We start from the raw sequence: 57,671 nt of genomic DNA on the forward strand, positions 1-57,671 counted from the left end.
CGGGGCGCCGCTCTACGTCCAGGGCGGCGGCGGGGTCGAGTACACCGACACCCTGAGCCGAGAGACGTCGGTCTTCGCCACGATATCCGGCCAGTATCGCGATTTCGGGCGCGAGCAGATCGGCTTCGACGGCGTCTACGGCCTCGCGACCGCGGGGGCCGTCCACGCCCTGTCTCCCGCGACGAGCCTCCGCGGCGCGGTTCTGGCGCAGACCGACCGGACGCAGGAGGACTATCGCGCCAACACCGAGTTCGGCGTGCGGCTGACGCTTCAGCACGAATTCGCGGCGCCCGGCTTCGTCGCCGAGACGTTCCCCGAGGTCGGCCCCTGGCGCGCGAGCCTCTTCGCCCAGGGGTCGCTGCGCCTGTTCGACGCGCCGGACCCGGCCGTGGACGCGGACCTCGCGCGGCGGGACCGCGACTCGCGCCTCGGCCTTCGCCTGCTGGCGCCGCTGGATCGAAAGGTCGCGGTGGCGGTCGACGCCTCATGGTTCCGGAGAAGCTCCAACATCCCCAATTACGAACTGGACAACGTTGAGATAGGCTTCTCCATAATCCGCTCTTTCTGAAGGTGGCGTTCATGCCGCGTCGCGGTCATCCCAGTCGGCTTGCATCGCGCGCGGCGCTGGCCGTCGCGCTGTCGGCGGCCCAGTTCGCCGCGCAGCCCGACCCCGCGATTGCGCAGGGCGGGCGGTCCATCGGCTCGGTCGCGGCCGCCAACGCCGACATCGTAGGAACGCCGCCCGAAGCGGAGACCCGGCGACTGCTGCCGGGCACCGGCCTCATCCAGGACGAGCGGATCGAGACGTCCAGCCTCGGCGCCGGCCAGTTCCTGTTTCTCGACCAGACCGCCCTCTCGGTCTGGCCGAACAGCCGCATCGTTCTTGATCGCTACGTCTACGACCCAGATCGACGGGCCGGAGAGATCGCCGTCACCGTGACGCAGGGCGTGCTGCGCTTCATCGGCGGTCGCATCAGCAAGACCTCGGACGTCGAGATCCGCACGCCGAACGCCGTCGTCTCCGTGCGGGGCGGCATGGCGCAGATCGAGGTCACGCCCGAGGGCACCCGCGCCATGCACATCGCAGGCGAGTACACACGGATCGGCGGCGTGACGCTGAGCCGTTCCTCGGCGACGGCGGTGGTCCGCACCGGCGAGACGCAGGCGGTGTTCGAGGGCGTCGGCGACGGCGCGGCGGTGAGCCGCATGTATGGCGGCAAGCTGGGCGAGGGCGACGGGGGCGCGGCGCAGGGCGTCACCGCGTCAGATGTCGAGCAGATCGTCGCGCAGAGCGGCGTGGCGGCGCTCGGTTCGGGGGATCTCGCGGCGACCTCCGCCGCGCCGGTCTCCACCCTCGGTCGGCGGGCGCCGGAAACCCGCGAGAGCGGCGAGATCATCGCCTCGAAGGGCTCCGCCCAGGCCGTCCTGGCCAACTCCGCCGCCCCGGCGACGCCAGAGCGGGCGGCCGAAGCCCCGTCGCCGCCGAACCCGTCGCCGCCAGTGCCTTCGCCGCCAACCCCGTCACCGCCAGTTCCGTCACCGCCAGTTCCGTCGCCGCCAACCCCGTCGCCGCCAACCCCGTCGCCGCCGGCCTCGGCGCCGCCGCTGGAGCCGAAGCCAAACCCGGCGCCGTCGCCAAAGCCTGCGCCCGAGCCGACGCCCGAGCCGGCGCCGACGCCGCCTCAGCAGCCGGGCGCGCAGCCGACGCCGGAGCCCCAGCCCGAATCCCGGCCGGAACCGCAGCCGGAGCCGCAGCCCACGCCCGGACCGCAACCGGAACCCGCGCCCCAACCGCAGCCCGACCCCGAGCCCCAGGCTGACCCCGAACCGCAGCCCGGCCCCTCCCCGACGCCGCCGCGCACGCTCTCGTTCTCCGGCGCGTTCTTCTGGACCGGCGACGCGGGCTTCACGGACGCTGCGGGCAGAGCGGTCGCGGCGCCCGCCCGCAACGGTCTGGTCGCCCGCCCCGGCGGCGGGGTCCGCTTCACGAACTTCATCGGCGCTCCCGAGGGAGGCGAGCCGAGCGGCGTGACGGCTGAGACGCCTGGCGGGGGGGGCGTCGAGATTCCCCAGATCGCGGGTCTCGTTCGTGGGGAACAGGTCCGCGACGCGCGCGCGGGCGCCTTCGTCAGGTTCGCGGATCCCGGCGTCTTCTCGCTCGACGGCTTTCGCGCCACGGACTCGGGCGAGCCGCTCCTGACGCTCGCCTTCTTCGGCGCGCCGACGCCCCGCGCGGACTGGGCGGGAACCTCCGGGGACGGCGTGCAGACCCGGCGCTACGCGCTCTCGTCCGACCTCCTGCGGGACCGCGTCGCGCCCGGCCCGGCCGACGTCGCGGACATCCCCGGCGCCGCGCCGACGCTGATCTTCGTGGGCGAACGCGGCGCGCCCGCGATCAGGGATCCCGCCGAGGGGCTCGGCGCGTCGAGCCCCACCGCCAGCGTCTGGATGCTGGGGCAGTTCGTCCTTGAGGGCGAAGGCGCGGCGCAGCGGAGCGCCCTCGCCGTCATGACCGCCCCGGCCGGGCCGAACGCGGCCGGCCTGCCGGACGTAGCGGGCCGGGCGCTGCTCTTCACGCGGCTCGACGCCGCGGACGCGCCGGGCTTCGGCGCGATCCCCTTCGCGGCGCTCGACCCCGGCGACGGCTCGACGACCTTCGGCGAGGGCGGCGCGCATTTCGTTCTCGGGCAGGGCTCGCCGGAAACCACGATCGAGGCGGCGACCTTCGAGCAGTGGTCGAACGCCGCTCCCCTCGACGCCGTCTTCGGCGACGTCAGGCTCGCCACGCTCGCCGAGACGCGCGTGGTCGCCGCCGATGCGCGGATCGCCCTCGCCGCGCCGATCGCGGCGACCGACCTCGCGGCGACCGCGGCCCCGGGGCTGGACGCGGCGCTGACGGGCGGCTTCGCGGCGGCGCACGGGACGTCCTTCAGGGGCTTCGAACCGGCCGGCGCGCAGGTCGGCCGCCCCTATCTCGTCGCGACGGGCGCGCCGACCGACGTCGTCCTCGGCTTTGACCCCGCGCGCAACGCGGTCGCGGCGGAGTTCGGCGGGCTCCACGCGACGCGCGGCGACGCACGCATCGACGACGCGCGTCTCGTCTTCGGCGGCGCCGGCGCCAGCGCCATGAGGGACGACCGCACGTTCGCCGCGTCGACGCCGGCCGGCGCCGCCGGCCTGCTGACCGGAGGCGCCCTCTCGGCGGACGGCGTCGAGCCGCCAGCCCGGCCCGACGCCCAGGGGCGCCAGCAGGCGTTCAGCGGCGCGCTGGCCTCCTCGGGCCTCGTCGGCGACGGCGGACTGCTCGACGCCAGCCGGTCGGCGCCGGAGCACCTTCGCTGGGGATGGTGGGCGGGCGAGCTGGACGTCGGCGCGGACGATCCGACGGCGCCCGTCGCCGCCGAGCGCGAAAGGCTGCACGCCGGAAGCTGGGTGGCGGGCGTCCTGTCCGATCTCGCCGACGTCAGGGCGGCGACGCATTCCGCGCGCTACGATGGCTTGGCGCTGGGCCATGTGGTCGAACCGGGCGCGGGCGCGGCCTATGTCGAGGGCGGGTCCTATCGGCTGCAGTATGATTTCGGCGCGCGCGTCGGCAAGGCGCACATCAGCGGCATCCTCGACCAGACCTTCATCTCCGTCGTCACCGAGGCCGGCGGAACCGTGGGCGCGCATTACGGCGGCGCGTTCACGAACGTCGCGAACGGCGGCTCCGGACGGCTCGACGGCGCATTCTTCACCGCCGGCGACGACCCGACCGCGGCGACCGCCGGGCGCTTCAGCCTGACTGCGACGACGCCGGCGGGCGCGGCGGCCGAAGTGACGGGCATCTTCGGCGCCGACAGGCGGTGAGCGACGACGCGCGCGGGCGGGGCTGGAGCAGGGCGCGTGGCGGCTGGACGCGCAGGGCGCGGCGCAACTGGCCGCAGGCCGTCGCCTTCGTCTGCATCCTCGGCGCCGCTCTCGCTTCCCAGGCGGCGCAGGGCTCGCGGCTGAGCGCCCTGGGCAACCTCATGGCCGACGCCTTCCAGCGCGCGGCGCCGCGCCCCTACGACCCGGAGATCCCGGTGCGGGTGGTGGCCGTCGACGCGGCTTCCCTCGCCGTCTACGGGCAGTGGCCATGGCCGCGCACCTACGTCGCGGAGTTGATCGAACGGCTGCGGGCGCTGGGCGCGGCGTCGATCGCCTTCGACATCCTGTTCGCAGAGCCCGACCGCACCTCGCCCGAGCGGGCCGAGGCGCAGGCCCGCCTGTTCGACGCGCGCCGGGCGCCGGTCGAGCCGCCGACCGGCGACACCGCGCATGACGCCCATCTCGCGCGGGTGATCGCGCAGGGCGGCGTCGCGCTCGCCGCCCTGCCGTCGGGCGAGGCGGGCGCGACGCGGCTCTTCGAGCGCAAGTACGGCTTCGTGGTCGCCGGTTCGGACCCGTCCGCCGCGCTGCCGCGCCATCCCGGGATCGAGGGGCCCCTGCCGATCCTGAGTCGCGCCGCCGCCGGCTTCGGCCTCGGCGGCGTCGGCGTCGGCGAAAGCGCGGTGGCGCGCCGCGCGCAGATGTATGCGGTCGTGGAGGCGGAGGAAGGCCCGGTGATCGCGCCGGCGCTGGCGCTGGAGGCGCTGCGGCTGGCGCAGGGCGCAGGCGGGCACTTCCTGCGCATGAGCGACGGCTCCGCCGGCGGCGACGCCTCGGCGGCGCCCGCGCTGCTCGACGCGCGCGTGGGCGCGGTCTCCATTCCGCTCTCGCCGGACGGGGCGATGTGGCTGCGCTACGCCGGGCCCAGGCCGGAGCGCATCGTCTCCGCCGCCGACATCCTCGCAGGCCCCGCGCCGGACCCCGCGCTCGCCGCGCGCATCGGCGGCCGGATCGTGCTCGTCGGAGCCACCGCGCCGGGCCTCGCGCGGCTTGTGGAGACGCCGCTGGGGACGGCGGTGGACAGCGTCATCGTGCAGGCGGAGGCGCTGGAGCAGGCGCTCGGCGGCGGCGTGCTGCGTCGGCCCGACTGGAGCCGGGGCGTGGAGCGCCTGGCGCTGGTCGCCGCCTGCCTCGCGACGCTCCTCGCCGCCGCGTCGGGTTCCGCGCTCGTCGGCGCGCTGGCGCTCGCCGGGGCCCTGACGGCGCTGTTCGGCGGCGCCTGGGTCGCGTTCACGCGCTACGACCTCCTGCTGAGCCCGGTTCACCCCGCGCTCGCCGCCGCCGCGCAATACGCCGCGCTGACCGCGCTCACCGTCGCGCGCAGCCGGCGCGAGAGCGGCGCGGTGCGCGCGCAGTTCGCCCGCTTCGTCGCGCCCGAAGTCGTCGCGGAGCTGACCGAAGACCCCGAGAGCCGCCTCGCGGCCCGCGGCGTCGAACGGGAGCTGACGGTGATGTTCTGCGACGCGCGCGGCTTCGCCGGGCTCTCCGAAACCCTGCCGACCGACCGGCTGATCCCCTATCTCAACAGGGTGCTCGCGGCCGTCAGCGAGGAGGTGCTCGCCCATGGCGGCACGGTGGACAAGTACATCGGCGACTGCGTCATGGCGTTCTGGAACGCGCCGCTGCCCGCGGCGGACCACGCCGACCGCGCGCTGCGCGCGATGTTCGCGATACGCGCCGCGCAGGAGCGGCTGAACGCCGAATTCGCCGCGCAGGGCCTGCCGCCGCTCACGCTCGGGGTCGGCGTCAACACCGGAGTCTGCAGCGTGGGGCTGATGGGCGGGCCGCGGCGGCTGGAGTACTCCTGCGTCGGCGACGCGGTGAACGTCGCGTCGCGCCTTCAGGACCTCACGAAGGACTACGGCGCGTGGAATCTCGTCGGCGAGGCCACCTTCCGCGCCGCACGCGGCTGGCGCGGCGTCGCGCTGGACGTCGCAGCCATTCGCGGCCGCGCCCGCCCCGAACGCATCTGGACGGTGGCGGGCCCCGAGGACGGCGCGCCCCGGCCGGATCTCGACGCGCTTCAGGCCGCGCTGGACGCCGCGGCGCGCGCGCGCGCGCAGGGCGGCGATCTGGACGCGGCGCTCGATCGGGTCGAGAGCGCGGCGAGCGCGGATGTGGACGTCGTGCGGCTGCGCCGGGCGCTGGGCGGTCGGGCCGGGTCCGCCTGAAGGGCCGGGCGGCCGAAGCCGAAACGGCGCGCCCCTCTCCGCCGCCGATGCGCAAGGTGGTGCGCGGCCCCGATGGAACTCGGGTCGGGGCCGCGCCGCACGCAACGCGGACGCAACTATCGCATGGTGGAACGCCCTCGCCGCTTCGGCCCTGGAGCAAAGGACTGAGCCTTCGGCCCGGAGCGTCAACTTGCGGCTTTGGGGTTCCAAAGAGCCTCGGTATGAACGCGACATGAGCGCAGATTCGCACAGGCGGATGTGGTGAAAGCCACAATGCCGCAAAAGCGCCGTTCGACGCAGGAAGCCGGGGCGGGAAGTGAGCTATTTCGATCTGATCGCCGCGCTTGAACCCGATGATCTCGCCGCGCTGCGCGAGCGCCTCGTCGAGCGCGACTACCGGCGCGGGGTGGAGATGATCTCCTACCGTGATCGCAGCCGCTCGCTCCTCGTCCTGCTCACGGGATATGCGCGGGTGGTGATCCATGGCGCGGACGGGCGGATGGTCGACTACCACGAGGCCGGGCCTGGCGCCGCCTTCGGCGAGATCGCCGCCATCGACGGCCTTGCCCGGTCCGCCAGCGTCGTCGCGGCGACGGACGTGCGGGCCGGACTGCTGCGCCTTGAGGACTTCGAGACGCTGATGGCGCGGCCCGGTTTCTCGAAGGCCATCCTGCTGCGTCTCACCGGGCAGGTCCGCAGCATGATCGAGCGCATCCACGAGTACTCGACGATGCTGGTGCGCGACAGGCTCATCCGCGAGCTGCTCCGCATGGCCGCCGACAGCGGCGAAGGCGACGCGGCGGTGATCGGCCGGCCGCCGACGCATTTCGATCTTGCGGCTCGGATCAGCAGCCACCGCGAAGCGGTCTCGCGCGAGATGAGCCGCCTCGCCAAGGAGGGGCTCGTGAAGCGCGAGGGGCGGACGCTCGCGATCCCCTCCCGCGAGCGGCTGGAGGACGAGATGACCGCGCCGCCGGAGGCGTGACGGGCCCCTCGCCGCCGGCCCTATTCCGATACGCGCACCACGACCTTGCCGGAGGCCGCCCGGGCGCGCAGCAGGTCGAGCCCCGCCTCGGCCTGCTCCAGCGGCAGGACATGCGAGACATGGGGCCGGATGCGCCCCTTCTCCCACCAGTCGAGCAGCGTGCGGAAGCTCTCCGCCAGCACGTGGGGGGCGCGTCGATAATAGGCGCCCCAGTAGAGCCCCAGCACGTCGACGTTCTTCACCATGACGATGTTCGCCGGGATCTGGGGAACCTCGCCGCTGGCGAAGCCGATCGGCAGCAGCCGCGCCCCGAAATTCGCCGCCCGCATCGCCTCGCGCCACAGCGCCCCGCCGACGGGGTCATACACGACGTCGGCGCCGCCCAGCGCCTTCACGGCGTCGCGCAGGCCCTCGGGGTCGGCGTCGATCAGGTGGTCGGCGCCGCGGGACCGCGCGGCCTCGGCCTTGGCCGCGCCGGCCTCGCCAGCCCAGTTGGCGCAGGCGATCACCTCCGCGCCCATCAGCTTGCCGATCTCGATGGCGGTCAGACCCACCCCTCCCCCGGCGCCGAGCACCAGCAGCCGCTCGCCTGGCCGCATCCGCGCCTTGTGGTCGAGCGCGACGTGGCTGGTGCCGTAGGCGACCTGAAGTGCGGCGGCGGTCGCGTCGTCCATCGCCGCCGGCGCCGCCACGCATGTCGCCGCCGGCGCCGTCGCATAGTCGGCCAGCCCGCCGGCGCCGCAGAGCGCCGCGACCCGGGCGCCGACTTCCGGGCCGGCGGCCCCCGCCCCCAGCGCGACGATCTCGCCGCAGATCTCCAGCCCCGGCGTCAGCGGGAAGTCCGGCGTCTCCTGATAGGTTCCCTTCACCATCAGCGTGTCGGCGAAGTTCAGCCCGCAGGCCCGCACCCGGATCAGCGCCTCGCCCGGCCCCGGCTGCGGCGTCGCGACCTCGTCGAGGCGCAGCGCCGCGCCCTTCTCCGCCGCCCGCATCGCCCGCATCGCGCCCTCCCCAAGCCGGTTCCGGCCCTTCGACTATCGCACGCCGCCCGCGCCGTGAAGCGGGAGGGCGATGACGGCCGGGTTCGTCGGCGCTAGGCTCACGGGGCGTCAAGTCGCAGGAGAACCCCGATGTGCATGCCCGGAACCCATGAAGCCGTCCACGCCCGCCTCAGCCGCCGCGGCTTCTTCGCCGCCGGCGTCGCCGCCGCCACCGCCGCCGCGACGATCGCCGTGCGCCCGTCGCAGGCGCAGGGCGGCGGCCGGCTGTTCGACCTGACCCACACCGCCGCGCCCGGCTTTCCCGGCTATTCGCCCGACTGGGGCATCGTAATAGAGAAGGTCGCCAGCTTCGCGGAGAGCGGCTTCAACATGAACCGCTGGACCGTGGTGGAGCATTTCGCGACGCATCTCGACGCGCCGATCCACTTCTCCGAGGACGGGATGACGGCCGACCGGATACCGGTCGAGCAGTTGATGTGCCCGCTCGCGATATTCGACATCGCCGCCCGCGCCGCAGAGGACGCCGAGACCAGCGTGACGCCCGACGACATCGAGGCGTGGGAGGGGCGCAACGGCCCCGTCCCCGCCGGCGGCTGCGCCGCGATGCATTCCGGCTGGGAGGCCCGGCTGGGCGGCGAAGGCTACCGCAACGCCGGCGAGGACGGCGTGATGCGCTTCCCCGGCTTCCACCCGGAGGCCGCCGCGATGCTGATGGAGCGTGGCGCGGTGGGCATGGCTGTCGACACGCTGTCGCTCGACGTGGGCTCGTCGAGCACCTTCGACACGCATTACCGCTGGCTGCCCTCGGGGCGCTGGGGGCTCGAGAACGTCGCGAGCCTCGGCGCGCTGCCGGAGGCGGGCGCGACGATCATCGTCGGCGCGCCCAAGGTCGCCGGTTCCACCGGCGGCATGAGCCGGGTCTTCGCGCTGGTCTGACGACGGCCCGGAGGAGCGCCCGGAGGAGCGCCCCGGCCTAGACCGGCGGCGCGCCCGTCATGGCGTGCAGGTGCGCCACGGCGCCGCGGTCGAGGCGGAGGGCCGCGGCGAGTTCGCGCAGATAGGCGCGCTCGGCCTCGGTGTCGATCTCCACCGCGGCGATGGAGGCGGCGTAGATCTGAGCCGCCTGGACCGGCGTGCGCGCCGCCGCGGCGAGCCCCGCCACGTCGACCGGCCGGGCGATCTCGGCGTTGATGAAATCGACCTCCTCCTGGGTCGCGCCGTCCTTGCCCACCTCAGCCGTGAGCCGGCGGACCTCCTCGGCGTCGAGCTTGCCGTCGGCCTTCGCGGCCGAGGCCATCGCCCTGAGCACCAGTCGGGCGGCGTCCGCGTCGACCACGGCGGCGGCCTCCTCCGGCGCCAGCCGGGCCGCCGGCGCCGCGGCGGCGCCGCCGCCTTCGCGCAGCGCGCTGAGCGCCATGCCCGCCAGCATCAGCAGCGCCGAGCCGCCCGCCCCGCCTCGGGCGGCGCCGCCGCCGCCGAGCAGCGACCCCAGAACATCCGCCAGCCCACCGCCGGCCGAGCCGCCGCCGGACGGCGCGGCGCCGCGCGCAGCGCCACCTGCGAGTTGCCCGAGCAGATCGCCCAGGCCTCCTCCCGCGCCGCCGCCTCCCGTAAGCTGGCCGAGAAGGTCGCCGAGACCGCCGCCCTGCGGCGCGTCGCCCATGCCGGGGGATCGCGGCGCCGCCTGCCGCTGCACGCCCGGCGACGCCCGGCCGAGATCGCCCATCGCGTCGATCGACGCCCCCGGGCCACCCCGGCCGGCCGGCGCGCCGCCGCCCGTCATCTGCGCGAGAAGATCGCCGAGGCCGCCCTGGCCGCCGCCGCTTCCGGCGCCGCCCGCGCCGCCGAGCAGCGCGCCGAGGATGTCCTCGACGCCCGAGCCGGCCTGCGCGCCGCCCGAACGGATTCGGCTCTGCGCTGGTCCCACGCCGCCGTTCTGCAGCAGGGAACCGAGAATCTCAGCGAATGCCATGGCGATGCTCCACGCGGCGACTGTCCGCGCGATGATACTCGGTATCCGCGTCAATCAAAGCGGTTAGTCGACGCGCGGCGTCAGCTATCGACGCTCACATCGCCCCCCGACCCGGCGCCGGCGGGGTCGAGCGACGCCCAGGTGTCGGGCCCCGCAACGCCGTCGCGGGCCAGCCCCGCCGCCTCCTGCGCGCGGCGCACGGCCGCCTCGGTGCGCGGGCCGTACACGCCGTCCACCCTGACGTCGTATCCGAGCCGGCGCAGCGCGTGCTGCAGCGCCTCGACCTGCGGCCCGATGGCGCCGGGCCGGAGCAGGGCGCCGCTGACCGACCGCGCTGCGCGCGCGCCCGTCGTTTCCGGCTCGCGCGACGCCCACCGCGCATAGGCGCGCGCCATCCGGCCGGCGTAGTCGTTGCGGTCGTGCAGCGGGCCGTTGTAGCCGCGGGCGAACGCGGTCCAGTCGCGCGCCTTCAGCGCCGCCGAAAGGCCGCGGCGCTGGATGAAGCGCAGCATCAGATCCGTCTGCCCCTTCACGCCGCTGCAGCACTCGGCGGCGAGCGCCTCGGCGCTCTCGTAGTCGAGCCAGCGCGCGTTCTCGCCAAGAACCTGCCCGACGCCCCAGGAGCACGCGGCGTAAGCCGCCTCCGGGTCGATGCTCTTCGCCCGGTCCAGCAGCGCATAGCGGCCCTGCTGGCTCCGCGGGTTCGCGAACTGCCCCCATCGCGGCGAGGCGAGGCCGCTCGCCACGGCGCCGGGCCTGAGCGCCGGCTTCAACTGCCGGTGGAACACATGAAACTCGTAGCGGATCGGCGGCGCCATGCGCCCGTCGATGTCGAGCAGCGCGGCGCCGCCGCTTTCGACTTCGGCGACGGCGAGCAGCGCGGCGGGATCGAGCCCCCATTCCGCGGCCACGTCGCGCATCTCGTTCTCGACCGCCTGCTGAAACATGGCTTCGCCCCTCGGAGCCCGATCTGCCGAGACACTACCCGCATCCGCCTCCGAAAGTGTAAAAATTGCCGAAATTTATTCAATCATGGCCAGATTTTGACAATAGTGGCGGCCCGAGCGAAGCACTGCCGTGGCTTCAACCCCGCATTACGCCGCCGGTCGTCTGTTCGACGGCGGCGATGATCCGCGCCGAGATCGCCTCGATCTCGGCGTCGGTCATGGTGCGCTCACGCGGTTGAAGCCTGACGGTGATCGCGACGGATTTCCGCCCGGCGCCGAACTGAGCCTCCGCCGCCGCGCCCGTGAACACGTCGAAAACCTGGGCGTCCGAGATCAGTTTCCTGTCGGTCCCGCGCGCGGCGCGCAGCAGGCTCGCCGCCTCGACGTCGGCAGCGACGACGAAGGCGAAGTCGCGATCGACCGCCTGCAGGTCCGAAGCATCCAGCGCCGGCCGCGTGGCGAGACGCGCGCGCGGCGCGGGCGTGCGGTCGAGATAGGCCTCGAACGCGACGACGGCCCCCGAGACCTCCATCGCCTCCGCGACGCGTGGGTGCAGTTCGCCGAACACGGCGAGGATCTCCCGGCCCTGCTTCAGCGCGCCCGACCGGCCCGGATGGAGCCAGCCCGGCGCCTCGCGCGTGATCTGGAGCCTGTCGGGCGCGACGCCGCAGGCCGAGAGCGCCGCCTCGGCGTCGGCGCGGGCGTCCCACAGATCGACCTTGCGGCGCTCGCCGGTCCAGCCCCGGGGCGCGGCGAAGCCGGCGCGCAGGCCCGCCGCCACCGTCTCCTGCTCGCCCGGCTCAGGGCCGGAGAAGGCGGGGCCGGTCTCGAACAAAGCCGCCGCGTCCGCCCCGCGCGCCTGGTTGCGCGCCGCAGCCGCCAGCAGGCCGGGCAGCGGCGAGGGCCGCATGTGCGACATCGCCGAACTGATCGGGTTGTCGAGCGCCATCTCCGGGCCGCCGCCGCCGAACAGCGCCGCCTCCGCCTGGGCGACGAACGCGTAGCCGACGCATTCCGAGAGCCCGGCGGCTGCGAGCCGCCGCCGCACCGCCCGCACCCGCCGCAGCGGGTGGCTCAGGCGCGGCGCGGCGTCGCCGCGCGGCAGCGGCGTCGCCTGCAGCGCCGACAGCGAGGCGACGCGGGCGATCTCCTCCACCAGATCCGCCTCCCCGCGCACGTCGGGCCGCCAGCTCGGCGGCGCCGCGACGAGTCCCTCGCCGGTCTGCTCGACCTCGAAGCCGAGCGCGCGCAGCGCGTCCGCCTGCCGCTCGGGCGCCACGTCCATGCCGACGAGCCGGCGCACGCGGTCCGCCCGCAGGGCGTAGCGGCGCGACTGGTCCGGCGGCGAACCCGCCGCGAAGATTTCCGAGGCCTCGCCGCCGCACATCTCGAGAATCAGCGCCGTGGCGCGCTCGATCCCCTCACGCGCGCTCTCGGGGTCGACGCCGCGCTCGAAGCGGTAGCGCGCGTCGGAGGATATCTTCAGCCGGCGCCCCGTCGCCGCGGTCAGTACGGGATCGAACCACGCCGCCTCGATCAGCACGTCGGTCGTGGCCTCGTCGCAGCCGGTGCCCTCGCCGCCCATCACGCCGCCGATGCTGACCGGGCCGCTCTCGTCGGCGATGACGGTGGCGCCTTCGAGGGCGTAGCTCTTGCCGTCGAGCGCCTCCAGCGTCTCTCCCGCGCGGCCCAGCCGCACCGTCAGCCCGCCCTTCAGCTTGCTTGCGTCGAAGACGTGCAGCGGCCGCGCGCGGTCGAAGGTCAGCAGGTTGGTCACGTCCACCAGCGCCGAGATCGGCCTCAGCCCGATGGCGCGCAGCTTCTTCTGCAGCCACGCCGGCGACGGGCCGTTGCGCACGCCGCGCACCATGCGCGCGAGAAACAGCGGGCAGGCGCCGCCGGCGACGTCCTCGGCCAGCGTCACCGCCACCGGGCAGGGATAGCCGCCTGGAACCGGCGGCGTCGCAGGCGTGACGAGCCGGCCGACGCCGCGCGCCGCCAGATCGCGCGCCACGCCCGAGACGCCCAGCGCGTCGGGCCGGTTCGGCGTGACGGCGATCTCGATGACGGGATCGTTCGCACCCACATAGTCGATGTAGCGCGCCCCGAGCGGCGCGTCGGCGGGCAGGTCGATGACGCCGTCATGGTCGTCCGACAGCATCAGCTCGCGCTCGCTGCACAGCATCCCGTTGGAGGCCTCGCCGCGGATCACGCCGGGCTTCAGGTCGACGCCGGTGCCCGGGATGTGCAGGCCGGGCCGGGCGAAGACGCCGATGAGCCCGGTGCGCGCGTTCGGCGCGCCGCAGACCACCTGCACCTCCTCCATTCGGCCGCCGGGGCCGTCGGGCCAGGTCTCGACGCGGCAGAGGCGCAGCTTGTCGGCGTTGGGGTGAGGCAGGGCCTCGATCACGCGCGCGATGGTGAATGCGCCGAGCGTCGCCGCGGGGTCCTCGACGCCCTCCAGCTCCAGCCCGAGATCGGTCAGCGCGTCGGTGATCTCGCCGAGCGCGGCGTCGGTCTCCAGATGCTCCTTGAGCCAGCCCAGCGTGAATTTCATGGCGCGCATCCCGTTCTGCCGTCCCGCAGGCGCCTCTTAAGCCATCGCGGCGGCCCGCGCCAACAGGGCCGCGGACGCGGCGCGCGGCGGCTCCGGCGCCTTGACATGGCGGCCCCGCGCGAGCATACGACCCGCTTGTTGAACGGCGCGCTCCGACGCGTCGTCTTTAGGCATCGCTCCGCAAGGGGCGCGCTGTCCGAGGGCCGCTCCACAGGGGCGGGAAAGTGGGCCTTTGGGCTCCCCCGCAGGGCGCGGATGAACATGGGGATGCGCGCGCGATGTTCGCGGTGATCAAGACTGGCGGCAAGCAATACAGGGTTGCGGCCGAAGACGTGCTGACGATCGAGAAGCTCGAGGCCGAGGCCGGCGCCGAGGTGCGCTTCGACGAGGTGCTGATGATCGTCGACGGCGAGGCCGTGACGGTCGGTGCGCCGCGCGTCGACGGCGCCGGCGTGCGTGCCGAGGTGGTCGAGCAGACCAAGGGGCCGAAGGTGATCTCCACCAAGAAGCGCCGCCGCAAGCACTCCTCCATGACGCGCAAGGGCCATCGCCAGAAGCTGACCCAAGTGCGCATCCTCGAAATCCTTTCCGGCGGCGCAGCTCCCGCCGCGACGACTGCGGAGGCCTGATCCATGGCGCACAAGAAGGCGGGCGGCTCCTCCCGCAACGGGCGCGACAGCGCCGGGCGGCGACTGGGCGTCAAGAAGTTCGGCGGCGAGGCCGTCATCTCCGGCAACATCATCGTCCGCCAGCGCGGCACCAAGATGTGGCCGGGCCGCAATGTCGGGCTGGGCAAGGATCACACGATCTTCGCCACCAGCGACGGCGCGGTGAAGTTCCACAAGGGGATCAAGGGGCGCATGTTCGTGTCCGTGCTCCCGGCGGCCGAGGCCGCCGAGTAGGCCACACGGGCTGCGACCCTTCCCCGAGACGCGAGGGGGTCGGCCTGCGGGCCGGCCCCTTTTTCGTGCGAGACGCGCCATGCGAGACAGGATCGAGACGCCAAGGCTGACGCTGCGCCGCCTGCGCGGCGACGACGCCGGCGCACTCTCGGCGCTGGCCGACGACGCCGGCGTGGCGCGGATGCTGACGCGGATGCCCCACCCCTGCCCGCCCGAGGCCACCGCGGCCTACATCAGGGGGTGCGAGGGCGAGCCGTGGGTCTATTGCGTGACCCTGGCGGAGGCGCCGATCGGCGCCGTCGCCGTCGAGGCGCGGCTCGGCTACTGGATCGGGCGGCCCTACTGGGGCAGGGGCTACGCCTTCGAGGCGGCGAGCGCGCTGGTGGACGCGTGGTTCACGGCGAGCGACACGCCGCTCGAGACCGGCGTGTTCGCCGATAACCCCGCGTCGCGGCGCATCCTCGCGCGGCTCGGCTTCCGTGAGACCGGGCGCAGGCTGCAGGCGAGCCTCGGCCGCCCCGAACCCGACGACTACATCACCATGCGGCTCGACGGCGACGACTGGCGCGCCGCGCGCCGCATCGACCGCGCCGAGCAGGAAGAGTAAAGAAGACGTATGAAGTTCCTCGATCTCGCCCGCGTCAACATCCGCTCCGGCGCCGGCGGCCCCGGCTGCGTCAGCTTTCGGCGTGAGAAGTTCATCGAGTTCGGCGGGCCCGACGGAGGCGACGGCGGGCGCGGCGGCGATGTCTGGATCGAGGCGGTCGACGGACTCAACACGCTGATCGACTTCCGCTATCGCCAGCACTTCTTCGCCCGCAACGGCGAGCACGGCATGGGCCGCCAGCGCACCGGCAAGAACGCCGAGGACGTTGTGCTGCGCGTGCCCGCCGGCACCGAAGTGCTCGACGAGGACGAGGAGACGGTGATCGCCGACCTCGCGAAAGTCGGCGACCGGGCGCTGCTGGCTGAGGGCGGCAATGGCGGCTGGGGCAACCTGCGCTTCAAGTCCTCGACCAATCAGGCCCCGCGCCGCGCCAACCCCGGTCAGCCCGCGGTGGAGCGCACCATCTGGCTGCGGCTGAAGCTGATCGCCGACGCCGGGCTGCTCGGCCTGCCCAACGCGGGCAAGTCGACCTTCCTCGCCACGGTCTCCAACGCCCGCCCCAAGATCGCCGACTACCCGTTCACGACGCTCACGCCCAATCTCGGCGTCGCGGGCGTGGACGACGCCGAGCTGGTGATCGCCGACATCCCCGGTCTGATCGAGGGCGCCAGCGAGGGCCGCGGCCTCGGCGACCAGTTCCTCGCCCATATCGAGCGCTGCGGCGCGCTCCTGCATCTGGTCGACGCCACGTCGGAGGACGTGGTCGAGGACTGGCGCGTGATCGTCGACGAGCTCGACGCCTACGGCGCCGGCCTTGCGGAGAAGCCGCGCCTTACCGCGCTCAGCAAGACCGACGCGCTCGACGCCGACGCGCTCGCCGAGCGGCGCAAGGCGCTGGCCAAGGCGCTGAAAGCGGAGGGGCTGGCGCCGCCGCTGCTGCTCTCCTCCGCCAGCGGCGCCGGCGTGCGCGAGGCGCTCCAGGCGCTGCGCCGCATGGTCGAGGCCGGCCGCGCCGCGCCGCTAGAAGCTGAGCCGGAGGGCGAGGACGCGCCATGGACGCCCTGAGCGCCGCCACGGTCGCCCGCCCCGGCCTCGCCGACGCAAGGCGCGTCGTCGTCAAGATCGGCTCGGCGCTGCTGGTCGACCGCGAGACCGGCGGCCTGCGCCGCGCGTGGCTCGACGGGCTCGCCGCCGACCTCGCCGACCTCGCCGCGCGCGGAACCGAAGTGCTCGTCGTCTCCTCCGGCGCCATCGCGCTGGGCCGCCGGGCGCTGGGGCTGCGGCGCGGCCCGCTGCCGCTGGAGGAGGCGCAGGCGGCCGCGGCGGTCGGCCAGATCCGCCTCGCCCAGGCCTATGTCGAGGCGCTGGCGCCGTTCTCCATCACTGCGGCGCAGGTGCTTCTGACGCTGGACGACACCCAGGACCGGCGGCGCTACCTCAATGCGCGCGCGACGCTCAAGACCCTGACGGGGCTCGGCGTGATCCCGGTCATCAACGAGAACGACACGGTCGCCACCGACGAGATCCGCTACGGCGACAACGACCGTCTCGCCGCCCGGGTCGCGCTGATGGCCGGCGCCGACGCGCTGGCGCTGCTGTCGGACATCGACGGGCTCTACACCGCCAACCCGCGCGACGACGCGACGGCGCGCCGGCTCGACCTCGTGCCCGAGATCACGCCCGAGATCGAGGCGATGGCGGGCGCGGCGGGCGAGGACGCCAAGGGCGGCATGGTGACGAAGCTGCTCGCCGCCAAGACAGCGGTGAAGGGCGGCTGCGCCATGGTCATCGCCCGCGGCGCCGTGGACCGTCCGCTCAAGGCGCTCGCCGAGGGCGCGCCCTGCACATGGTTCCCGGCGGCGGCGAGCCCGGCGGCGGCGCGAAAACAGTGGATCGCGGCGATGAAGCCGGCCGGAAGGCTCGTGGTCGACGCCGGGGCCGCGGTCGCGCTGCGCGCCGGGCGGTCGCTGCTGCCGGCGGGCGTGCGCGCGGTCGAGGGCGCGTTCGGCCGGGGCGACCCGGTGGAGATCGTCACGGAGGCGGGTCAGCCGCTCGGGGCGGCGCTCGCCGGCTACGCCGCCGACGAGGCCGCGCGCATCGTCGGCCGGCGCTCGGGCGAGATCGCGGCGGTGCTGGGCTATCCCGGCCGCTCGGCGATGGCCCACCGCGACGACATGGTGCTTTGGCGATAGGGCGGGAGAGGGCTGGCATGGACGGCGACGCGCACGACATCACCGCGCAGATGCGCTCGATCGGGGCCGCCGCGCGCGACGCGGCGGCGGCGCTCGCCTGCGCCGGCGCCGAGGCGCGGCGCGGCGCGCTCGAAGCCGCGGCCGACGCCATCGAGGCGCGCGCGCCGGAAATCCTCGCCGCCAACGCGCAAGACATGGCGGCGGCCGAGGCCCGCGGGCTGACGGCGGCGATGCTGGACCGGCTCAGGCTCGACGAGGCCCGCCTGCGCGGCGTCGCCGAGGGCGTGCGCGCCGTGGCGGCCCAGAGCGACCCCGTGGGCGAGGTGATCGCCGACTGGACGCGCCCGAACGGCCTGCGCATCCGCCGGGTGCGCCAGCCCATCGGCGTCATCGGCGTGATCTATGAGAGCCGCCCCAACGTCACGGCCGACGCGGCGGCGCTGTGCCTGAAATCGGGCAACGCCGCGATCCTGCGCGGCGGATCGGAGAGCTTCCACTCCTCCGGCGCCCTGCTCGACTGCGTCGCCGAAGGGCTCCGGGTCGCGGGCCTGCCCGAAGCCTGCGTTCAGCGCGCACCCACGACCGACCGCGCCGCGGTCGGTGCGATGCTTGGCGAGATGACCGAGTTCATCGACGTCGTGGTGCCCCGCGGCGGCCGCAGCCTCGTGGAGCGGGTGCAGCGCGAGGCGCGGGTGCCGGTCTTCGCGCATCTGGAGGGCATCTGCCACGTCTACCTCGACGCCGCGGCGGACCGCGAGAAGGCGCTGCGCGTGACGCTCAACGCCAAGACCCGCCGCACCGGGGTCTGCGGCGCGGCCGAGTGTCTGCTGATCGACGGCGCCGCGCCAGGCCTCGGCGCCGAAGTCCTCGACGCGTTGATCGACGCCGGCGTTGAAGTCCGTGGTTGCGCGGCGACACGCGCGCTGGCGCCGCGCGCTAAGACGGCGGCGGCGGACGACTACGGTCGCGAGTTCCTCGACATGATCATCGCCGCGCGGGTGGTGGACGGCGTCGAGGGCGCCATCGCTCACATCCGCCGCTACGGGTCCAGCCACACCGAGGCGATCCTGACCGAGGACGACGCAGCGGCGGCGCGATTCTTCGAGAGACTGGACAGCGCCATCCTGATGCGAAACGCCTCGACGCAGTTCGCCGACGGCGGCGAGTTCGGCATGGGCGCTGAAATCGGGATAGCGACCGGGAAGCTGCATGCGAGGGGGCCGGTCGGCGCCGAGCAGCTCACCACGTTCCGGTATCTGGTGGAGGGCGACGGGCTGGTGAGACCGTAGTCCGGCTGTGTCGGGTCACATCGCGCGCGTCGAGATCCCGCGCACGTTAAGCAATAGCTGCGAAGGGGCCGGCTTACCGGCCCCAGTCGCGAACGGGTCCGCAGTCGACATGGACGAAATTCGAACGCGAATACTTGCCGACGCCTCCGGCGCCGAGAGAGAGAGCCGCGCCGGCAATCTGCCGCACGGACCGATTCTCCATGTGAAGATCGGCCGCCATCCCCTTCATGTGATAGCTGTCTCTCGCGACGCCACGATACTTTGCCCGCAGCATTCGATTGGTCTGCGGACTGCGATAGCCAGAATAAACCACGAAGGGCTCGGAACTATCGAGGCGGGCATGGACCGCGGAGATGATGTCCACGACGTCCGGCGCGATGCGTTTTTTCAGGTCGAGCCGCCAGTCTCGCATGATGTGGTCGACCTCGGCGAGAACCTCGGGAACGTAGGTTCCCTCGACCCAGTAGATCGCGTTCAGACGCTCGTCCGTCCGCCGATTGACCAGATTGATCAGTCGGATATCGCCGGCCCCGCGAAGGATGCTCGGTGAAGCGACCGATGCTGACGCAGCCAGACCGCATGCCAGCGTCACGCCAGCCTGCAGGAAGCCGCGCCGCGAGAAGCTCGCGGTGGGTTTGAATGTCACAGTCTCTCGTCCTCGTTCTATACCCCGGCGCTTTCTTGCGCCGTCGGTATCGACGTTTCTGTATTTTGGTGAACACTGTCATAATAGCAGTCGGACGCGCAAGTTGCGTTTTGGCAGCATTCGGGGAGGCGCATGTGTCCAATCCGCTACCGCACTGCGGCATGCACGCCGCTGCAAAGGTGCGGCCAGAATCCCACTGGCGGCGAAAAATCATTGCCTGGGTGACACTTCCGCAATCGCGACTGCGGTCGTCCGGGGCTGAATCGAGATGTTGCGACGATCTGTGATATGGAGGTCACTGTGTTTGCGCTTTCTTACATGCCGCTCAGCGCGGCCCTTGCCGCGGTTTTGCTGGCCCTGACGCCTAACGCCTCGGGCGCCGAATCACAGGCTGCGGCCGGGGCGTCGAGCCTGGGCGACGAAACGATGATCGCGACGGCCTCGCCGCAGGGCGAGGACGCAACGGGGCCACGCTCCCCGGCGGAGCCTTACGAGATCGCCTGGTTCGAGCAGGGCCGCGCCGAGGCGCTGCTCGACGCGCTCGCAGCCGCGCATACGCACGCCCTCCCCGTCTCGCGCTACGCGCCGGATGCGCTGCGCGCCGCCGTGGAGGCCGCGCGCGGGTCGCCGGCCCTGCGCGCCGACGCCTCGGCGCGGCTGACTCGCGCCTATCTCAGCTACGCCCGGGACGTGACCTCCGGCGCGCTTGAGCCCTCCCGCGTCGCGCCGCTGATCGAGGTCGAGCCGCCGCGGCCCAATTCGGCGGCGCTGCTGCGCGCGGCGGCGACGGTGGGCGACCTCCGGGCGCTGCTGGCGAGCCTCGCCCCCCGCGACGCCGAGTACGACGCGCTCAGGGCGGCCTACGCGAAGCTCTCGGACAGCATCGGAGAGGCCGACTGGGGCGGCAAGGTCGCCGGCGGCCGCGTCCTGCGCGCCCGAGACGCCGACGCGCGCGTTCCCGCGCTGCGGGACCGGCTCGCGCGGCTGGGCCATGACGCGGGCCCGAGCCCGGCGCCGAATCGCATGGACGATGCGCTGGCGGAGGCCGTGAAGGCGTTCCAGAGCGAGTACGGCCTGAACCGCGACGGCGTCGTGGGCCCGGCCACCCTCGCCGCGCTCAACGCCGGTCCCGCCTTCCGGCTCGGCCAGATCGCAGTGAACCTCGAACGCATCCGCTGGCTCAACCGCCCCCTCGGCGCGCGGCGCGTGATGGTGAACCTGCCCGACTTCACCGTGACGCTCTTCGACGGCGACCGCATCCTGTTCCGCGAGCGCGTCGTGATCGGCCGAGACAAGGAGCAGACGCCGGAATTCTCCGACGAGATGGAGCATCTCGTCCTGAACCCGACGTGGTTCGTGCCGCGCAGCATCGCGACGGAAGACCTGCTCCCGCGCCTCCAGAAGGATCCTACGATCCTTTCGCAGCGCAACATGCATCTCTCCCGGCCAGACGGCGGTCCGCTGCCGCTCGACGCCGCCAGTCATGACTGGAGCGCCTACTCGCAGGCGAGCTTTCCGTATCGCATCCGCCAGCGGCCGTCCTCCAGCAATGCGCTGGGGCGGGTGAAATTCATGTTCCCCAATCACAATAACATCTATCTCCATGATACGCCGCAGAAAAACCTTTTTGATCGCGATCGGCGCGCCTACAGCTGGGGCTGTGTGCGCGTGCGCAATCCGCTGCTGCTGGCAGAACTCCTTCTCGCCCCGCAGATGGACGATCCGAAGGGCTTCATCGATCGGACGCTGGCGCGCGGCGGCGAGAGATACGTGAATCTCGACGCGCATGTTCCGGTGCACATCACCTACCGCACCGCCTGGGTGGACGAGGCCGGGAAGCTGCAGTTCCGCACAGACGTCTACGGTCGCGACGCGCTGGCGCTCAAGGCGCTCCGAAGCGCCGGCCTTGAGCTGCCCGAGAGCTGAGGGCGGCGACGCCTCGCTGTGGCTGGTCAGCGGGGCGTCGGTCGCTCTAGAGTGCCGGCGAACGCCGCGCCGGAGCCGTCCATGACATCAGCGCCATACGTCGCCGCCGGGGATGGCGTGGCCTGCACCGTTGCGCAGCTCGCCGCGGAATGCGGCCTGCGTTTCGAGGGCGACGGCGCCATCGCGCTCCGGGGCATGGCGACGCCGTGCGACGCGGTCGCCGACATGCTTGCGGTCGCAGGAGACGCCGCCCACGCGGCGCAGCTGGGCGAAGGCGCCGCGCGTGTCGCCCTGCTCGCCGAAGGCGCCGACTGGCGGGCGCTGGGGCTGGAGGCCGCGCTGTTCGCCGCGCGGCCTCGGCACGCGATGGCGGCGCTGACCCGCCGCTTCGACCCGCCGCCGCGCGTCGCCATCGGCGCGCATCCCTCTTCGGTGATCGACCCGACGGCGGAGATCGACCCGACCGCGGCCATCGGGCCGCTCTGCGTCGTCTCCGAGGGCGCGCGCATCGGCGCGGGAGCCGTGCTCGTGGCGCAGGTTTTCGTCGGCGCCGGCGCGGCGGTCGGCCCCGGCTGCCTGATCCACCCCGGCGCGCGGCTCTGCCATGGCGTGCGGGTCGGGGCGCGCTGCGTGATCCACGCCAACGCGGTCGTGGGCGGCGACGGCTTCAGCTTCGTGACCGAACGCCGCGGCGCCGCCGAGGCGGCCAAGGCCGAGGGCCGCGTGGACCTCGATGCGCGCAACATGTCGCTGTCGCGCATCCATTCTCTCGGCGCCGTGACGCTGGGCGACGACGTAGAGATCGGCGCGGGAACCACGATCGACCGGGGAACGCTGGCCGACACCACGGTGGCGGACGGGGCCAAGATCGACAATCTGGTGCAGGTCGGCCACAATGTATCGATAGGCGAAAACGCCATGCTCTGCGCGCAGACGGGCGTGGCCGGAAGCTCCAGGATCGGCGCGCGGGTCGTGCTCGGCGGGCAGAGCGGCGTCGCCGATCACGTCACGGTGGGCGAGGACGTGGTCGCCGCGGCGCGGGCCGGCATCGGCGCAGACGCCAGGCCGCGCACCGTGCTGATGGGCGCGCCGGCGCTCGAGAGGTCGGAGGCGCTCGGCGTCGTCCTCGCGACGCGCCGCCTCCCCCGCCTGATCGAGGCCGTCCGCCTGCTCAAGAAACGCCTTTCCGAGCTTGAGCGCAGCCGCTAGAAGCCCCCCTAAAGCGCGAATGAGGCAGCCGAAATGACCGATGACGTGGCCCGCAAGATCATCGCCATCATTGCGGAGCAGGCCATGCTCGAGCCGCATGAGGTGACGCTCGACGCCTCGCCCGAACAACTCGGGGTCGACAGCCTCGGGCTCGTCGAGATCGTCTTCGCCATCGAGGAGGCGTTCGACATCTCGATTCCCTACAACGCGAACGATCCCGCGGCGTCGGAATTCGACATCTCGAGCGTGGACAAGATCGTCGAGGCGGTCAGGCGGCTGATCACCGAACAGGCGTGACGGCGATGCGCAGGGTCGCCGTCACCGGCCTGGGCGTCGTCTCTGCGCTGGGTGTCGGCCGGGAGGCGCATGTCGCGGGGCTGCGCGAGGGGCGCTGCGGCGTCGGCCAGCTTTCGATCGCCAATGTCGACAGGCTGTCGGTGACGATCGGCGCGCCCGCCTCGGGCTTCGTCGGCGAAGAGCGCTTCGGCAAGTCCGAACTCGCCCTGCTCGACCGCACCACCCAGCTTGCGCTTACCGCGGCGGCGGAGGCCGTCGCCCAGTCCGGCCTCGAAGTGGACGAGGCGCTCGCGCCGCGGGCGGGCGTGGCGATCGGCACCGCGCTGACCGGCATGGAGACCGTGGACGCCAACTATCGCGCCGTCTACGAGGAGAAGAAGAACCGCGTGCACCCGTTCGTCGTGCCGCGGCTCATGACGAATGCGGGCGCCAGCCAGATCAGCATGGCCCACGGGCTCACCGGGCCGGCTTGGACCGTCTCCACAGCCTGCTCGTCGTCAAACCACGCCATCGGGCAGGCGTTCCACCTGATCCGCTCCGGCGGGGCGGACGTGATGCTCGCCGGCGGGGCGGAGGCGCCGCTGGTGTTCGGCGTCATCAAGGCGTGGGAGGGACTGCGCGTGATGTCGAAGGACGGCTGCCGCCCCTTCTGCGAAACGCGCAACGGCATGGTGCAGGGCGAGGGCGCGGCCGTGCTCGTTCTGGAGGAATGGGATCGCGCCGCGCGGCGCGGCGCGCCGATTCTCGCCGAACTGGCCGGCTTCTCCATGACGGCGGATGCGGGCGACATCGTCACCCCGTCGGCGGAAGGGGCCGCGAGGGCCATCCGCGGCGCGTTGCTGGACGCGCGCCTTGCGCCGGAGGACGTCGGCTACATCAACGCCCACGGCACGGCTACGGCGGCCAATGACCGGACGGAATGCGCCGCAATCAGGTCGGCGTTCGGCGCCGCGGCGGAGACCGTTTCGGTGTCATCGACCAAGTCGATGCACGGGCACTGCCTCGGCGGCGCCGGGGCGGTGGAGATGGCCGCCGTCGTGCTGGCGCTGTCTGAGGGGGTGATCGCGCCGACGGTGGGCCTGGTGCGGCAGGATCCCGCCTGCGATCTGGACGTCACGCCGATCACGGCGCGCGAGAGACGCGTCGACGCCGCACTCTCGAACTCCTTCGCGTTCGGCGGACTGAACGCGGTGCTGGCGGCGCGGCGCGCCTGAGGCGCCGCGCCGCCGCGCGTCAGAGTCCCTCGAAACCGCGCGTGAAGCCCGAGAGCGACACGGTCGCGGCCACGTTCTGGAACTTGTCGCCCTGGATCAGCGTGTAGCCGAGTTCCGCCCGCGCCCCGCGGCGGAAGGACTCCAGCTGCTCGGGCCGAAGCGGCGCCTGAACGATGCAGCCCTGCTGGTTGCAGGTGAGATACTGCGAGGCGGTGACTTCGCCCTGATCGACCCGCAGACGCAGCTGGTTCGCCAGCACGATGTTGAACGGGACGCGGATGACCGCGATGGCCTCGATCCGAACGCCGTCGACCGTGCGCGGCTCGGGAAGCTTCTGGACCTGCATGAGCAGAGCGTCCTCGCCATTGGCGGTCTTGCCGATCTGCTCAAGCGCGCATTCGCCGGTCGCATCGGCGCAGACGCGCGTCCAGTCGCCGAAGGTCGTGCGCGTCACGGCGCGCTCCTCGGTCTGGGCGAGAGCGCCGCCCGCCGACAGGCACAGGAGCGCGAGGGTGATGATCAGACTACGCTGCACGGGAACGTTCCTCTCATAGCGTTGGCCGGCAGCGCCGGGTTCAGGAGACATGTTTGGCTGCACCGTCAAAAAGGAAAGAGCGCCCAACAAGCCGGACGCTCTTTCCCATGCAACATCTCTCCCCGCCGGACTGGCCGGTCTATTGGGGCTGACGCTAGGCTGAGAGGGCCGCGCAGGTCAAGCGCCTCAAGGCAGGTTCCAGCGGTGAAAAAAAGGCCGCGCACCAGGCGCGGCCAGTTCGACAGGGAGGAGACGTTGAGACGGAGCCGAAAGCTCCCCCTCGACGCGTTTTCAGATTAACCGTGAATCGTGAATGAAACGTGAGCGCGGCGTCGGGACGACAACGAGGGGGCGAGAGGAGCGGCATGGGAGAGATATTCATCGGCGGCGGCGGGGTCGAGGGGCGCGACCCCCAGACGCTGATCCTGCGGCGGGCGAACCGTCACGGCCTCGTCGCCGGCGCCACCGGCACGGGCAAGACCGTCACGCTTCAGGTGCTGGCGGAGGCGTTCTCGGACGCAGGCGTTCCGGTGTTCATGGCCGACGTGAAGGGCGACCTGTCGGGTCTGGCGCAGGCGGCCGACCCCGCCCTCTTCGCGCCCGGCGGCAAGCTGGCCGGCCGCGTCGAGACGATCGGCATGGGGGACGTCGCGCCGCGCGCCTTCCCGGTGCTGTTCTGGGATCTGTTCGGCGAGCAGGGTCACCCCGTCCGCACCACGATCACCGAGATGGGGCCGCTGCTGCTGGCGCGGCTGCTGGAGCTGAACGACGCGCAGGAAGGGGTGCTCAACATCGCCTTCAGGCTGGCCGACGAGGAGGGGCTCGCCCTGCTCGACCTCAAGGATCTGCGGGCGCTGCTGGCGGAGATCGGCGCGCGGCGGCAGGCGCTCTCGCTCAGTCACGGCCATGTCTCGGCAGCGTCCATCGGCGCGATCCAGCGCCGCCTGCTGGTGCTGGAGACCGAGGGAGCGGCGGCGTTCTTCGGCGAGCCGGCGCTGGACCTCGCCGACCTGATGGGCGCCGAGCCCGACGGCCGCGGACGCATCAGCGTGCTCGCCGCCGACCGGCTGATGCGCAGCCCCCGGCTCTATGCGACGTTCCTGCTCTGGCTGCTCTCGGAACTCTTCGAGGAGCTTCCCGAGGTTGGAGACCCGGACAAGCCGAAGCTCGCCTTCTTCTTCGACGAGGCGCACCTGCTGTTCGACAGCGCGCCGCGGCCGCTGCTGGAGAAGGTGGAGCAGGTGGCGCGGCTGATCCGGTCCAAGGGCGTAGGCGTGTATTTCATCAGCCAGAGCCCCGCGGACGTTCCTGACGCGGTGCTCGGGCAGCTCGGCAACAGGGTCCAGCACGCCCTGCGCGCCTACACGCCCCGGGACGCGCGGGCGCTGAGGGTGGCGGCGGAGACGTTCCGGCCCAACCCCGCCTTCGACACCGCCGAGGTTCTGCCGCTGCTCGGCGTCGGCGAGGCGCTGGTCTCGACGCTCGACGCCAAGGGCGCGCCGCGCCCCGTGGAACGCACGCTGATCCGCCCGCCGCTGAGCCGCATGGGCCCGGCGGACCCGCCGATCCGCGAGGCGGCGCGCGCAGCCTCCCCGCTCGCCGGCAAGTACGAGACCGCCATCGACCGCGAGAGCGCCAGTGAGATCCTCGCCGCCCGCGCCGCTCAGGCCGCAGCCGCGGCGGAGGCGGCGGCGCCCGAGCCCGACCCCTTCGACGCATGGAACCGGGGCGAGGCGGAACGCCGCGACGACGGCGGCGAGTTCAGCCGCGGACGGCGCTGGCGGCCAGGCGGCTCGGCCCCGAAGCAGGCCCCCAAGCAGGCCCCGAAGCCCGCGACGAACTCTCAGCCCGCCGGGCGTTCGCGCCAGGGCGACAGCGTCGGCGACGCCTTCATGAAGAGCTTCGCCCGTTCGCTGGGGTCGCGCGCGGGCCGCACGATCCTGCGCGGCGTGCTGGGTGGGCTGTTCAAGGGGAGGTGACGGCGCCGCTCGCTGAGCCCGCAGCCGGGGGCGAGCGGCGTCGCCGGCGGTCGCTTTCGCCGCAACGGCGTCGGCGCTCGGGAAGGCGGCGGCCGGTTCAGGCGGCGCCGCGCCGCTCCCGGCGGATGGCGGCGTCCCGCGCGGCGGCGCCGAACGCGCGCCACAGGGCGCAGTGCACCGGGTCGGCGCAGGCGTCGTACTCCGCGTGCCACTGCACGCCGATGGCGAAGCGGCGCGCGTCGGCGATGCTGATGGCCTCCACCGTGCCGTCCTCGGCGACGCCCTCGATCACCACCCGCGCGCCGGGCTCGTCCACCCCCTGCCCGTGCAGCGAGTTGGTGACGATCTCCTCCGCGCCGACGAGCCGCGCGACCTCGCCGCCGGGCGTCAGCCTGACGGGATGGCGCTTGCGGAAGATGACCTCGTGGTTCTTCTCGCCCGGCGGCATCCGGTGGTTCATCCGCCCCGGCAGTTCGCGGATTTCCGGATGCAGGGTGCCGCCCAGCGCGACGTTCATCTCCTGGATGCCCCGGCAGACGCCGAAGATCGGCAGGCCGGCTTCGAGGGCGGCCCCGATCAGCGGCAGCACCACCGCGTCGCGCCCATGGTCGAAGGAGCCGTGCTTCTCGGTCTCGGCGTGGCCGTATCGGCTGGGGTGAACGTTGGCCCGGCCGCCGGTGAGCAGGAAACCGTCGCACAATTCGAGCAGTTCGCCGATCTCGGCGTGGTCGGGCATGCCGGGCACGATGATCGGCAGGCAGTCCGCCGCTTCGGCGACGGCCTCGAGGTTACGCATCCCGGCCGCCTGGACCGCGTAGGACCCTTCGGCCATGATCATCGATCCGCTCACGCCGATCACCGGCCGCCGTCGCGTCATGCCCGCCTCCCGTACTCCATCCCGTCCCACGCCCTAGCGCGCGAACGTTTCAGATCTGCTTCTCCGGCATCCGCACGACAAGACCCTCCAGCGCCGGCGTCACCTTGAGCTGGCAGGTGAGGCGCGAGGTCGGCTGGGGCTGATAGGCGAAGTCCAGCATGTCCTCCTCCATCGCCTCCTTGGGCGGCAGCTTTTCATACCAGGCCGGATCGACATAGACATGGCAGGTCGAGCAGGCGCAGGCGCCGCCGCAGTCTGCGTCGATGCCGGGAACGCTGTTCTTCACGGCGCCCTCCATCACGGTGAGGCCTTCGGCGACCTCGACGACATGCTCCTTGCCGCCATGCTCGATGTAGGTGATCTTCGGCATCCGTTCCCGGCCTCTCGCGTGCTGCAACGCGCCATTATCTATCGTCTCGGTTCTCCGGGCGCCAGTCCGGCTCTGCGGCGACCGCCAGCGCCGCCGCGCGGCCGGAGGCGAAGGCGGGCGCCTCGGCCGCCAGTCGCCGCGCCGCATGGCGGTCGGCGAGCCGCGGCGCCATCCGCCAGCCGATGACGCCGCCGACGCCGCCGACGACCAGCGCCGCAAGCGCCTGCGCCGCGACGACGCCCTCCGCGCCCATGAGCGGCGGCAGCGTCAGCGCGAGGACAGGCAGCACCAGCGCGTCGCGCGACCAGTTCAGCGCCGTCGCCCAGAGCGGGCGGCCCAGCGTGTTGAAGGCCGCGTTCGCCACGAACAGGCCGCCGGTGAACACATAGAAGCCAGCGCCGGCGTAAACGAAGGCGTCCACCACCGCGACGCCAGCGCCGTCCAGCCCGAAGCCCGAGACGATCCAGGGCCGCGCCAGCGCCAGCAGCGCCCATGCGGAGAGGACGTAGACCGCGCAGAACAGGACGGCGTCGCGATAGGCCGACCGCACCCGCGCGGTCAGCCCCGCGCCGAGGTTCTGCCCAAGGATCGGCCCGACCGCGCCGGACAGGGCGAACACCCCGCCGAAGGCGAGCGCCGTCATCCGTCCGACCACGGCCCAGCCCGCCACCGCCGCGTCTCCGAAGGCGGCCATGGCGGCGGTCAGCGCCGCAAGGCCCGTGGGCGTGGAGAGCTGCGTCGCGACGGCGGGTCCGGCGATCCGCATCAGTCCGGGGGCGTGGCGCACGATGTCCGCCGCGTTCGGCCGCGCCACGAGATCATGGGTGAGCATCGCGCCGCGAAACCCCATGGCGGCGATGACGGCGCGGGCGACGAGCGAGGTGATCGCCGCGCCGTCCACGCCGAGCCCGAAGCCGAAGATGAGCAGCGGGTCGAGCGCCGCTCCGACGGCGCCGCCGCTCAGCGTGACGAACATCGCCCGCCGCGCGTCCCCGATGCTGCGCAGGAGGCTGGAGGCGATCATCCCGGCCCCGAGCAGCGGCAGGCTCGGCAGCACGATGGCGAGGAAGCGGCTCGCGACCGCCAGCGTCTCGCCCTTCGCCCCGAGCGCGGCCAGCGCCGCCTCCCGCCAGATCCAGACGCCGAGCGAGACCAGCGTCAGCGCCCCCAGCAGCAGCACCAGCGAGGAGGCGGCGAGCCGCCGCGCCTCGGCCCGGTCCCCCTCGCCCACCGCACGCGATACCAGCGCGGTGGCGGCGATGGCGAGGCCGATCGACACCGAGATGGTGAAGAACTGCACCGTGCCGGCGAAGCCGATCGCGGCGGCCAGCGCCGTCTGGCCCAGCATCGAGATGTAGAAGAGGTTCAGCGCGTCGACGAGAAACAGCGCCATCAGGCCGACCATGCCGGTGCCGGTCATCACCGCGACATGGCCCATGGTGGAGCCCGTCGTGAATTTCGCCTGCCGCGGCACCTACTCGGCCGGCTGCGCGACCGGCGCGCCGGGACCGTGCCGGGCGAGGGTCGTCTCGCGCCCCGGCTCCGGCCAGCGCGGCACCAGCGTCGCCAGCGAGAGCGACACCAGCGCCATGCCGGCGGCGAGCGCATAGACCGCTCCGGGATGCCAGAGCCACAGCAGCCCCAGCGGAACCGGCAGCGCCACGGCGGCGATGTGGTTGATCGTGAAGGCGACGGCGGCTGTCGAGGCGTGGTCGGCCGGGTCGGCGATCTTCTGGAAATAGGTCTTCTGCGCGAAGGCCATCGCGAACAGCAGATGGTCGAGCACATAGAGCGCCAGCGCCAGCGTCACGCCCCAGCCGAAGAAGTAGACGCCGGCGTAGGCGGCGAACACCAGCGCGAGGCCGACATACTCGACGCACAGCGCCAGCCGCTCGCCGAAGCGCGCGATCATCCGCCCGATCAGGGGCGCGAACAGCATGTTGGCAAGATAGTTGATCAGGAAAAGCGCCGTGACTTCATGGATATGGAAGCCGAACTTCTCAACCATCATGAACGCGGCGAACACCACGAAAATCTGCCGGCGCGCCCCGCCCATGAAGACCAGCGCATAGTAGAGCCAGTAGCGCCGCCGCAGCACGAGGCGCTTGCCCTGAAGATGCGGCGGCTGGAACTGCGGGTAGGCGAGGGCGGCGAACAGCGTCACCGCCACACAGGCGCCGCCGCCGATCCAGTAGACCGCGTGGTAGTCGATGGTCCCGAGCCAGCCGGCGAGCGCAATGGCCCCGTACACCGCGAGCGAGGCGCCCGATCCGGCGGCGAGGATCATCCCGAGCGCCTGCGGCGCCCGCGCCTTCTCCAGCCATTGCAGCTGCAGCGACTGGTTCACCGTCTCGTAGTAGTGAAAGCCGATCGAGGAGATCAGCGTGGTGAGCATCAGCCCCCACCATGTCGGCAGTTCGGCGACGACCGCCGTCGCGCCCCCAAGCAGGGCCAGCGACAGCAGGGCCAGCCGCTGCTCGCGGATCACCATCACGAGATAGATGACGAGGAAGGCGAGAAAGCCGGGGATCTCCCGCGCCGTATGGAGCGCCCCGATGTCGAAGCCGTCGAACGCGGCGACCTCGACGACGAAGTTGTTGAGCGCGGCGCTCCACGTTGCGAACGCCAGCGTCATGCCGACGGTCATCAGCGCCAGCAGCGCCTCGGGGCGGCGCCAGCGCGGGAGCGTGTGGGCTTCTGAAAGCGGGAGCGGCGCGGCCATGCCGGCGGAGATACGCCGCTCCCGGGGTTTGGGCGAGAGGAATTCGGCGCGAACAATCAGTTTCCGGGTGCGGCGTGACCCGAATGATCCGTCCCGTGGCCCGCTCCGTGGCCCGCTCCGTGGCCCATGGCGGCGCCGACGGCCCGCACCGGCGCCGTGAGCGTCACGTCGCCGGCCCGCTCGAAACTGAGGGTGATGGCGATCTCGCCGCCCGGCTCCAGCGGCGCGGCAAGCCCCATCAGCATGACGTGGAGACCGCCGGGCCTGAGCTCCGCCGGCGCGCCGGGCGCGAGCGGGATCGCCTCGACCTCGCGCATCCGCGCCACGCCCTGGTCGTCGAGCAGATGGGTGTGCAGTTCGACGCGGGCCGCGGCGGGGCTGGCGGCGGCGATCAGCCGGTCCTCCTCGCCGGTCGTCTCGATGGTCATGTAGGCCGCCGATGCCCCGTTCGGGGTCGGATTGGCGCGGGCGTAGGCTTCCGAAACCGTGATCGGACCCTGCGTCGCCGATCCTGCGGTCGCGCCCTGCGCCGAATGCCCCGCGCCGTGGCCGCCATGCGCTCCGTGCAGGGCCTGCGCCATCTGCACGCCGTGGCCGGCGTGGCCGGCGCCGGTCGCAACCCGCAGGATCGGCGCGGGATGCTGAAGATCGTGCGGGGTCTGTCCCGGCGCGGCGACCTCGACCCAGAACACCTCGGCGCCGCCGCAGCGCTGGCGGATCGGAACCGGCAGTTCGGCGCCGGCGGCGGCGTCGAGCTTGCCGCGGAAGATGAACTCCTCATAGTGGCCGTCCTCCAGCGCCCCGCCGGCCCAGCGCAGGAGCTTCCCGCCGTCGGCCGTCGGCTCGACGGTCAGAGTCCAGCCGGGTTTCGGCATGGGCCTGGCGCCGGCGAGCGCCGGCGGCAGCGACACCTCGACCGTGTCGGTCGGCGCGCCGCCGCAGCCATGGGGCAGGCGCGCGGCGATGCGGGGATAGGCGCCGGCTGCGGCCTCCGTGACGTCGAGCGTCGCGTGGGCGAGAGCGGCGGGGGCCAGAGCAAGGGGGAACGGCGACGCGATCAGCGCCGCGAAAGCGGTCGTGCGAAGCATTGGTGTCTCCTGTTGTCGGTCAGAACGGCTGGTTCAGACCGCGACGGGAGGTCCGCGCGCAGGCAGGCGCAGCGGCGCGGCGCGGGGCGCATCCTGATCGGCTTCGGCGGGCTGGGCGGCGCCTGCGGCGGCGCGGGCGATCCTGACGGGCTGCGACGCCTGCGGCGGCGCGGCGGCAGCGCAGAGAAGCGCGCAGTGCAGCCCGTCATCGTCGGCGGGCGGCGCCTCTGGGCCGAAGGGAACGGCGTATGCGCCCGCCGCGCCGCAGATGATCATCACCCCGCCGGGGCCTGCCGGCGCATGCGGCGCTGCGGCGCCGACCGCCGCGACGACGGCCAGAAGCAGGCGCGCAAGCGCGACAAGGGGGAGCATGCGCCTCATGGGCGGATGCTGACCATGGCGACCGCGCTCTTGCAAGCGCGGCCGCCGGTCGCGGGCGGCCTTCGAAGGCCGTGCCGCCCGTCAGTTCTGGGCGTAGAACTCGACCACGAGGTTGGGCTCCATCTGCACCGGGTAGGGCACGTCGGCCAGACCGGGGGTGCGACGAAGCACGACGGTCATCTTGTGGTGGTCGACCTCGAGGTAGTCGGGAACGTCGCGCTCGACGGACTGGACAGCTTCGAGAACCAGCGCGAGCTGCTTGGACTTCTCGCGCACCTCGACGACGTCGCCGTCCTTGAGCTGAGCGGAGGCGATGTTGCAGCGGCGACCGTTCACGAGCACATGGCCGTGGTTCACGAACTGGCGTGCGGCGAACACGGTCGGCACGAACTTGGCGCGGTAGACGATCGCATCGAGGCGCCGCTCCAGCAGGCCGACGAGCATTTCGCCGGTGTCGCCGCGGCGGCGCTCGGCCTCGGCGTAGATCTTGCGGAACTGCTTCTCGGTGAGGTCGCCGTAATAGCCCTTCAGCTTCTGCTTGGCGCGCAGCTGCAGGCCGAAGTCGGACATCTTGCCCTTGCGGCGCTGGCCGTGCTGGCCGGGGCCGTATTCGCGACGGTTCACCGGGGATTTCGGGCGGCCCCAGATGTTTTCGCCCATGCGGCGGTCGAGCTTGTACTTCGCGGACGTGCGCTTGGTCATGTCGTTCCTTCATCTATCACAGGCGCGCTCCTCCTCCCCTTCATGCGAAGGGGCGACAGGCTCCGTCTTGCGACGACCGCGCGCGCCGAAAATGCTCCGCTCCAACGAACGGAGCGCGTCGCATATGCTCCCGGACCGGCGCGGTCAAGCCCGGCGGCGGCGTGGCGCCCCTTTGCGCAGGGGGCCGGCGAGGCTATCACGGCGCGGGTCGACAGCCCCCGCGACCGGAGACCGCGATGACCGACGACCGGCAGGACGACCCGCGCGACGCAGCCGGCGCGCGCGCCGATGAGGAACGGCGTCGGGAGGAGGCCCGGCGGCGCGAGGAGGAGGCCCGGCGGCGCGAGGAGGAGACCCGCCGCGCCGAGGAGGCGGAGGATGAGGTCGACGTCAAGGCCGTCCGCGCGGCCATCGCCGCCGAGGACCACGAGACCGTCCGCGCCGTCGCGCTGGACCTGCACGAGGCCGACCTCGCCGACTTGATCGAGCAGCTTCCCTCCGCCGAACGCCGCAGGCTGGTCGAGACGCTCGGCCCCGATCTCGCGCCCGAGGCGCTGGCCGAGCTCGGCGAGGGCGTGCGCGACGAGGTGCTGGAGTTCATCGACCCCGCCGTGCTGGCCGCGGCGGTGAAGGAGCTCGACTCCGACGACATCGTGTATCTGGTCGAGGATCTCGACGCCGAGGAGCAGGCGCGTGCGCTGGAGGGCCTCGACGCCGAGGATCGCGCGATCGTCGTGCAGTCGCTCACCTACCCTGAATATTCCGCCGGCCGGCTGATGCAGCGCGAGGTCGTCACCGCGCCGACCTTCTGGACCGTGGGCCAGATGATCGACCACCTGCGCGCCGCCGACGAGCTGCCCGACCCCTTCTACGACGTGATCGTCGTCGACCCCGCGATGCGCCCGGTCGGCAGGGCCGCGCTCGGCCGCATCCTCGCGACCCGCCGTCCCGCCACGCTGGAGGGGATCATGGACGACGAGTTCCGCACCATGCGGGTGGACGACAGCCAGGAGGACGTCGCCTACGCCTTCAACAAGTATCACCTCGTCAGCGCGCCGGTGGTGGACGACAGCGGGCGGCTGGTCGGCGTCATCACCATCGACGACGCGATGGAGGCGATGAGCGACGAGCACGAGGAGGACATCCTGCGCCTTGGCGGCGTCGGCGGCGACGAGGAGATCACGGACACGGTGTGGGAGACGCTGCGCCAGCGCTTCCCGTGGCTGCTGGTGAACCTCGCGACGGCGGTGCTGGCCTCGCTGGTGATCGACCAGTTCGAGGAGGTCATCGCGCAGGTCGTGGCGCTGGCGGTGCTGATGCCCATCGTCGCCTCCATGGGCGGCAACGCCGGCACGCAGTCCCTCACCGTGGCGGTGCGGGGCCTCGCGACGCGCACCCTGACCGACGCCAACGCCCGCCGCGTGGTGCTGCGCGAGGCCGTGGCCGGCGCGCTGAACGGAGTGCTGTTCGCGGCGGTGATGGCGACGGTGGCGCTGGTCTGGTTCGGCGACGGGCGACTCTCGGCGGTGATCGCCGCGGCGATGGTGATCAACCTTGTGGCGGCGGCGCTGGCCGGCGTGCTGATCCCCATCGCGCTGGAGAAGGTCGGCGCCGACCCCGCCCTCGCCTCGGGAACCTTCGTGACGACGGTGACGGACGTCGTGGGCTTCTTCGCCTTCCTGGGGCTCGCGAGCCTGGTGCTGCTGTAGGAAGGATGGCGGCGCGAAACTCGCGCCGCTCGATGATGTTTTCGCAAGGCGCCAAGAAATTTGCTGATCGCCTGGCGGCGCGACAGCTTCCCCTGCTCCACTAAAGTCAAGCCTCGACACCTGATCTGAGATTGCCTTCGGGCGCTGGACCCGGAAGGCGATCCACCTGGAATCGGGCAAGGGGCGCGGACCCTTCCGATGAGCGCCGCGGCGTCGGCCGGCGAGCCTGCGACCAGATCGGCGGGCATGACCCTGCGTCGAAGCTCGCGACTCGGATGATCGGTTGCGGCTTCGCGCCCGAACGTGTCGGCGGGGCCCTCGGAGGCTGCGACGACGGACGGCCCCCCGGCTTCGGGTCCGATCGGCGTTCGGAGCCCCTGCACGCCGCCTGCGCCTTGAGGCGGCCAAGCGGCCCCGGTCCCGTGACGTTTTCAAGACGCCGCCGCCGGATATGGACGAAACCGCAGCCACTTCGACGCGGCGCGTCGACGCCGGAAAGCGCGCGCCGCAGCCCTTCGCGGGTCGGGGACCGGCCGCGGGCCGTGGCCGCGCGTCGCGAAGGCGGCCCATGATCGCCGAAGATTGATTTGCGCAGGCATCGCGATAACCTGCTCGCAAGGGTTGTCACGACGCGGTTCTTTCCGCATGAGGCGCTCTGTGGGACGTGCAATCCGTGCCGCGCTGCGGTAAGTCCGCAGGTGGGAGAGGATGTCCTGGTACCGGGGGGCGGCGCTTTTGTTTGACCGGGTTGTCTCGCGAGAAGTCGCCATCCTCGGATATGGATGCAGGCTTCCCGGCGCGGCTTCGCCAGACGCCCTGTGGGCGCTGCTGAGGGAAGGCCGGTGCGCCGTCGGCGAGATCGGTCCCGACCGATGGTCGAGGGCGACCTATTTCAGCGAAAACAGGGCGATCTCGGGCGTCACCTACACCACGGCGGCCGGCGTGCTGGACGATCCGTTCGCGTTCGACGCGGGCTTTTTCGGCGTGTCTCCGCGCGAAGCGGTGCAGATGGATCCGCAGCAGCGGCTCATGCTGCACGTCGCCTGGGAGGCCGTCGAGATGGCCGGGTTCACGCCCGCCGAACTCGCCGGTTCCCGCACGGGCGTCTATGTCGGGGCGTCCGGGCTGGACTATGGCAACTCCCTGCACGGCGACCCTTCCGCGGGCGACGCGCAGTTCATGACCGGCAACACGCTGAGCATCATCGCCAACCGGCTCGCTCATCTGCTGGACGCGCGCGGCCCGAGCTATGTGGTCGACACGGCCTGCTCCTCGTCGCTGTTCGCTTTCGAGGCCGCCCACGCGGCCATCGCGTCGGGGCGGATCGATCGCGCAGTTGTCGGCGGCGTCAACCTGCTGCTCTCGCCGATGCCGTTCCTTGGCTTCGCGCGCGCCGGGATGCTGTCGCCCACCGGGCTCTGCAAGCCGTTCGACGCGCGCGCGGACGGATATGTGCGCGCCGAGGGCGCCGTGGCCTTCGTCATCGAGGCGCGGGAGACCGCAGAGGCCGAGGGGCGCCTGCCAAGGGGCTTCGTCGTCGGCGCCGCGGTCAACAGCGACGGCAGGCAGGGGGCGCTTTCGGTGCCCAACGGCGAGCGGCAGGCGGACCTGATGCGCAAGGTCTACGCCGACGCAGGCGCCTCCGCCGACGATCTCGCCTTCGTGGAGGCGCACGGCACCGGCACCGCCGTGGGCGACCCCATCGAGGCGAGCGCCATCGGCGGCGCGCTCGGCTGCGCGCGCGGCGCGCCGCTGCCGGTGGGCTCGACCAAGTCCAACATTGGGCATCTGGAGCCGGCGTCCGGCCTTGCGGGACTGCTCAAGGCGCAGCTCGCGCTTGAGAACGGCCTTTTCCCGCCGACGCTTCATGTCGAGTCGCTGAACCCGATGATCGACTTCGACGCGCTGAACCTGCGCGTCGCGACGGACGCAGTCGCCCTGCCGCGGCGGGAGCGGCCCTGGATCGCGGGGGTCAACTCGTTCGGCTTCGGCGGGGCCAACGCACATGTCGCGATACGTCAGCCCGACGCACCTTCATATGGCGCGCCGCAGGCCGAGAGCATGCCGGCGACCCCGCGCCCGCTCATTCTCTCGGCGGCCTCCACCGAAGCGCTGCGCGCGCTTGCGCGTTCATGGCGGGAACGGCTCGCCGGCGCGGACGCCGAGCAGGCGACCGCCCTGACCTCCCTCGCCGCGCACAGGCGCGCGCGCCATGCGCGCCGGCTCGTCGTGGCGGAGCGCGACGCAGGGAGCCGTCTCGACGCCCTGTCCGCCTTCGCGGAAGGCGGCGACGCCGGGCTCTGGGCCGCCGAGACGGCCGCCGCCGGCGACAGGGCGCCGGTGGCGTTCGTCTTTTCCGGCAATGGTTCCCAATGGCCCGGCATGGGGCGCGCGGCCTTCGCCGGCGACGCCGCGTTCCGCAGCAGCTTCGAGGCGACCGCCGCGTACGTTCTTGCGGCCGGCGGGCCCGACATCATCGAGGCGATGCACGCCGACGATCTCGCGACGCTGCTGAGCCAGGCGGAGGTGGCGCAGCCGCTGCTCCTGGGGTTGCAGGCCGCGATCGTTGACGCGCTGGCGGCGCGCGGCGTGAGGCCGATGGCCGTGGCGGGCCACAGCGTCGGAGAGGTCGGCGCGGCCTGGGCCAGCGGCGCGCTCAGCCGGGAGCAGGCGGCGCGGCTCGCCGTAAGCCGCGCGCGGCTGCAGGCGCCGCTCCACGGCAAGGGCGCGATGGCGGCGGTGCTCGCCCCGGCGGATGTCTGCGCGGCGCTGATCGCGGAGCTCGGGCTCGAAAAGCTCGACATCGCCGCCGACAACTCGCCGCGCGGCGCCACGGTGTCGGGCGCCTCGGCCTCGGTGGACGCGCTGATCGCCGCGGCGAGAGACCGCCGGATCGCGGTTCGGCGGCTCAAGGTGGACTATCCCTACCACGGGCCGCTGATGGAGCAGATCCGCGAGTCGCTGCTGGCGGAGCTCGCCGATCTTGCGCCGACCCCCACGACGACGCCCTTCATCTCGTCCACCGACGGCGGCGTGGCGCCCGGCGAGGCGCTCGACGGGCGCTACTGGTGGCGCAACGCGCGCCAACCGGTGCTCTTCAGGCAGGCCGCGCTTGCGCTGAGTGCGGCCGGCGCGCGCGCCTTCGTGGAGATCGGCCCCCAGCCCTCGCTGCAGAACTACGTCGCCGACACGCTTTCGCCGACCGGCGCGGCCCATGTCTGCGTGCCGTCCATGCGCCGCCAGGGCGCCGGGGCCGAGGATTTCGGCCTCATCGCCGCCAGGATCGCCGCTGCGGGCGGCGCGGTGGACGACGAGAAGCTCTTCGGGCCGAGACTGCCTGTCACGATCACCGGCCCGGCCTATCCGTGGAGCCTGAAGGACTACCGCTTCACCCTCGCAAGGACGGCGCTCAACGTGCTGCGCTCGCCGGCGCCGCGGCCGCTGCTCGGCTGGCGGCCCTTCGCGGACGAGGGCGGCTGGCGCGTGACGCTCGACCAGTCCGTGCAGACCTGGCTGGCGGATCACGCGGTCGACGGCGTCGCCACGTTGCCGGCGGCGGCCTTCGCCGAGATGGCGCTGGCGGCGGCGGCGGAGACCTTTGGCGAGGGCCCGCTCGAGCTGGCCGATTTCGACATCCTGCTGCCCCTGACCGTCGAGGCTCGCGCACGGGTCGAGGCGCGCACCACGCTCGACGCCGAGAGCGGCGCGGTGCGGATCGAAAGTCGGGCGGCCAACGGCGACGCGGCATGGACGCTTCATGCGGCGGGAACGGCGCGCGCCGCGCGTCGCGAGCCGGAGGCGCGCCCGATCGCCGCCGCCGCCGCGACGACCACGCAAGCCGCCGTCGAACCCGACCCGGCGCTCTACGAAATGCTGGCCGGGTTCGGTCTGGAGTACGGTCCGGCCTTCAGGCGCGCGGCCAGACCCGACGCGCGCGGAGACGTCGCCGTGGCGGCGCTGGCGCCGTCGCTCATCGGCGGCCTTGAGGGCTGGCGCCTCGACCCCACCGATCTGGACGCAGCCTTCCACGTCGCCGCGCCGCTGCTCGGTTCCGCCGAGGACGCGCAGGAAGGCGTGAGCCTTCTCCCGGTGCGGCTGGGGCGGCTGACGCTGCTGCGGCCCGGGGCGCCGGTCGCGCAGGCCGAAGCGCGGCTGACGCGCCGCGGCGCGCGCGGGGCGGCGGTGGACTTCACGCTCCGCTGCGCCGACGGTTCGGTTGCCGCGACGGTCGAGGGCGCGCGGTTCGCCGCCGTGCGGCTGCGGCGCATGCCAGCGCTCGCCTCTATGCTGTGGCGCCAGACGATGACGCCCCGACGGCTGCGGTCGGATGCCCCGTCCGCGACGCCGGACGGCTGGCGCGATCCGGCGGCGCGGCTCGCGGAGCTCGGCCTGACGGGCGCGGCGGCGCCGGCGGAGGACGACGGCGCGCTGCTGCTCGACGCGATGGCCCGCCGCATCGCGTGGGACGCGACGATGGCCCTCGGGCCCGAGGGCGGCGTGCGGCTGCGCGCGCGCAAGGCCCTTCCGAGGGGTCTGCGCCGCGCTCTCGAACTCGGCCTGGAGGCGCTGGCGCAGGACGGCGCCTACGACGCCGCGACCGACGCGCTGACGGGCGAGGCGCCCGCGCCGGACCTCGAGGCGCTCGTCGCGGCGCTCGTCGCGGCGGCGCCGGGGCGCGCGGCGGCCATGATGGAGGCGCTTGCGCTCGCCGAGCGGTTTGACGCGGCGCTTTCGGGGCGCGACGCAGGCGAGGCCGGCGATGCGGCTCCCCGCCGACGCGCCGCCGGGCCTTCGCCGGCGGAAGCCGCCGGCGCGGCGGCGCTCGCAGCCGCGGCGGCCGACATCGCGGCCGCGTGGCCGCCGACGGCGCCGCTGGACGTGCTGATCGTCGGCTCGCCCGTCGCGGACCGGATCGCGACGGCGCTGGGCGATGCGGCGACGCGGCTGCGTCAGGTCGCTGCCGGCGACGCGGGGGCGGCGCTTTCGGAGGGTCCGTGGGATCTCATCCTGCTGGTCGACGCGGCGTCCGCCTCAGAGGCGGGCGCGGCGCCGGCCGAGGCGGCGGCTGCGCTTGCGAACGGCGGCATGATGCTCGCGGCGCTTCCGGAGCCGACGCTGATCGCCGCCATGGCGCTTCGCGCCGACGGGGCGGAGGGCGGCGACGGCCTCAGCGCGGCGCGGGCGGCGGCCCTGTCGGTCGGGGCGGCGATCGCGCCCCTCGCCGGGGCCGCAGGCTGCGCGCTCGCAAGTTTCAGGCGCGACGAGCAGGAGACGCCGGCGCGCGTGCTCGACATCAAGGGCCGCATCGGTCTGGCGGCGCGACAGGACGACCCGGCCTGCGCGGCGCTGACGCAGGCGCTCGCCGCGGCGGGAGCCCGCGCGCTGCCGGCGCCGGGCGTCGCCGCGCTGACGCCGGGCGAGCCGGCGATCATCTTCATGGACGCTCTCGCCGACGTCGCGCCGGACGCGCCGACCGAGGCGAGGCTGGCCGCGCGCATGACGGGCCTTCGCGCCGCCGCCGAGGCCGCCGAGGCCGCCGGCGACGCGCGGCTGTGGCTCGTCGCCCCGGGAGCGCTGAGCCTCGGGGCCGACGCGGACCCCGAGGCGAGCGCCCTGGCGCGGCTCAGGCGGGTCCTCGTGAACGAGCGGCCCGGCCTGCGGCTCGGCGTCATCGACGCGGACGACCCCGCCGCCCGGGCCGCCCAGATCGCGGCTGCGGCGCTCGGTTCCGCAGGGAACGAGACCGAACTGATGCTGCGCGCAGACGGCGCCGCCGCGCCGCGCGCCGTCTGCGCGCCGGAGGTGGCCGCCCTGGCGGAGCGGCGCGCCCTCGGGCCGAATGCGCGCGATACGGCGCTCGCCCTCGCTCCGGACGCCACGGGCGGCCTCGAGACGCTGCGCTGGCGCCCCGTGGCGCGGCGCGCGCCCGGACCTGGCGAGATCGAGGTGGCCGTGGCCGCGTCGGGGCTCAACTTCCGGGACGTGATGTGGGCGATGGGCGTCCTGCCCGAGGAGGCCGTGGAGGACGGCTTCGCCGGCGCCGGCATCGGCATGGAGTGCGCCGGCGTGGTGTGCCGGGCGGGCCCCGGCGCGCGGTTCCGGGTCGGCGACCGGGTGCTGGCCTTCACCGCGAGCGCGCTCGCAACCCACGCGACCTTGTCCGACGGGGCCGCCGCGCTGGCGCCCGAGGGTCTCGACATGGCCGCGGCGGCGACGCTGCCGGTCGTGTTCGGCACGGCGTGGCGCGGCCTGATCGACCTCGGCCGCCTGGAGCCGGGCGAGACCGTTCTGGTCCATGGCGGGGCCGGCGGCGTCGGGCTCGCGGCGATCCAGATCGCCCGCGGGCGCGGGGCGCGCGTTATCGCAACGGCGAGCACGCCGGAAAAGCGCGCCTTGACGCGGACGCTCGGCGCCGATGCGGCGTTCGACAGCCGCACCCTCGCCTTCGCCGACGCCGTGATGGATGCGACTGACGGCAGGGGCGTCGACGTCGCCCTCAACAGCCTGTCCGGCGCGGCGATGGAGGCCACGCTGGGCTGCATGGCGGCCTTCGGACGCTTCATCGAACTCGGCAAGCGCGACTATTATGCAAACACCCGCATAGGATTGCGGCCGATGCGGCGCAACATCGCCTATCACGGCGTGGATCTCGATGCGATGCTGAAGTTCCGCCCCGACAGCGGCGGCCGGCTTCTGGCGGAGATCGCGCGCGAGGTCGAGGCGCGACGGTTCGCCCCCCTGCCCTATCGCCTCCATGAGCCGGACGAGGCCATCGCGGCTTTCAGGCTCATGCAGCGCGCCGGCCATGTCGGCAAGGTGATCGTGGCGCCGCCGGAGGCGCCGGGCGCGGTCGAGCCGGCCGCGCCGCTGGCGCGCGCCGAGGGCGCCTACCTCGTGACCGGCGGGGCGCGCGGCTTCGGCCTCGCCTTCGCCGAGCGTCTTGCCGCGCGCGGCGCGCGCAGGCTGTGGCTGACGAGCCGCTCCGGCGCCGCCGACGCGGCGGGCGTCGCGCGGCTGAGGGCGAAGGGCGCGCGCGTCGAGGTCGTCGCCTGCGATGCGGCCGACGAGGCGGAGATGACGCGCCTGCTGGAGCGGATCGACGCCGCGGGCGCGCCGCTGCTCGGCGTCGGCCACGCGGCGATGGCGCTCGACGACGGCCTGATGAGCGGCATGACGGCGGCGCGCATCGCCGCGTCGCTCAGGCCGAAGCTGACGGGCGCGGAAGTGCTCGACCGCCTGACGCGCGGCAGGCCGCTCGATTTCTTCGTGCTGTTCTCGTCGGTCTCGGCGCTCTTCGGCAATCCCGGCCAGGGCCCGTACGTCGCCGCCAACGCGGGGCTGGAGGCGATTGCGGCGCGTCGGCGGGCGGCTGGCGCGCCGGGGCTGGCGATGGGTTTCGGACCGATCTCCGATACGGGCGTGCTGGCGGAGGACGCCAAGGCGCGCGAGAGGCTCGAGCGGCGGGGGGCGGGCCTGCTGACGAGCCGGACGGCGCTCGATGCGCTGGAGGCGGCGCTGGCGGCGGATGCGGGGCCTGCGCTGACCGCGGCGCCGATGCGCTGGGGCGCGCTTTCCGCCGACCTCCCGGTTCTCGCCGAACCGATCTACGAGCGTTTCGATCTCACCGACACGCCGGCTGCGGCGACGGCCGAAAGCGGCGAGAGTCTTGCGGCCATGATCGCGGGACTCGACGAGGCGGCCGCGGTCAGGAAACTCGCGGGGTTGTTTCGCGCCGAGGCGGCCATCATCCTGCGGCAGCCGCCCGAGGAGGTGGATCCGGCGCGGCCGCTCGCGGAACTGGGGTTCGATTCGCTGATGGGCATGGAGCTCAAGCTTTCCGCCGAAGAGAAGTTCGGGGCCACCTTGCCGGCCATCGCGCTCGCCGACGGCGCCACCCTGACCACCCTCGCCGCGCGGATGGTCGCCGACCTGCGGGCCGGCGGCGGCGCCGGGACCGAGCGCGAAGACGCCACTCTCGCCGCGCTTGCGTCGCGCCATGTCGGCGGGTTGACGGCGGCGGTGGCCGAAAAGGTCGCCGGCGCCGTGCCTGGCGCGCCGGACGGGCCGCAGAAATGAGCGCGGACGGCGACGACGTCCCCGGTTTCTCGCGGCAGGCGACGGCCGACGCCGGCGACGTGCTCGCCGCCGTCAGGGCCCGCGCCGCGCGTCGCGCCGCACAGACGGCAGCCTCGCCCGCCGCCCTGCGCGAGGGCACACAGGGCGGAGCCGCAGCCGGGCGCGAGGCGACCGGGCGAGGGCGGGCGAAGCCGCGGGCCTTCGACTTCTCGGCGCTGCCCGTGATGAAGGAGCTTCAGTTCACCGCAGCCGCCGGGCAGGTCATGGGCGTCGACTCGCCCTTCTTTCGCGTCTGCGAGGGCCGAGGCGCCGCGACGGCGCGGATCGAAGGCGCTGACCGGATCAACTTCAGCAGCTACGACTACCTTGGCCTCAACCAGACGGGCGCGGTGCTCGAAGCCGCAAAGGCGGCGATCGACCGCTACGGCGTCTCCTGCTCCGGGTCGCGCGTGGTGGGCGGCGAGCGCCCGTTTCACGCCGCGCTGGAGCGCGCGCTGGCGGCGATCTACGACGCCGAGGACGCTGTCGCCATGGTGTCGGGCCACGCCACCAACGTGACGACCATCGGCAGCCTGATGGGCAAGGAAGACCTGGTCCTGTGCGACGAGCTCGCGCACAATTCGGCGCTGGAGGGCGCGCGGCTTTCCGGCGCGACGCGGCGCAGCTTTCCCCACAACGACCTCGACTGGGTCGAGCGCCTGCTGGAGACCGAGCGCAGCCGCTTCGGGCGCGTGCTGATCGTGGTCGAGGGCCTCTACAGCATGGACGGCGACACGCCGGACCTTGCGCGCCTGATCGACATCAAGAACGCCCATGACTGCTGGCTCATGGTCGACGAGGCCCACGCGCTCGGCGTGCTGGGCCCCACGGGCCGCGGGCTGGCGGAGGCGCAGGGCGTCGACCCGCGCTCGGTCGAGATATGGATGGGCACTCTCTCCAAGACGCTGGCCTCGACCGGCGGCTACATCGCGGGCTCGTCGGCGCTGATCCAGGTTCTGAAGGCGCGGGCGCCCGGCTTCGTGTTTTCGGTCGGGCTCTCCGCGCCGCTGTCGGCGGCGGCGCTGGCGGCGCTGGAGGTGATGGCGCGCGAGCCGGAGCGGGTCGCCAGGCTCCGCGACAACGGGCTGGCGCTGCGCGCGGCGCTGAGGGCGCGCGGGCTCGACACCGGACTCAGCGAAGGCCATGCGGTGACGCCGGTGGTGCTTGGCGACTCGCCCACCGCAGCCGCCGTGGCGCATCTCGCGCTGCTGAAGGGGCTCTCGGCCCCGCCGATCCTGCACCCCGCGGTGCCGGAGCGGCGCGCGCGGCTGCGCTTCTTCGTGAGTTCCGAGCACACGGCTGCGCATATCGAGCGCGCCGCCGACATCGTCGCCGAGGCTGTCGCGGAGGCCCCCGAAATCACGGCGCGACTCGGTCTTTCCTGACGCCCCGCGACCCTGCCGCAGCGCTCCGCCGCTCCCGCACCGGCATGACGGTTTCCGGGCGCCGGCATTGGGCGCCCGCTTTGGTGGCGCCGAGAGCGGCTCCTGCACCAGAGCGTGCATGGAAGCCTCTCTGGGCGTTGCGCCGGCGCAACAGGGCGCCTGGTTACGCGCCATAAACCAACATTACTTCTCGCAGGCGGCCGCTCCAACGCCCAGCCTTGCAGGGTAGTTGCTTCAGAACGCGTTAGATTGAAACGAATTCTGAAGAATGTCGTGACAGTGTGCGTAAAGCGTCGATGGAGGCGGAACCAATGGCGAGGGACGGGCGACAGGCCGAGCGGCTTGAGGACCTTTCCGATGCGGAGATAGAGCGGATCGAGGGCGCGGTGTTCTGCGCCGGCGGCCCGCCCCGGGAACTGGCCCGTGGACTGCTCGAGCGCGCCAGCCAGAACGGCAAGACGACCCGGCGCACCTGATCGCGCGCATCGCAGGCGCTCTGCGACACGCCGGAAAAGCGGTCCAGACTGGACAATAGCGACCCTGCGCGCGTTGCGGGGCCGGTGCGGGGTTGCTACGGCTGGAGGCTGATCCAGTTCGGGAGCGCCCATGTCGCCTCATCCCCGCCGCGTGGCGTTGTTCGTGACCTGCCTCGTCGACATGTTTCGACCTTCGGTGGGCTTCGCCGCCTTGAAGCTGCTTGAGGACGCCGGCTGCGTGGTGGAGGCGCCGGCGGCGCAGACCTGCTGCGGCCAGCCCGCATGGAACTCCGGCGACCGCGAGACCTCGCGGCGCATCGCCCGTCAGGTCATCGAGAGCTTCGAGGGCTACGCCCATGTCGTGGCGCCGTCGGGCTCCTGCGCCGCGACCATCGTCAAGGACTATCCGGCGATGTTCGCGGACGAGCCGCTGTGGCGCGCGCGCGCCGAGGCGCTTGCCGGGCGGACCCATGAGATCGTCTCGTTCCTGACCGACGTGCTGGGCGTGAGCCGGGTGGACGCCTCCTGCGCCGCCACCGCAACCTACCATGACAGCTGCTCGGGCCTGCGCGCGCTCGGCGTGAAGGCGCAGCCGCGCGCCCTGCTGGCGACGGTGGCGGGGCTGACGCTCTCGGAGATGAAGGACAGCGAGGTGTGCTGCGGCTTCGGCGGCACGTTCTGCGTGAAATACCCCGACATCTCCAACAAGATGGTCGAGGACAAGGCGGCGCATATCGAGGGCGCGGGCGCCGACCTCGTGCTGGCGGGCGACCTCGGCTGCCTCATGAACATGGCCGGGAAACTGAGTCGCACGGGAAAACCGGTGAAGGCGCGCCATGTGGTCGAAGTGCTGGCGGGGATGACGGACACGCCCGCCATCGGGGAGGGCAAGCCATGACCGCGCACGAGCCGAAATCCCGCTTCTTCAAGGCCAACGTGAAGGCCGCGCTGGCGGACGCCAACATCCAGCACGCGATGCGCTCGACGGGGCCGAACTTCGTCGGCAAGCGCGCCAAGGCGCGCGACGCCATGCCGGAGTTCGACGCGCTGCGAGACCGGGCGCGCGACGTGAAGAACCACGTCCTCGCAAACCTGCCGCTCTACCTCGAGCGCTACGAGGCGAAGGTGCGCGACGCGGGCGGCCATGTGCACTGGTGCGAGACGCCGGACCAGGCGAACCGGAAGGTGCTGGAGATCTGCCGCCGCGTGAACGCGAAGAAGGTCAACAAGGGCAAGACGATGGTCTCCGAGGAGACCGGCCTCAACGACTTCCTCTCGGAGAACGGGATCACGCCGGTCGAGACCGACCTCGGCGAGTACATCATCCAGCTGCGCGGCGAGACGCCGAGCCACATCATCGCCCCGGCGGTGCATGTGACCGTGCCCGAGATCGACAAGCTGTTCCGCGACACCCATACCCATCTGCCGCGCGACCGCGACCTGACCGAGCTTTCGTCGATGCTGGCCGAGGCGCGCACCATCCTGCGCCAGAAGTATTTCGAGGCCGAGGTCGGCGTGACCGGCGCCAACATGCTGATCGCGGAGACGGGGCAATCGGTCATCGTCACCAACGAGGGCAACGGCGACCTCTCCCAGTCGTTGCCGCGCGTTCACATCGTGCTGGCGACGCTGGAGAAGATCGTCCCGACGCTCGACGACGCCGCCACCGTGCTGCGGGTGCTGGCGCGCTCGGCGACGGGGCAGGAGATGAGCGTCTACACGACCTTCTCCAGCGGTCCCCGACGCGCGGAAGACCCCGACGGACCCGAGGAATACCACGTCATCCTGCTCGACAACGGCCGCTCCAACATGGTCGGCTCGGAGTTCGAGGAGATGCTGCGCTGCATCCGCTGCGGGGCGTGCATGAACCACTGCCCGGTCTATCAGGCCGTCGGCGGGCACGCCTATGGCTGGGTGTATCCCGGGCCGATGGGGGCGGTGCTGACGCCCTCGCTGATCGGCGTGGAGGAAGGCGGGCAGCTGCCCAACGCCTCCACCTTCTGCGGGCGCTGCGAGGAGGTGTGCCCGATGCGCATCCCCCTGCCCCGCATGATGCGGAGCTGGCGCGCCAAGGAGTTCGAGAAGCGGCTGACGCCGACGGCGGCGCGCTACGGGCTTGGCGTCTGGGCGTTCTTCGCGGCGCGGCCGGGCCTGTATCGGGCGGCGACGCGGGCGGCGATGGCCGTGCTGGGACGTCTGGGCCGGGCGAAGGGCGGCTTCGCGGCGCTGCCGCTGGCCGGCGGCTGGACGGCGCACCGGGATTTCCCGGCGCCGGAAGGCGGCACCTTCATGGCGCAGTGGGCGGCGAAGCGGGGCGGCCGATGAGCGGGCGGGAAGCGATCCTCCAGCGGCTGCGCCGCCACGGCGCGGGCGATCCGGCGGCGGTGGACGCATGGGCGGCCGCAGGCCCCGTCGGCCCGCGCCCGCGCCAGGGCGCACTCGACGGCCCGGCGCGCATCGAGCACTTCATCGAGAAGGCGAAGGTCGCCGACGCGACCGTGAGCCGGATCGCCGGCGTCGAGGCGCTGCCGGCGGCCATGGCGGCGGAGCTGCGCGCGCGCAACCTGCCCGCGACGCTGCGCACCGGGAGCGACCCTATGTTGCGCGCGCTCGACTGGGGCTCGCTCGACCGCAGCGAGGGCGTCGGCAGGGTCGAGGAGCCCGCGACGCTGTCGCGCGCCGAATTCGGGCTGGCGGAGACCGGCACGCTCGCGCTGGCCTCGGGCCCCGACAACCCGGTGACGCTCACCTTCCTCGGCGAGACGCATTTCGTCGCCCTCAGAACCGAAGACGTGAAGGCGGGTTTCGAGGATTTCTGGGCCGCGTGGCGCGAGCGCGGGCTGACGCCGCGCACGCTCAACATGGTGACGGGGCCGAGCCGCTCCGCCGACATCGGCCAGACCCTGCAGCTCGGCGCGCATGGGCCGGTGGCGCTTCACATCTTCCTCATCGACTGAAGTCGCATAGTCAGTCGTTTCACGGTTTACCGTTTTTGAAGCGATCCATGAGAGAACTCCGGCATATTGCAATGCTGGAGTTCTGATATGCTGGACATTGGTTTGACGGCCTTATTGAGCAACCTTGGCCTGCTTACGCTCGGCGCAGTTCTTCTGTTCATCGTGACCCGGCAGCGGAGACTCTCGCGCGTCTGCTACACCGAGCGGACCCTGCTCGGGGCCGCTCTCGGGCTGCTCTCGGTCATCGTCATGCAGACCTCGGTTCCCGGGCCCTACGGCTCGACCATCGACACGCGCGCGGCGCCGCTCTTTCTTGCCGGCTACTTCGGCGGGCCGGTCGGCGCGCTCGCCGCCTCGGTCATCGGCGGCGCGGCGCGGTTTCAGATCGGCGGGCCGGCGGTGTATGGGGGGGTGCTGAGCGTGGTGATCTATACCACGGTGGGCTGGCAGGCTGCGGCCGTGTCGGAGCGGGTGGACTGGAAGCGGTGCGGGGCGATCGGCTGGGCGATGGCGGCGATCCTGGCCAGCGTCGCCGTGCTCCCGAGCTTCTTCGTCTTCAGGCCGCTGGAGATCGGCTTGGCGCTGGTGATCAACGCCTGGCCGACCGTGATGTTCGGCAACATCGCCGGGCTGCTGATCATGGGGCTTCTGTTCGAGAGCTTCCACGAGGGCCCTGGCGGCGGCCCCGGGCGGGCCGCTCCCCAGGACAAGGGCCGGGCGCCGGACAGCCGCCGCCAGCGCGGCGCGAGATTCGCCGCCTTCCCGACGCAGGCGCCGCCGGCCGCAGACGCGGCGGCGCCCACAGCCGAGATCACCTGGCTTCCAGCAACTCGGGAACGCTCAGCAGGATGAACTCATTGGCCGCCGCCGCGTCGAGCTGGCGGCCGGACGAGAACGGCAGGTTGTTGTCGTTGGCGACCATGATGTGCGTCTCGTCCACGCGCATCACGTCCTCGATGGTGAAGAACGGGAAGGTGAACCTGCCGCCGAGGTCGCGCGCGGCGACGGTCTCGAGGCGGTTCACGCCGTTCGGATCGGCGATGTCCATCAGATCGATATGCCCGATGCGGCGCACAAAGCCGTCGGCGTCAATGTCGCCGGTGTCGATCAGCACGACGCGCTTGTGCACGGCGGGATGAGGAAAGCAGTCCGGGGCGGCATCGCCCGCGCATTTGAGGCTGGGGTCGCCTTCGCCGTTGTCGCGCTCGATAACGAGCGCGCGGCGGTCGTCGATGAAGTTGAAGTCGCCGATCGCGACCGCGCCTTCTCCGAGCGCGAAGTTGAAGCTCTGGCCAGTCCACGCGCCCGCCTCGGCGTCAAACGCCATCACGCGCAGGAACTGGCCCTCGGCCTCGCCGTTCTCGGCGAGTATCGGCTTCTCCAGCATCGCCCAGAGGATCGAGCCGGCCGGCTCGGCGCCCAGCGCGTCCCGCGCCGCGCCGATCACGCCGCCGCGCGGCTGCAGGGCCATGCCCTCGAAGCCGCCCGAGCGGGGCACGCGCCAGTCGGCGCCGGCCGCAGCCGGGACGCGCACCGAGGGGTGGTCGGGCGAGCGCAGCTCCGCGCCCTCCAGCATGGTCGGAAACAGGCCGGTGACGACGCCCTCAAGCGTCGCGCGGATCAGATACGGACCGAATTCCTCGCCGATCCAGATCTCGTCGCCTACGCGCTGGATGCTCTCGAGGTCGAAATCGGCGCCGGTGAGATAGCGCTGCTCCGTCCCCTCATAGGCGATGCGGAAGGGCACGACGCCGTCGGGGTCGCGCAGGAACACGGTCTCGACGATCTCGACCGTCCCGGCCTCGAAGTCAGGCTTCACACGGCTGAAGAACAGCATGGCGTCGGGGCTGTTGGCCTTCGAGCCGAAACCGTTGTCGGTCAGGGCGTAGATCGAACCGTCCTCGGCGGGCGCCATCGCGAAACCGGACATGCCCTGGAAGGGCTGGCCGATGAAGGGAAGGCGCAGTCCGGTCTCGCGCCGGCCATGCAGGCCGCCGGTGTCGCCCATCGCGCTCATCGGCGCGTCGTTGCGGGCGGGGCCGGTGAACTTGCCGCTGATCCAGAGGTCGCGCGGCGCGTCGGCGGGGGGCGCGATCAGCGTCAGCGCCGGGATGACTGCGTGGCCGGCGAGCGTGGCGGGAAAGACGGTCTCCTCTGCAGCCGCCGGCGCGGCGACGAGGGCGAGGACGATCAGGCTGGCGCGCATGGCGGTTCTCCGGAAGCGTGCGGTGAAGTCCGATCGATAGCCGCCGACTGCGACGCCGGAACGACGCCGCAGCTACGGTACCGTGACGCTTCGCAGCCACAAACGCCCCGCATGCGCGCGAAATAGCGGCCATGCGCAGCGATTCGTTGACTCATCAGCAGTTCTTCGTATGTTTCGCGCAGCAACGCGAGGTGTGCGCGAAAATCTCTCGCGACCGTTATCCGCTCTGAAAGGCAGCCGTATCACGCATGACTTTTGAGGAACTCAACCTCGACCCCAACGTTCTGAAGGCGGTTCGGGAGGCGGGCTACACGCAGCCCACCCCGATCCAGTCCCAGGCGATCCCCCACGCGCTGACGGCGCGGGACGTGCTCGGCATCGCGCAGACCGGCACGGGCAAGACCGCCGCCTTCACCATGCCGATGATCACGCTGCTCAACAAGGGCCGGGCGCGCGCGCGCATGCCGCGCTCGCTGATCCTGTGCCCGACGCGCGAGCTGGCGGCGCAGGTGGCCGAGAACTTCGACACCTACGGCAAATACTGCAAGCTTTCCAAGGCCCTGCTCATCGGCGGCGTATCGTTCGGCGATCAGGACCGCCTGATCGACCGCGGCGTGGACGTGCTTATCGCGACGCCCGGCCGCCTGCTCGACCATTTCGAGCGCGGCAAGCTGATGCTCACGGGCATCGAGGTGATGGTGGTCGATGAGGCCGACCGGATGCTCGACATGGGCTTCATTCCCGACATCGAGCGCATCTTCAAGCTGACGCCCTTCACTCGCCAGACGCTGTTTTTCTCAGCGACGATGCCGCCCGAGATCACGCGCCTGACGGAGGAGTTCCTCTCCAATCCGGTTCGCGTCGAGGTGGCGCCGGCCTCCTCGACCGCCGAGAACGTCACCCAGCGTCTGTGTCGACTGCATCCCTCCAAGAAGGAGAATGCGGACCGGGAGAAGCGCGACCTGCTGGTGTCGCTGCTGCGCGACCAGGGCGACGCGCTGAAAAACGCGATCATCTTCTGCAACCGCAAGCGCGACATCGGGGCGGTCCACAAGAGCCTCGACCGCGCGGGCTTCGCGGTCGGCGCGCTGCACGGCGATCTCGACCAGTCGGTGCGCACGGCGACGCTCGACGGTTTCCGCGACGGCTCGGTGCGGCTGCTGGTGGCGTCGGACGTGGCGGCGCGCGGGCTCGACATCCCGTCGGTCAGCCATGTGATCAACTTCGACGTGCCGATCCATTCCGAGGACTATGTTCACCGCATCGGCCGCACGGGCCGCGCCGGGCGCAGCGGGCTCGCCCTGACCATCGTGCTCCCGCACGAGGAGAAGCACGTCGACAAGATCGAGAAGCTGATCGAGAAGACGCTCGAGAGCATCGACCCGCCGGGCGGCGACGCGCCGCGCCCCGCCCGCGCCCCCTCGGCGGACCCGACGCCCGAGGCCGAGCCGAGCGCGGAGCGCAGCAGGCCGCGCCGTTCGCGCAGGGCGGCGGACGTCAAGGCCCCCGCCACGATCGAGGCGGAGGCTGAAGCGCCCGCCGCCGCCGAGCCCGAAGCGGCGCAGGTCGCGCGGGCCGCGCCGACGCCAGAGCCGCAGCGCCATGTCGAGCCGCGCCGCAACGATGGGCGTCGCGGGCGCGGTGACGGTCGTCGGGATCGCGCGGATCGCGGCGAGCCCGTGATCGGCTTCGGCGACCACCCGCCCGCCTTCGTGATGCGCCCGGTCGTGCTGCCCAAGGCGACCCGATCAGCGGCGGTGAGCGAGAGCGAAGAGGCCGACGAAGCCGCGTAAGCCGGAGACGGCGGGCGCCCAGGCCCGCGCGGCGCTGCGGGAGAGACGAAAACGGAAAAGAGCCCGGAACTCAGGTTCCGGGCTCTTTTCCATTGGGAGCGGAGACGCCGCGGCGGCGCGCCTCAGTCCTCCTCCTCGTCCTCCAGCCGCGTCACGATCACCGTCGTCACCGGCTTCTTGCCCCAGGCGTCCATGCAGACCTTGCGCGCGGCGCGGGCGGCGACGTCCTCCAGCCCGCTGTCGGAACGTTTCTCCTTGCGGGAGGCGCGCTCGATGGCGGCGTCCACGGCGTCAGCGATGCGATCGGCCAGCGTGGTCGCGCCGCCCTTCGGCGCGCCGACCAGACGCACTTCGGGGTCGGCGATCAGCTCGCCGTCCTCATCCACCACCAGCGCCACGACGGCATGGCCCTGCCGGGCAAGGCGCAGCCGGTCGCGGATCACGCCGTCGAATGCCCCGACGAAGGCCTCGCCGTCTAGATAGACGCGGCCGGTCGGCACCTCGTCCACGATCTCGGGGTCGTTGCCGTCGAGGGCGACGAGCGATCCGTTGGGCGCCACCAGCGCCGTCGCCGCGCCCCACTGCTTCGCGCTGCGGGCGTGCTCGACAAGGTGGCGGTGCTCGCCATGCATCGGCAGCGCGATCTGCGGCTTCACGACCTCGTAGAGCGCCTTGAGCTCGTCGCGGTAGGCGTGGCCGGAGACGTGGAGCTTCGCCATGTCCGCATCGACCACGCGCACCCCACGCTCGCTTAGGCGGTTGTAGAGCTTGTGGATCTCGGCCTCGTTGCCCGGAATGGTGCGCGAGGAGAAGAGAACCGTGTCTCCCGCTTCGAGCGAGACAGTCGGGTGCGAGCCGGCCGCGATGCGCGCCAGCGCCGCCCTGCCTTCGCCCTGGCTGCCGGTGACGAGGTAGAACAGGTGGCGCGCGGGGATGTCCTTGGCGCGGTCGTCGGTGACGGTCTCGGGGAAGTCGGTCAGCAGCCCCGTCTCCTGCGCCGCGCCGATCATCCGCTGCATGGCGCGGCCGGCGATGACGATCGAGCGGTCATTGGCCGCCGCCGCCTCGGCCAGCGTCTTCAGCCGCACGACGTTGGAGGCGAAGCTGGTGGCGGCGACCGCCCCCTCGCACTCGGAGATGACGCGCTCCAGATGCGGCCGCAGCGCGCCCTCCGAACCGGTCGAGCCCGGATTGAACACGTTGGTGCTGTCGCAGGTCATCGCCAGCACGCCCTCGCGCCCCAGCTTCTCGAAGGGTTCGAGACTGGCCGGCGCGCCGATGACCGGGTCGGCGTCGAGCTTGAAGTCGCCGGTGTGCACGATCAGCCCGGACGGCGTGCGGATCGCAAGCGCGGCGGGGTCGAGCGTGGAGTGGGTGACGCGGATGAACTCCACGCTGAACGGGCCGGCCTGCACCGGCGTCTCCCACTCGCAGAGCTTGACGTGCTTGGGCGAGCGGCCCTCGTCCACCATCTTGCGCCGCGCGATCTCGGCGGTGAAGCGGGTGGCGTAGACCGGCGCCTTGAGACGATCCCAGAGCCTGCCGATGGCGCCGACATGGTCCTCATGGGCGTGGGTGATGAAGATGCCGTCCAGCCGGTCCGCCATGTCGGCGATGTAGCCGACGTCCGGCACCATCAGCTCGACGCCGGGGCTCGTCGCCATGTCGCCGAAGCCGATGCCGCAGTCGACCATGATCCAGCGACGGTCCTTCGCCGGGCCATGGCCGTACAAGTACATGTTCATGCCAATCTCGCCCGCGCCGCCGAGCGGCGCGTAGACGAGTCGGGAAGCATCCGCCATCCGTTATCCTTTCGCGGCGTTGAACCTGTGGATTTCCACAAGCCCCCGCATCGTGAGGTCGGGGTCGACACGCCTGATCGTGTCGGTGCTCTTGGCGAACAACGCCGAGAGGCCCCCGGTTGCTATGACGTCGTGGCTCACGCCGCGCTCCTGCGCGATGCGGGCGCAGACGCCCTCGATGAGGCTGACATAGCCCCAGTATGCGCCGGAGCGCATGCAGCTCAGCGTGTCGCGGCCGACCACCGTCTCGGGGCGCGCGACGTCGATGTTGGGCAGCCGGGCGGCCGCACGGTGCAGCGCCTCGAGGCTGAGATTGACGCCGGGCGCGATGACGCCGCCGACATAGGCGCCGTCCTCCGCCACCACGTCGAAAGTCGTCGCCGTCCCGAAATCCACGACGATCAGGTTCGGGCCGTAGGCGGTGTAGGCGCCGACGGTGTTCACGATGCGGTCGGCGCCGACCTCATGGGGCGCATCGACCCGCACCTCGACCGGCAGCCGCGTCTCGGACCCGCTGACAAAGAGCGGCGTGCAGCTGAAGTAGGTCTCGCACAGCTTCTTGATGTTGAAGACCGTCTTGGGCGCGACCGAGCCGCAGATCGCCGAGCGCACGGCGCGAACGCCGATGTTCTGGAAGTCCATCAGCTGCCGCAGCCAGACGAAGTACTCGTCCGCCGTGCGGCCGGCGTCGGTCTTGCAGCGCCATTCCGCGACAAAGGCCTCGCCGTCGTGCAGCGCGAAGACCGTGTTGGTGTTGCCGACGTCGATGGCGAGCAGCATGGCGTTTGCCTAGACCTCTCAGGCGAAGAAGACATCCGCCGCCGCTATGCGCCGCCGGGCGCCGGAGCAGGTCAGGACGAGCGCGCCGGTCGCGTCGATGTCGGTGAAGACGCCCTCCACCGTCTCGCGCGGCAGTCGCGCCGTCACCTTCTCGCCCAGCCGCGCCGCGCGCGCAAGCCACGCCGCCCTGAGCGGCGCGAAGCCGTCCGCCTCCAGCCGCGCCGTCCAGCCCGCAAGGGCGGCGGCCAGGTGGGCGAGCGCGGTCTCGGGGTCGGGGGCGGCGCCGGTCTCGGCGGCGACGCTGGTCGGCGGCCACGCCCCTGGCTCCTGCGGCGGGGCGTGGGCGAGGTTCACGCCGACGCCGACCGCGAGCCAGTCGAGCCGCCCCCCGCCCCCGGCGCTCTCCAGCAGCACGCCGGCGGCCTTGCGGCCGTTCAGCAGCGGATCGTTCGGCCATTTCAGCGCGACGTCGGCCTGCGGCGCCACCGCGTCGAAGACGTCCGCCACGGCGAGGCAGGCGGCGAAGGACATCAGCGCCGCCTCAGCCGGCGGCCACTCAGGCCGCATCAGCAGGGTTGCGCTGAGGTTGCCGGGCGGCGTCGCCCAAGCCCGCCCCCGTCGCCCCCGCCCCGCCGTCTGCCGGCGGGCCATGATCCATAGCGGCGCCGCCGCTCCTGACGCGGCCAGGCGCGCGGCCTCCGCGTTCGTGCTGTCGGTCTCGTCGAGCGCGATCACGCGTACGCCGGCCAGCCAGCCGGGATGGGCGCGCGCCGCCGTCCCCGCACTCGGCCCCGTCTCGCCGGGCGCGCTCAGCGCAGCAACGCCTGCGCCGCGGCGTCGCCGGCGAGGGTCAGGCCGAAGCCGTCGAGAAACGGCAGCCAGCCGACGGAGATCAGCACCGCGGACACGGCGAGCGCCGCGCCGTTCATCAGCGGCATGGCGCCGTCGAGCGGCTCGCCTTCGGCGTCGACATACATGATCTTGACGATGCGCAGGTAGTAAAAGGCGCCGATGACGCTCGCAATCGCACCCGCGACCGCCAGCGGCGCCAGCCCGGCCTCGACGGCGGCGACGAACACGAAATATTTCGCGAAGAACCCGCCGAGCGGCGGAATGCCCGCAAGGCTGAACATCAGCGCGCCAAGCGCCAGCGCCTGCCCCGGCGCGCGGGACGCCAGACCCGCAAGATCCTCGATCTGGAGAACCGGGCGACCGTCGCGCTCCATGGTCATCAGGAAGGCGAAGACGCCGACGTTCATCACCACATAGATCGCCAGATACACCAGCAGCGCCGACGCCCCCGCCTCGGTCCCGGCGGCCAACCCGACCAGCGCGAAGCCCATGTGGCCGATCGACGAATAAGCCATCAGCCGCTTGAGGTTGCTCTGGCCGATGGCGGCGACCGACCCCCAGAACATCGACATCAGCGCCACGAACACGATGATCTGGCGCCACTGGTCCGCCGCGTCGCCGAAGGCGTCGTAGAGCACGCGCGCGAACAGAACCCCGGCGGCGACCTTCGGCGCCGTGGCGAAGAAGGCCGTCACCGGGGTCGGCGCGCCTTCGTAGACGTCGGGCGTCCACATGTGGAACGGGGCGGCCGACACCTTGAAGGCGAGGCCGGCGCAGAGGAACACCAGCCCGAACAGCAGCCCGAGCCCCACGCCCTCGGCCGTGACGACCTGCGCGATGGCGGCGAAATTCGTCGAGCCGGTGTAGCCGTAGATAAGCGAGCAGCCGTAGAGCAGCAGGCCGGAGGAGAGCGCGCCGAGCACGAAGTATTTCAGGCCGGCCTCGGTGGACCGCGCGCCGTCGCGGCGCAGCGCGGCGACGACATAGAGCGCCAGCGACTGCAGCTCCAGCCCCATGTAGAGGGTCATCAGGTCGCCTGCCGACACCATCACCAGCATCCCGAGCGTCGCCAGCCCGATGAGCACCGGATATTCGAAGCGCAGCAGGCCGCGCCGCTGCATGTAGTCGCGCGAGAGGATCAGCATGATGCCCGCAGACAGCAGGATCAGCGCCTTGGCGAAGCGCGAGAAGCCGTCGACCACGAAAGCCCCGCCGAAGGCCGAGCGCGCGTCGGCGACGCCCAGCGCGGCGTTGAGCCCCAGCGCGACGAGCAGGGCCGCCATGATGGTCGTGATCTGCCCGGCGCGAGCGTCCTCGCCGCCATAGGCGCCGAACATCAGCAGCGCCATGGACGCCGCGGCGAGCAGGATTTCGGGCAGCGCGAGCGCGAGATCGGCGGAGATCATCGGGCGTATCCCTTGTTTTCGGTCGTCATCTGGGCCGCCTCGGTCACTTCAGGGCCACGTCCGCGAGCGCCTGGAAGGCGGCCACGCGCGTCTGCACCTCGTCCACCAGCGCCGACACCGCCGGCGAGAACATGTCGATCGCAAGGCTCGGATAGACGCCGAGCACCACAGTGCCGACGACCAGCGGCGCGAAGATCAGGGCCTCGCGGCGCGAAAGGTCGGTGATCCCCTGCAGTTCCTCGCGCACCATCTGGCCGAACACCACCCGCTTGAAGAGCCACAGCGCATAGCCCGCCGAGAGGATAACGCCGGTCGCGCCGACGAAAGCCGCCCAGGTGTTGACCTGGAACGTCCCCATCAGCGTCAGGAACTCGCCCACGAAGCCCGACGTCCCCGGCAGGCCGACGTTGCCCATCGTGAACAGCAGGAACACCGAGGCGTAGAGCGGCATGCGCGTCACCAGCCCGCCATAGGCGCTGATCTCGCGGGTGTGCATCCGGTCGTAGATCACGCCGACGCAGAGAAAGAGCGCGCCCGAGATGAAGCCGTGGCTGATCATCTGGAACACCGCGCCGTCGACGCCCTGCTGGTTCGCCGAGAAGATGCCCATGGTCACGAAACCCATGTGCGCGACGGACGAGTAGGCGATCAGCTTCTTGATGTCCTCCTGCATCAGCGCCACCAGTGACGTGTAGACGATGGCGATGACGCTGAGGGTCAGGACGAAGGTCGTCATCAGCTCCGACGCGACCGGGAACATCGGCAGCGAGAAGCGCAGGAAGCCGTAGCCGCCCATCTTCAGCAGGATCGCCGCCAGCACGACCGAGCCGGCGGTCGGCGCCTGCACATGGGCGTCGGGCAGCCAGGTGTGGACCGGCCACATCGGCATCTTCACCGCGAAGGAGGCGAAGAAGGCCAGCCAGAGCAGGGTCTGGAAGCCGCCGGCGATCTCGAAGCCGAGCAGGCTCAGCGGCGTCGCCGCGAACTCGTGGCGCAGCAGTTCGGGAATGCTCGTCGTGCCGGCGTCCCAGAACATCGCGATCATCGCGATCAGCATCAGCAGGGAGCCGAGCAGCGTGTAGAGGAAGAACTTGAAGGCGGCGTAGACCCGCTCCTTGCCACCCCAGACGCCGATGATGAGAAACATCGGGATCAGCCCGCCCTCGAAGAACAGATACCACAGGATCATGTCCAGCGAGACGAAGACGCCGATCATCAGCGTCTCGAGCACGAGGAAGGCGGCCATGTACTCGCGCACGCGGGTCTCGACGCCCCAGGAGGCCCAGATCGCCAGCGGCATGATGAACGTGGTCAGCAGCACGAAGGGCAGCGAGATGCCGTCGACGCCCACGCGGTAGCTCAGGCCCCCGAGCCACGCCCGCTCCTCCACGAACTGGAAGCCGGTGTCGGACGCGTCGAAGCCCTGAAGCAGGAAGAGCGAGATCACGAAGGTCGCGACCGTCGCCCAGAGCGCGGCGTAGCGCGCGTTGTCGTTGGCGGCCTGGTCCTGTCCGCGCACGCCGACCAGCAGGATCAGCGCGCCGAGCAGCGGCAGGAAGGTGATGATGGACAGGATCGGCATCGCCTCAGCCCCCGGTGACCGCATACCACGTCACCAGCGCCGAAATGCCGAGCAGCATCGCGAACGCGTAGTGATAGAGAAAGCCCGACTGCGCCCTGCCTGCGAGCCGCGTGACCCAGGGCACCGCGCC

Annotated in this window: 44 protein-coding genes and 1 pseudogene (2 of these 45 cut by a window edge); 25 read left to right on the plus strand and 20 right to left on the minus strand. The window is 72.3% G+C overall.

What is annotated here, in order from left to right; translation table 11 throughout:
- The 4 genes from BLW43_RS07595 to BLW43_RS07610 form a co-directional block, all read left to right on the plus strand.
- Positions 1-568, plus strand: partial view of a tetratricopeptide repeat protein gene (locus BLW43_RS07595; protein ID WP_093251222.1) — the final stretch only. It extends 812 nt beyond the left edge of the window; only the last 568 of its 1,380 coding nucleotides appear in the window; its start codon lies off the left edge, out of view; the stop codon is at positions 566-568.
- A gap of 11 nt (positions 569-579) precedes the next feature.
- The gene (locus BLW43_RS07600; protein WP_139284009.1) at positions 580-3,849 is read left to right on the plus strand and encodes a FecR domain-containing protein; all 3,270 of its coding nucleotides are present in this window, start codon (positions 580-582) and stop codon (positions 3,847-3,849) included.
- Positions 3,846-6,080, plus strand: coding sequence for an adenylate/guanylate cyclase domain-containing protein (locus BLW43_RS07605; protein ID WP_093251228.1), 2,235 nt, complete (start codon positions 3,846-3,848; stop codon positions 6,078-6,080). The genes BLW43_RS07600 and BLW43_RS07605 overlap by 4 nt, the downstream gene beginning before the upstream one ends.
- A gap of 316 nt (positions 6,081-6,396) precedes the next feature.
- The gene (locus BLW43_RS07610; RefSeq protein ID WP_093251230.1) at positions 6,397-7,065 is read left to right on the plus strand and encodes a Crp/Fnr family transcriptional regulator; all 669 of its coding nucleotides are present in this window, start codon (positions 6,397-6,399) and stop codon (positions 7,063-7,065) included.
- Positions 7,066-7,085: 20 nt separating this feature from the next.
- Here the strand turns inward: BLW43_RS07610 and BLW43_RS07615 are convergent, their stop codons facing one another.
- A complete protein-coding gene (locus tag BLW43_RS07615; RefSeq protein WP_093251233.1) occupies positions 7,086-8,066 on the minus strand; it encodes an NADPH:quinone oxidoreductase family protein in 981 nt (326 codons plus the stop codon).
- Between the two features lie 129 nt (positions 8,067-8,195).
- Here BLW43_RS07615 and BLW43_RS07620 point away from each other — a divergent pair, with 129 nt between their 5' ends.
- Positions 8,196-9,002, plus strand: a complete 807-nt coding sequence (locus tag BLW43_RS07620; RefSeq protein ID WP_093251235.1) for a cyclase family protein — start codon at positions 8,196-8,198, stop codon at positions 9,000-9,002.
- 37 nt (positions 9,003-9,039) lie between these two features.
- Here BLW43_RS07620 and BLW43_RS07625 read toward each other — a convergent pair whose 3' ends face one another.
- The 3 genes from BLW43_RS07625 to pheT all read right to left on the minus strand — a co-directional run bounded on the left by BLW43_RS07625 (position 9,040) and on the right by pheT (position 13,542).
- Positions 9,040-10,038: a DUF533 domain-containing protein gene (locus BLW43_RS07625; protein WP_093251238.1), complete on the minus strand. Its 999-nt coding sequence runs from the start codon at positions 10,036-10,038 to the stop codon at positions 9,040-9,042.
- An 80-nt stretch (positions 10,039-10,118) separates the two neighbouring features.
- The gene (locus BLW43_RS07630; RefSeq protein WP_093251240.1) at positions 10,119-10,985 is read right to left on the minus strand and encodes an N-acetylmuramidase domain-containing protein; all 867 of its coding nucleotides are present in this window, start codon (positions 10,983-10,985) and stop codon (positions 10,119-10,121) included.
- A 136-nt stretch (positions 10,986-11,121) separates the two neighbouring features.
- Positions 11,122-13,542 carry a phenylalanine--tRNA ligase subunit beta gene (gene pheT / locus BLW43_RS07635; protein ID WP_093251654.1) on the minus strand — a complete coding sequence of 807 codons (2,421 nt, stop codon included), beginning with the start codon at positions 13,540-13,542 and terminating at the stop codon, positions 11,122-11,124.
- Positions 13,543-13,820: 278 nt separating this feature from the next.
- On the opposite strand from pheT, the pseudogene rplU reads away from it, so the two are divergent.
- The 6 genes and pseudogenes from rplU to BLW43_RS07665 form a co-directional block, all read left to right on the plus strand.
- Positions 13,821-14,168 (plus strand): annotated as a pseudogene (gene rplU / locus BLW43_RS07640) (50S ribosomal protein L21); the annotation flags it as partial.
- A 6-nt stretch (positions 14,169-14,174) separates the two neighbouring features.
- On the plus strand, positions 14,175-14,444 hold the full coding sequence (rpmA, locus tag BLW43_RS07645) for a 50S ribosomal protein L27 (protein ID WP_093251245.1): 270 nt from the start codon (positions 14,175-14,177) through the stop codon (positions 14,442-14,444).
- A 79-nt stretch (positions 14,445-14,523) separates the two neighbouring features.
- Positions 14,524-15,051, plus strand: coding sequence for a GNAT family N-acetyltransferase (locus tag BLW43_RS07650; protein WP_093251248.1), 528 nt, complete (start codon positions 14,524-14,526; stop codon positions 15,049-15,051).
- Positions 15,052-15,060: 9 nt separating this feature from the next.
- Positions 15,061-16,116 carry a GTPase ObgE gene (gene obgE / locus BLW43_RS07655; protein WP_093251250.1) on the plus strand — a complete coding sequence of 352 codons (1,056 nt, stop codon included), beginning with the start codon at positions 15,061-15,063 and terminating at the stop codon, positions 16,114-16,116.
- On the plus strand, positions 16,104-17,243 hold the full coding sequence (proB, locus tag BLW43_RS07660) for a glutamate 5-kinase (RefSeq protein WP_093251253.1): 1,140 nt from the start codon (positions 16,104-16,106) through the stop codon (positions 17,241-17,243). The genes obgE and proB overlap by 13 nt, the downstream gene beginning before the upstream one ends.
- A 17-nt stretch (positions 17,244-17,260) precedes the next feature.
- A complete protein-coding gene (locus tag BLW43_RS07665) occupies positions 17,261-18,532 on the plus strand; it encodes a glutamate-5-semialdehyde dehydrogenase (protein WP_093251255.1) in 1,272 nt (423 codons plus the stop codon).
- A 73-nt stretch (positions 18,533-18,605) separates the two neighbouring features.
- On the opposite strand, the gene mepK is transcribed toward BLW43_RS07665, so the two are convergent.
- On the minus strand, positions 18,606-19,178 hold the full coding sequence (mepK, locus tag BLW43_RS07670) for a peptidoglycan L,D-endopeptidase MepK (protein WP_342741598.1): 573 nt from the start codon (positions 19,176-19,178) through the stop codon (positions 18,606-18,608).
- A gap of 426 nt (positions 19,179-19,604) precedes the next feature.
- Between mepK and BLW43_RS07675 the strand changes: the two genes are divergently transcribed.
- From BLW43_RS07675 to BLW43_RS07690, 4 genes are all read left to right on the plus strand, one after another.
- On the plus strand, positions 19,605-21,104 hold the full coding sequence (locus tag BLW43_RS07675) for a L,D-transpeptidase family protein (RefSeq protein WP_175478800.1): 1,500 nt from the start codon (positions 19,605-19,607) through the stop codon (positions 21,102-21,104).
- An 81-nt stretch (positions 21,105-21,185) separates the two neighbouring features.
- The gene (gene lpxD / locus BLW43_RS07680; RefSeq protein ID WP_245730958.1) at positions 21,186-22,313 is read left to right on the plus strand and encodes a UDP-3-O-(3-hydroxymyristoyl)glucosamine N-acyltransferase; all 1,128 of its coding nucleotides are present in this window, start codon (positions 21,186-21,188) and stop codon (positions 22,311-22,313) included.
- A gap of 33 nt (positions 22,314-22,346) precedes the next feature.
- Complete coding sequence (locus BLW43_RS07685; RefSeq protein ID WP_093251260.1) at positions 22,347-22,610, plus strand: acyl carrier protein; 264 nt, start codon at positions 22,347-22,349, stop codon at positions 22,608-22,610.
- Positions 22,611-22,615: 5 nt separating this feature from the next.
- On the plus strand, positions 22,616-23,824 hold the full coding sequence (locus BLW43_RS07690; RefSeq protein ID WP_093251264.1) for a beta-ketoacyl-[acyl-carrier-protein] synthase family protein: 1,209 nt from the start codon (positions 22,616-22,618) through the stop codon (positions 23,822-23,824).
- 19 nt (positions 23,825-23,843) lie between these two features.
- Here BLW43_RS07690 and BLW43_RS07695 read toward each other — a convergent pair whose 3' ends face one another.
- Positions 23,844-24,359, minus strand: coding sequence for an invasion associated locus B family protein (locus BLW43_RS07695; RefSeq protein WP_175478801.1), 516 nt, complete (start codon positions 24,357-24,359; stop codon positions 23,844-23,846).
- 365 nt (positions 24,360-24,724) lie between these two features.
- Here BLW43_RS07695 and BLW43_RS07700 point away from each other — a divergent pair, with 365 nt between their 5' ends.
- The gene (locus tag BLW43_RS07700) at positions 24,725-26,338 is read left to right on the plus strand and encodes a helicase HerA-like domain-containing protein (protein WP_093251269.1); all 1,614 of its coding nucleotides are present in this window, start codon (positions 24,725-24,727) and stop codon (positions 26,336-26,338) included.
- 97 nt (positions 26,339-26,435) lie between these two features.
- Here BLW43_RS07700 and BLW43_RS07705 read toward each other — a convergent pair whose 3' ends face one another.
- From BLW43_RS07705 to rpsD, 7 genes are all read right to left on the minus strand, one after another.
- Complete coding sequence (locus BLW43_RS07705; RefSeq protein ID WP_175478802.1) at positions 26,436-27,215, minus strand: gamma-glutamyl-gamma-aminobutyrate hydrolase family protein; 780 nt, start codon at positions 27,213-27,215, stop codon at positions 26,436-26,438.
- Between the two features lie 49 nt (positions 27,216-27,264).
- The gene (locus tag BLW43_RS07710) at positions 27,265-27,585 is read right to left on the minus strand and encodes a 2Fe-2S iron-sulfur cluster-binding protein (protein ID WP_093251272.1); all 321 of its coding nucleotides are present in this window, start codon (positions 27,583-27,585) and stop codon (positions 27,265-27,267) included.
- A gap of 34 nt (positions 27,586-27,619) precedes the next feature.
- On the minus strand, positions 27,620-29,059 hold the full coding sequence (locus BLW43_RS07715; protein WP_139284010.1) for an MATE family efflux transporter: 1,440 nt from the start codon (positions 29,057-29,059) through the stop codon (positions 27,620-27,622).
- Positions 29,060-30,307, minus strand: coding sequence for an MFS transporter (locus BLW43_RS07720; protein ID WP_093251279.1), 1,248 nt, complete (start codon positions 30,305-30,307; stop codon positions 29,060-29,062).
- Positions 30,308-30,363: 56 nt separating this feature from the next.
- Entirely contained in the window at positions 30,364-31,395 is a 1,032-nt protein-coding gene (locus tag BLW43_RS07725) for a copper chaperone PCu(A)C domain-containing protein (protein ID WP_093251285.1), read from the minus strand.
- Positions 31,396-31,428: 33 nt separating this feature from the next.
- Positions 31,429-31,776, minus strand: coding sequence for a hypothetical protein (locus BLW43_RS07730; RefSeq protein WP_175478803.1), 348 nt, complete (start codon positions 31,774-31,776; stop codon positions 31,429-31,431).
- Between the two features lie 81 nt (positions 31,777-31,857).
- A complete protein-coding gene (gene rpsD, locus BLW43_RS07735) occupies positions 31,858-32,478 on the minus strand; it encodes a 30S ribosomal protein S4 (RefSeq protein ID WP_093251287.1) in 621 nt (206 codons plus the stop codon).
- 236 nt (positions 32,479-32,714) lie between these two features.
- Here rpsD and mgtE point away from each other — a divergent pair, with 236 nt between their 5' ends.
- The 8 genes from mgtE to BLW43_RS07770 all read left to right on the plus strand — a co-directional run bounded on the left by mgtE (position 32,715) and on the right by BLW43_RS07770 (position 47,972).
- Entirely contained in the window at positions 32,715-34,187 is a 1,473-nt protein-coding gene (gene mgtE / locus BLW43_RS07740) for a magnesium transporter (protein ID WP_093251288.1), read from the plus strand.
- A 735-nt stretch (positions 34,188-34,922) separates the two neighbouring features.
- Positions 34,923-42,263: a type I polyketide synthase gene (locus BLW43_RS07745; RefSeq protein ID WP_175478804.1), complete on the plus strand. Its 7,341-nt coding sequence runs from the start codon at positions 34,923-34,925 to the stop codon at positions 42,261-42,263.
- The gene (locus tag BLW43_RS07750; protein ID WP_093251290.1) at positions 42,260-43,687 is read left to right on the plus strand and encodes an aminotransferase class I/II-fold pyridoxal phosphate-dependent enzyme; all 1,428 of its coding nucleotides are present in this window, start codon (positions 42,260-42,262) and stop codon (positions 43,685-43,687) included. The genes BLW43_RS07745 and BLW43_RS07750 overlap by 4 nt, the downstream gene beginning before the upstream one ends.
- A gap of 311 nt (positions 43,688-43,998) precedes the next feature.
- On the plus strand, positions 43,999-44,163 hold the full coding sequence (locus tag BLW43_RS23440; protein WP_175478805.1) for a hypothetical protein: 165 nt from the start codon (positions 43,999-44,001) through the stop codon (positions 44,161-44,163).
- Between the two features lie 130 nt (positions 44,164-44,293).
- Positions 44,294-45,061 (plus strand): (Fe-S)-binding protein, encoded by a 768-nt coding sequence (locus tag BLW43_RS07755; protein WP_093251291.1) that lies wholly within the window; start codon positions 44,294-44,296, stop codon positions 45,059-45,061.
- A complete protein-coding gene (locus BLW43_RS07760; protein ID WP_093251292.1) occupies positions 45,058-46,488 on the plus strand; it encodes a LutB/LldF family L-lactate oxidation iron-sulfur protein in 1,431 nt (476 codons plus the stop codon). Before BLW43_RS07755 ends, BLW43_RS07760 begins: the two co-directional genes overlap by 4 nt.
- Positions 46,485-47,120 carry a LutC/YkgG family protein gene (locus BLW43_RS07765; RefSeq protein WP_139284011.1) on the plus strand — a complete coding sequence of 212 codons (636 nt, stop codon included), beginning with the start codon at positions 46,485-46,487 and terminating at the stop codon, positions 47,118-47,120. Before BLW43_RS07760 ends, BLW43_RS07765 begins: the two co-directional genes overlap by 4 nt.
- 87 nt (positions 47,121-47,207) lie before the next feature.
- Complete coding sequence (locus BLW43_RS07770; protein ID WP_093251297.1) at positions 47,208-47,972, plus strand: LytS/YhcK type 5TM receptor domain-containing protein; 765 nt, start codon at positions 47,208-47,210, stop codon at positions 47,970-47,972.
- Here the strand turns inward: BLW43_RS07770 and BLW43_RS07775 are convergent.
- A complete protein-coding gene (locus BLW43_RS07775) occupies positions 47,932-49,326 on the minus strand; it encodes an esterase-like activity of phytase family protein (protein ID WP_093251299.1) in 1,395 nt (464 codons plus the stop codon). The genes BLW43_RS07770 and BLW43_RS07775 overlap by 41 nt on opposite strands.
- 248 nt (positions 49,327-49,574) lie before the next feature.
- Between BLW43_RS07775 and BLW43_RS07780 the strand changes: the two genes are divergently transcribed.
- A complete protein-coding gene (locus BLW43_RS07780) occupies positions 49,575-51,119 on the plus strand; it encodes a DEAD/DEAH box helicase (RefSeq protein ID WP_093251302.1) in 1,545 nt (514 codons plus the stop codon).
- 122 nt (positions 51,120-51,241) lie between these two features.
- Here the strand turns inward: BLW43_RS07780 and BLW43_RS07785 are convergent, their stop codons facing one another.
- The 6 genes from BLW43_RS07785 to nuoL form a co-directional block, all read right to left on the minus strand.
- Complete coding sequence (locus BLW43_RS07785) at positions 51,242-52,921, minus strand: ribonuclease J (protein WP_093251304.1); 1,680 nt, start codon at positions 52,919-52,921, stop codon at positions 51,242-51,244.
- Positions 52,922-52,924: 3 nt separating this feature from the next.
- Complete coding sequence (locus tag BLW43_RS07790; RefSeq protein WP_093251307.1) at positions 52,925-53,701, minus strand: type III pantothenate kinase; 777 nt, start codon at positions 53,699-53,701, stop codon at positions 52,925-52,927.
- 18 nt (positions 53,702-53,719) lie between these two features.
- Positions 53,720-54,436: a biotin--[acetyl-CoA-carboxylase] ligase gene (locus tag BLW43_RS07795; protein ID WP_245730959.1), complete on the minus strand. Its 717-nt coding sequence runs from the start codon at positions 54,434-54,436 to the stop codon at positions 53,720-53,722.
- A 74-nt stretch (positions 54,437-54,510) separates the two neighbouring features.
- On the minus strand, positions 54,511-55,959 hold the full coding sequence (gene nuoN, locus BLW43_RS07800) for an NADH-quinone oxidoreductase subunit NuoN (RefSeq protein ID WP_093251309.1): 1,449 nt from the start codon (positions 55,957-55,959) through the stop codon (positions 54,511-54,513).
- 43 nt (positions 55,960-56,002) lie between these two features.
- Positions 56,003-57,541, minus strand: a complete 1,539-nt coding sequence (locus tag BLW43_RS07805) for an NADH-quinone oxidoreductase subunit M (RefSeq protein ID WP_093251312.1) — start codon at positions 57,539-57,541, stop codon at positions 56,003-56,005.
- 4 nt (positions 57,542-57,545) lie between these two features.
- Positions 57,546-57,671 carry the final stretch of an NADH-quinone oxidoreductase subunit L gene (gene nuoL, locus BLW43_RS07810; RefSeq protein WP_093251314.1) on the minus strand. Its footprint extends 1,833 nt past the window's final position, so the window shows 126 of its 1,959 coding nt (coding positions 1,834-1,959); its start codon lies beyond the right edge, outside the window; it ends in the stop codon at positions 57,546-57,548.

It is taken from the genome of Rubrimonas cliftonensis (genome assembly GCF_900107585.1).
Lineage (GTDB): Bacteria > Pseudomonadota > Alphaproteobacteria > Rhodobacterales > Rhodobacteraceae > Rubrimonas > Rubrimonas cliftonensis.

Excerpts from the sequence above, each read along its gene's own strand:
- BLW43_RS07790 (WP_093251307.1), bottom strand. The coding sequence starts at position 53,701 with ATGCTGCTCGCCATCGACGTCGGCAACACCAACACGGTCTTCGCGCTG.
- pheT (WP_093251654.1), bottom strand. The coding sequence starts at position 13,542 with ATGAAATTCACGCTGGGCTGGCTCAAGGAGCATCTGGAGACCGACGCC.
- BLW43_RS07630 (WP_093251240.1), bottom strand. The coding sequence starts at position 10,985 with ATGTTTCAGCAGGCGGTCGAGAACGAGATGCGCGACGTGGCCGCGGAA.
- proB (WP_093251253.1), top strand. The coding sequence starts at position 16,104 with ATGGACGCCCTGAGCGCCGCCACGGTCGCCCGCCCCGGCCTCGCCGAC.
- BLW43_RS07780 (WP_093251302.1), top strand. The coding sequence starts at position 49,575 with ATGACTTTTGAGGAACTCAACCTCGACCCCAACGTTCTGAAGGCGGTT.
- BLW43_RS07765 (WP_139284011.1), top strand. The coding sequence starts at position 46,485 with ATGAGCGGGCGGGAAGCGATCCTCCAGCGGCTGCGCCGCCACGGCGCG.
- BLW43_RS07730 (WP_175478803.1), bottom strand. The coding sequence starts at position 31,776 with ATGAGGCGCATGCTCCCCCTTGTCGCGCTTGCGCGCCTGCTTCTGGCC.
- BLW43_RS07750 (WP_093251290.1), top strand. The coding sequence starts at position 42,260 with ATGAGCGCGGACGGCGACGACGTCCCCGGTTTCTCGCGGCAGGCGACG.
- BLW43_RS07615 (WP_093251233.1), bottom strand. The coding sequence starts at position 8,066 with ATGCGGGCGATGCGGGCGGCGGAGAAGGGCGCGGCGCTGCGCCTCGAC.
- BLW43_RS07705 (WP_175478802.1), bottom strand. The coding sequence starts at position 27,215 with ATGACGCGACGGCGGCCGGTGATCGGCGTGAGCGGATCGATGATCATG.
- BLW43_RS07675 (WP_175478800.1), top strand. The coding sequence starts at position 19,605 with ATGATCGCGACGGCCTCGCCGCAGGGCGAGGACGCAACGGGGCCACGC.
- BLW43_RS07620 (WP_093251235.1), top strand. The coding sequence starts at position 8,196 with ATGTGCATGCCCGGAACCCATGAAGCCGTCCACGCCCGCCTCAGCCGC.
- BLW43_RS07700 (WP_093251269.1), top strand. The coding sequence starts at position 24,725 with ATGGGAGAGATATTCATCGGCGGCGGCGGGGTCGAGGGGCGCGACCCC.
- BLW43_RS07600 (WP_139284009.1), top strand. The coding sequence starts at position 580 with ATGCCGCGTCGCGGTCATCCCAGTCGGCTTGCATCGCGCGCGGCGCTG.
- BLW43_RS07770 (WP_093251297.1), top strand. The coding sequence starts at position 47,208 with ATGCTGGACATTGGTTTGACGGCCTTATTGAGCAACCTTGGCCTGCTT.
- BLW43_RS07685 (WP_093251260.1), top strand. The coding sequence starts at position 22,347 with ATGACCGATGACGTGGCCCGCAAGATCATCGCCATCATTGCGGAGCAG.
- BLW43_RS07690 (WP_093251264.1), top strand. The coding sequence starts at position 22,616 with ATGCGCAGGGTCGCCGTCACCGGCCTGGGCGTCGTCTCTGCGCTGGGT.
- BLW43_RS07760 (WP_093251292.1), top strand. The coding sequence starts at position 45,058 with ATGACCGCGCACGAGCCGAAATCCCGCTTCTTCAAGGCCAACGTGAAG.
- BLW43_RS07725 (WP_093251285.1), bottom strand. The coding sequence starts at position 31,395 with ATGCTTCGCACGACCGCTTTCGCGGCGCTGATCGCGTCGCCGTTCCCC.
- BLW43_RS07720 (WP_093251279.1), bottom strand. The coding sequence starts at position 30,307 with ATGGCCGCGCCGCTCCCGCTTTCAGAAGCCCACACGCTCCCGCGCTGG.
- nuoN (WP_093251309.1), bottom strand. The coding sequence starts at position 55,959 with ATGATCTCCGCCGATCTCGCGCTCGCGCTGCCCGAAATCCTGCTCGCC.
- BLW43_RS07665 (WP_093251255.1), top strand. The coding sequence starts at position 17,261 with ATGGACGGCGACGCGCACGACATCACCGCGCAGATGCGCTCGATCGGG.
- BLW43_RS07785 (WP_093251304.1), bottom strand. The coding sequence starts at position 52,921 with ATGGCGGATGCTTCCCGACTCGTCTACGCGCCGCTCGGCGGCGCGGGC.
- BLW43_RS07775 (WP_093251299.1), bottom strand. The coding sequence starts at position 49,326 with ATGCGCGCCAGCCTGATCGTCCTCGCCCTCGTCGCCGCGCCGGCGGCT.
- mgtE (WP_093251288.1), top strand. The coding sequence starts at position 32,715 with ATGACCGACGACCGGCAGGACGACCCGCGCGACGCAGCCGGCGCGCGC.
- rpmA (WP_093251245.1), top strand. The coding sequence starts at position 14,175 with ATGGCGCACAAGAAGGCGGGCGGCTCCTCCCGCAACGGGCGCGACAGC.
- BLW43_RS23440 (WP_175478805.1), top strand. The coding sequence starts at position 43,999 with ATGGCGAGGGACGGGCGACAGGCCGAGCGGCTTGAGGACCTTTCCGAT.
- lpxD (WP_245730958.1), top strand. The coding sequence starts at position 21,186 with ATGACATCAGCGCCATACGTCGCCGCCGGGGATGGCGTGGCCTGCACC.
- BLW43_RS07755 (WP_093251291.1), top strand. The coding sequence starts at position 44,294 with ATGTCGCCTCATCCCCGCCGCGTGGCGTTGTTCGTGACCTGCCTCGTC.
- BLW43_RS07805 (WP_093251312.1), bottom strand. The coding sequence starts at position 57,541 with ATGCCGATCCTGTCCATCATCACCTTCCTGCCGCTGCTCGGCGCGCTG.
- BLW43_RS07625 (WP_093251238.1), bottom strand. The coding sequence starts at position 10,038 with ATGGCATTCGCTGAGATTCTCGGTTCCCTGCTGCAGAACGGCGGCGTG.
- rpsD (WP_093251287.1), bottom strand. The coding sequence starts at position 32,478 with ATGACCAAGCGCACGTCCGCGAAGTACAAGCTCGACCGCCGCATGGGC.
- BLW43_RS07650 (WP_093251248.1), top strand. The coding sequence starts at position 14,524 with ATGCGAGACAGGATCGAGACGCCAAGGCTGACGCTGCGCCGCCTGCGC.
- obgE (WP_093251250.1), top strand. The coding sequence starts at position 15,061 with ATGAAGTTCCTCGATCTCGCCCGCGTCAACATCCGCTCCGGCGCCGGC.
- BLW43_RS07710 (WP_093251272.1), bottom strand. The coding sequence starts at position 27,585 with ATGCCGAAGATCACCTACATCGAGCATGGCGGCAAGGAGCATGTCGTC.